Source organism: Pseudomonas sp. ok266, from assembly GCF_900110195.1.
Taxonomy (GTDB): Bacteria; Pseudomonadota; Gammaproteobacteria; order Pseudomonadales; family Pseudomonadaceae; genus Aquipseudomonas; species Aquipseudomonas neuropathica.
On record NZ_FOCU01000016.1, the window covers coordinates 57,672 to 114,276 of the forward strand.

General features: G+C 59.7%; 51 protein-coding genes and 1 tRNA gene (2 of these 52 only partly in view). 36 read left to right on the top strand and 16 right to left on the bottom strand.

Translation table 11 applies throughout. The features are described from left to right. Positions 1-438: the start of an FAD-dependent oxidoreductase gene (locus BMY54_RS26365; protein WP_093440360.1), read on the bottom strand. It extends 1,092 nt beyond the left edge of the window; the window shows 438 of its 1,530 coding nt (coding positions 1-438); the start codon lies at positions 436-438; the stop codon falls past the left edge of the window. Positions 439-577: 139 nt separating this feature from the next. Between BMY54_RS26365 and BMY54_RS26370 the strand changes: the two genes are divergently transcribed. The 5 genes from BMY54_RS26370 (at position 578) to BMY54_RS26390 (ending at position 4,403) form a co-directional block, all read left to right on the top strand. Next, positions 578-1,138, top strand: coding sequence for a YbhB/YbcL family Raf kinase inhibitor-like protein (locus BMY54_RS26370; RefSeq protein ID WP_093440364.1), 561 nt, complete (start codon positions 578-580; stop codon positions 1,136-1,138). Positions 1,139-1,225: 87 nt separating this feature from the next. After that, a complete protein-coding gene (locus BMY54_RS26375) occupies positions 1,226-2,905 on the top strand; it encodes a vWA domain-containing protein (protein ID WP_093440368.1) in 1,680 nt (559 codons plus the stop codon). Positions 2,906-2,935: 30 nt separating this feature from the next. Beyond that, positions 2,936-3,517: an RNA polymerase sigma factor gene (locus tag BMY54_RS26380; RefSeq protein WP_175559670.1), complete on the top strand. Its 582-nt coding sequence runs from the start codon at positions 2,936-2,938 to the stop codon at positions 3,515-3,517. Continuing rightward, the gene (locus BMY54_RS26385; RefSeq protein ID WP_093440376.1) at positions 3,514-4,110 is read left to right on the top strand and encodes a hypothetical protein; all 597 of its coding nucleotides are present in this window, start codon (positions 3,514-3,516) and stop codon (positions 4,108-4,110) included. Before BMY54_RS26380 ends, BMY54_RS26385 begins: the two co-directional genes overlap by 4 nt. A 20-nt stretch (positions 4,111-4,130) precedes the next feature. Continuing rightward, positions 4,131-4,403, top strand: coding sequence for a hypothetical protein (locus BMY54_RS26390; protein ID WP_256573969.1), 273 nt, complete (start codon positions 4,131-4,133; stop codon positions 4,401-4,403). 77 nt (positions 4,404-4,480) lie between these two features. On the opposite strand, the gene BMY54_RS26395 is transcribed toward BMY54_RS26390, so the two are convergent. Further along, a tRNA-Arg gene (locus BMY54_RS26395) sits at positions 4,481-4,557 on the bottom strand. Between the two features lie 442 nt (positions 4,558-4,999). Between BMY54_RS26395 and gabD the strand changes: the two genes are divergently transcribed. The 3 genes from gabD (at position 5,000) to BMY54_RS26410 (ending at position 9,256) form a co-directional block, all read left to right on the top strand. Continuing rightward, positions 5,000-6,442 (top strand): NADP-dependent succinate-semialdehyde dehydrogenase, encoded by a 1,443-nt coding sequence (gene gabD / locus BMY54_RS26400; RefSeq protein WP_093440380.1) that lies wholly within the window; start codon positions 5,000-5,002, stop codon positions 6,440-6,442. A 184-nt stretch (positions 6,443-6,626) separates the two neighbouring features. Then, on the top strand, positions 6,627-7,904 hold the full coding sequence (gabT, locus tag BMY54_RS26405; protein WP_007917687.1) for a 4-aminobutyrate--2-oxoglutarate transaminase: 1,278 nt from the start codon (positions 6,627-6,629) through the stop codon (positions 7,902-7,904). Between the two features lie 140 nt (positions 7,905-8,044). Then, on the top strand, positions 8,045-9,256 hold the full coding sequence (locus tag BMY54_RS26410) for a response regulator (RefSeq protein WP_093440384.1): 1,212 nt from the start codon (positions 8,045-8,047) through the stop codon (positions 9,254-9,256). A 135-nt stretch (positions 9,257-9,391) separates the two neighbouring features. On the opposite strand, the gene BMY54_RS26415 is transcribed toward BMY54_RS26410, so the two are convergent. Both BMY54_RS26415 and desA read right to left on the bottom strand, forming a co-directional pair. After that, on the bottom strand, positions 9,392-10,381 hold the full coding sequence (locus tag BMY54_RS26415; RefSeq protein WP_093440388.1) for a GGDEF domain-containing protein: 990 nt from the start codon (positions 10,379-10,381) through the stop codon (positions 9,392-9,394). A gap of 143 nt (positions 10,382-10,524) precedes the next feature. Beyond that, the gene (desA, locus tag BMY54_RS26420) at positions 10,525-11,709 is read right to left on the bottom strand and encodes a delta-9 fatty acid desaturase DesA (RefSeq protein ID WP_093440393.1); all 1,185 of its coding nucleotides are present in this window, start codon (positions 11,707-11,709) and stop codon (positions 10,525-10,527) included. A gap of 146 nt (positions 11,710-11,855) precedes the next feature. On the opposite strand from desA, the gene dibA reads away from it, so the two are divergent. The 6 genes from dibA (at position 11,856) to BMY54_RS26450 (ending at position 18,215) form a co-directional block, all read left to right on the top strand. After that, on the top strand, positions 11,856-13,775 hold the full coding sequence (gene dibA / locus BMY54_RS26425) for a phosphodiesterase DibA (protein ID WP_093440397.1): 1,920 nt from the start codon (positions 11,856-11,858) through the stop codon (positions 13,773-13,775). Between the two features lie 237 nt (positions 13,776-14,012). Further along, positions 14,013-14,195: a sulfur starvation response protein OscA gene (gene oscA / locus BMY54_RS26430; RefSeq protein WP_093440402.1), complete on the top strand. Its 183-nt coding sequence runs from the start codon at positions 14,013-14,015 to the stop codon at positions 14,193-14,195. Between the two features lie 135 nt (positions 14,196-14,330). Continuing rightward, the gene (locus tag BMY54_RS26435; protein WP_034151823.1) at positions 14,331-15,344 is read left to right on the top strand and encodes a sulfate ABC transporter substrate-binding protein; all 1,014 of its coding nucleotides are present in this window, start codon (positions 14,331-14,333) and stop codon (positions 15,342-15,344) included. Positions 15,345-15,517: 173 nt separating this feature from the next. Beyond that, positions 15,518-16,336 (top strand): sulfate ABC transporter permease subunit CysT, encoded by an 819-nt coding sequence (cysT, locus tag BMY54_RS26440; protein ID WP_007917680.1) that lies wholly within the window; start codon positions 15,518-15,520, stop codon positions 16,334-16,336. Between the two features lie 13 nt (positions 16,337-16,349). Next, entirely contained in the window at positions 16,350-17,222 is an 873-nt protein-coding gene (gene cysW, locus BMY54_RS26445; RefSeq protein ID WP_034151824.1) for a sulfate ABC transporter permease subunit CysW, read from the top strand. A 3-nt stretch (positions 17,223-17,225) separates the two neighbouring features. Then, the gene (locus BMY54_RS26450; protein ID WP_034151825.1) at positions 17,226-18,215 is read left to right on the top strand and encodes a sulfate/molybdate ABC transporter ATP-binding protein; all 990 of its coding nucleotides are present in this window, start codon (positions 17,226-17,228) and stop codon (positions 18,213-18,215) included. 108 nt (positions 18,216-18,323) lie between these two features. On the opposite strand, the gene BMY54_RS26455 is transcribed toward BMY54_RS26450, so the two are convergent. Beyond that, on the bottom strand, positions 18,324-18,848 hold the full coding sequence (locus BMY54_RS26455) for an Mpo1 family 2-hydroxy fatty acid dioxygenase (RefSeq protein WP_093440408.1): 525 nt from the start codon (positions 18,846-18,848) through the stop codon (positions 18,324-18,326). An 84-nt stretch (positions 18,849-18,932) separates the two neighbouring features. Between BMY54_RS26455 and BMY54_RS26460 the strand changes: the two genes are divergently transcribed. Continuing rightward, positions 18,933-19,610: a Crp/Fnr family transcriptional regulator gene (locus tag BMY54_RS26460; protein WP_093440412.1), complete on the top strand. Its 678-nt coding sequence runs from the start codon at positions 18,933-18,935 to the stop codon at positions 19,608-19,610. Positions 19,611-19,732: 122 nt separating this feature from the next. On the opposite strand, the gene uraH is transcribed toward BMY54_RS26460, so the two are convergent. Together uraH and BMY54_RS26470 are read right to left on the bottom strand one after the other, a co-directional pair. Continuing rightward, positions 19,733-20,143, bottom strand: a complete 411-nt coding sequence (gene uraH, locus BMY54_RS26465; RefSeq protein ID WP_093440416.1) for a hydroxyisourate hydrolase — start codon at positions 20,141-20,143, stop codon at positions 19,733-19,735. A 12-nt stretch (positions 20,144-20,155) separates the two neighbouring features. Beyond that, positions 20,156-20,641 carry a GlcG/HbpS family heme-binding protein gene (locus BMY54_RS26470; protein ID WP_093440420.1) on the bottom strand — a complete coding sequence of 162 codons (486 nt, stop codon included), beginning with the start codon at positions 20,639-20,641 and terminating at the stop codon, positions 20,156-20,158. Between the two features lie 136 nt (positions 20,642-20,777). On the opposite strand from BMY54_RS26470, the gene BMY54_RS26475 reads away from it, so the two are divergent. Beyond that, positions 20,778-21,458 (top strand): heavy metal response regulator transcription factor, encoded by a 681-nt coding sequence (locus BMY54_RS26475; protein WP_016987597.1) that lies wholly within the window; start codon positions 20,778-20,780, stop codon positions 21,456-21,458. Next, a complete protein-coding gene (locus BMY54_RS26480; protein ID WP_093440423.1) occupies positions 21,448-22,833 on the top strand; it encodes a heavy metal sensor histidine kinase in 1,386 nt (461 codons plus the stop codon). The genes BMY54_RS26475 and BMY54_RS26480 overlap by 11 nt, the downstream gene beginning before the upstream one ends. Before the next feature lie 103 nt (positions 22,834-22,936). On the opposite strand, the gene BMY54_RS26485 is transcribed toward BMY54_RS26480, so the two are convergent. After that, complete coding sequence (locus tag BMY54_RS26485) at positions 22,937-23,941, bottom strand: AraC family transcriptional regulator (RefSeq protein ID WP_093440427.1); 1,005 nt, start codon at positions 23,939-23,941, stop codon at positions 22,937-22,939. Between the two features lie 100 nt (positions 23,942-24,041). On the opposite strand from BMY54_RS26485, the gene BMY54_RS26490 reads away from it, so the two are divergent. Next, positions 24,042-25,112: a fatty acid desaturase gene (locus BMY54_RS26490; protein WP_093440431.1), complete on the top strand. Its 1,071-nt coding sequence runs from the start codon at positions 24,042-24,044 to the stop codon at positions 25,110-25,112. Positions 25,113-25,312: 200 nt separating this feature from the next. Here BMY54_RS26490 and BMY54_RS26495 read toward each other — a convergent pair whose 3' ends face one another. The 3 genes from BMY54_RS26495 to BMY54_RS26505 are packed head-to-tail and all read right to left on the bottom strand — an operon-like array spanning position 25,313 to position 29,348. After that, positions 25,313-26,923, bottom strand: a complete 1,611-nt coding sequence (locus tag BMY54_RS26495) for an arylsulfatase (protein WP_093440436.1) — start codon at positions 26,921-26,923, stop codon at positions 25,313-25,315. Between the two features lie 14 nt (positions 26,924-26,937). Then, a complete protein-coding gene (locus BMY54_RS26500; RefSeq protein ID WP_093440440.1) occupies positions 26,938-27,753 on the bottom strand; it encodes an ABC transporter ATP-binding protein in 816 nt (271 codons plus the stop codon). After that, on the bottom strand, positions 27,750-29,348 hold the full coding sequence (locus BMY54_RS26505) for an ABC transporter permease (protein WP_093440446.1): 1,599 nt from the start codon (positions 29,346-29,348) through the stop codon (positions 27,750-27,752). Before BMY54_RS26505 ends, BMY54_RS26500 begins: the two co-directional genes overlap by 4 nt. 308 nt (positions 29,349-29,656) lie before the next feature. On the opposite strand from BMY54_RS26505, the gene BMY54_RS26510 reads away from it, so the two are divergent. Further along, positions 29,657-30,670 carry an ABC transporter substrate-binding protein gene (locus BMY54_RS26510; RefSeq protein WP_093440450.1) on the top strand — a complete coding sequence of 338 codons (1,014 nt, stop codon included), beginning with the start codon at positions 29,657-29,659 and terminating at the stop codon, positions 30,668-30,670. A gap of 108 nt (positions 30,671-30,778) precedes the next feature. On the opposite strand, the gene BMY54_RS26515 is transcribed toward BMY54_RS26510, so the two are convergent. Next, entirely contained in the window at positions 30,779-31,699 is a 921-nt protein-coding gene (locus tag BMY54_RS26515) for a LysR family transcriptional regulator (RefSeq protein WP_093440454.1), read from the bottom strand. Positions 31,700-31,880: 181 nt separating this feature from the next. On the opposite strand from BMY54_RS26515, the gene BMY54_RS26520 reads away from it, so the two are divergent. Next, positions 31,881-32,789, top strand: a complete 909-nt coding sequence (locus BMY54_RS26520) for a TauD/TfdA dioxygenase family protein (RefSeq protein ID WP_093440459.1) — start codon at positions 31,881-31,883, stop codon at positions 32,787-32,789. A 211-nt stretch (positions 32,790-33,000) separates the two neighbouring features. On the opposite strand, the gene BMY54_RS26525 is transcribed toward BMY54_RS26520, so the two are convergent. Together BMY54_RS26525 and BMY54_RS26530 are read right to left on the bottom strand one after the other, a co-directional pair. After that, a complete protein-coding gene (locus BMY54_RS26525) occupies positions 33,001-34,617 on the bottom strand; it encodes an alkaline phosphatase family protein (protein ID WP_093440462.1) in 1,617 nt (538 codons plus the stop codon). A gap of 214 nt (positions 34,618-34,831) precedes the next feature. After that, positions 34,832-35,776 carry a LysR family transcriptional regulator gene (locus BMY54_RS26530; RefSeq protein WP_093440466.1) on the bottom strand — a complete coding sequence of 315 codons (945 nt, stop codon included), beginning with the start codon at positions 35,774-35,776 and terminating at the stop codon, positions 34,832-34,834. Between the two features lie 165 nt (positions 35,777-35,941). Between BMY54_RS26530 and BMY54_RS26535 the strand changes: the two genes are divergently transcribed. The 13 genes from BMY54_RS26535 (at position 35,942) to BMY54_RS26595 (ending at position 49,100) form a co-directional block, all read left to right on the top strand. Beyond that, positions 35,942-38,302, top strand: a complete 2,361-nt coding sequence (locus BMY54_RS26535) for a TonB-dependent receptor (protein WP_093440470.1) — start codon at positions 35,942-35,944, stop codon at positions 38,300-38,302. Positions 38,303-38,325: 23 nt separating this feature from the next. After that, entirely contained in the window at positions 38,326-39,669 is a 1,344-nt protein-coding gene (locus BMY54_RS26540; protein ID WP_093440475.1) for an aryl-sulfate sulfotransferase, read from the top strand. A gap of 190 nt (positions 39,670-39,859) precedes the next feature. Further along, complete coding sequence (locus tag BMY54_RS26545) at positions 39,860-40,186, top strand: hypothetical protein (protein WP_038359731.1); 327 nt, start codon at positions 39,860-39,862, stop codon at positions 40,184-40,186. Positions 40,187-40,567: 381 nt separating this feature from the next. After that, positions 40,568-41,377 carry an energy transducer TonB gene (locus BMY54_RS26550; RefSeq protein WP_093440478.1) on the top strand — a complete coding sequence of 270 codons (810 nt, stop codon included), beginning with the start codon at positions 40,568-40,570 and terminating at the stop codon, positions 41,375-41,377. A 44-nt stretch (positions 41,378-41,421) separates the two neighbouring features. Beyond that, on the top strand, positions 41,422-42,147 hold the full coding sequence (locus BMY54_RS26555; RefSeq protein WP_093440486.1) for a MotA/TolQ/ExbB proton channel family protein: 726 nt from the start codon (positions 41,422-41,424) through the stop codon (positions 42,145-42,147). Between the two features lies 1 nt (position 42,148). After that, positions 42,149-42,550, top strand: a complete 402-nt coding sequence (locus BMY54_RS26560) for an ExbD/TolR family protein (RefSeq protein ID WP_003220570.1) — start codon at positions 42,149-42,151, stop codon at positions 42,548-42,550. A 382-nt stretch (positions 42,551-42,932) separates the two neighbouring features. Continuing rightward, positions 42,933-43,514, top strand: coding sequence for an alpha/beta hydrolase (locus BMY54_RS26565; RefSeq protein ID WP_093440491.1), 582 nt, complete (start codon positions 42,933-42,935; stop codon positions 43,512-43,514). A 53-nt stretch (positions 43,515-43,567) separates the two neighbouring features. Further along, on the top strand, positions 43,568-44,500 hold the full coding sequence (locus BMY54_RS26570; RefSeq protein WP_093440496.1) for a sigma 54-interacting transcriptional regulator: 933 nt from the start codon (positions 43,568-43,570) through the stop codon (positions 44,498-44,500). A gap of 166 nt (positions 44,501-44,666) precedes the next feature. Next, complete coding sequence (locus tag BMY54_RS26575; protein WP_093440501.1) at positions 44,667-45,476, top strand: MetQ/NlpA family ABC transporter substrate-binding protein; 810 nt, start codon at positions 44,667-44,669, stop codon at positions 45,474-45,476. Between the two features lie 670 nt (positions 45,477-46,146). Next, positions 46,147-46,812, top strand: coding sequence for an amino acid ABC transporter permease (locus tag BMY54_RS26580; RefSeq protein ID WP_038359751.1), 666 nt, complete (start codon positions 46,147-46,149; stop codon positions 46,810-46,812). Further along, positions 46,793-47,452, top strand: a complete 660-nt coding sequence (locus tag BMY54_RS26585) for an amino acid ABC transporter permease (protein WP_093440506.1) — start codon at positions 46,793-46,795, stop codon at positions 47,450-47,452. The genes BMY54_RS26580 and BMY54_RS26585 overlap by 20 nt, the downstream gene beginning before the upstream one ends. Further along, complete coding sequence (locus tag BMY54_RS26590) at positions 47,449-48,231, top strand: amino acid ABC transporter ATP-binding protein (protein ID WP_093440511.1); 783 nt, start codon at positions 47,449-47,451, stop codon at positions 48,229-48,231. Before BMY54_RS26585 ends, BMY54_RS26590 begins: the two co-directional genes overlap by 4 nt. Further along, positions 48,228-49,100 (top strand): transporter substrate-binding domain-containing protein, encoded by an 873-nt coding sequence (locus tag BMY54_RS26595; protein WP_093440515.1) that lies wholly within the window; start codon positions 48,228-48,230, stop codon positions 49,098-49,100. Before BMY54_RS26590 ends, BMY54_RS26595 begins: the two co-directional genes overlap by 4 nt. A gap of 262 nt (positions 49,101-49,362) precedes the next feature. On the opposite strand, the gene BMY54_RS26600 is transcribed toward BMY54_RS26595, so the two are convergent. After that, positions 49,363-50,559, bottom strand: a complete 1,197-nt coding sequence (locus BMY54_RS26600) for an AAA family ATPase (protein ID WP_093440520.1) — start codon at positions 50,557-50,559, stop codon at positions 49,363-49,365. A gap of 200 nt (positions 50,560-50,759) precedes the next feature. Between BMY54_RS26600 and BMY54_RS26605 the strand changes: the two genes are divergently transcribed. Genes BMY54_RS26605 through BMY54_RS26615 form a run of 3 tightly spaced genes read left to right on the top strand, consistent with a single transcriptional unit; the run spans position 50,760 to position 55,968 of the window. Further along, complete coding sequence (locus BMY54_RS26605) at positions 50,760-51,863, top strand: efflux RND transporter periplasmic adaptor subunit (protein WP_093440524.1); 1,104 nt, start codon at positions 50,760-50,762, stop codon at positions 51,861-51,863. Continuing rightward, a complete protein-coding gene (locus BMY54_RS26610; protein ID WP_093440529.1) occupies positions 51,860-52,924 on the top strand; it encodes an efflux RND transporter periplasmic adaptor subunit in 1,065 nt (354 codons plus the stop codon). Before BMY54_RS26605 ends, BMY54_RS26610 begins: the two co-directional genes overlap by 4 nt. Next, positions 52,921-55,968 (top strand): efflux RND transporter permease subunit, encoded by a 3,048-nt coding sequence (locus tag BMY54_RS26615; protein ID WP_093440534.1) that lies wholly within the window; start codon positions 52,921-52,923, stop codon positions 55,966-55,968. Before BMY54_RS26610 ends, BMY54_RS26615 begins: the two co-directional genes overlap by 4 nt. A gap of 196 nt (positions 55,969-56,164) precedes the next feature. Here the strand turns inward: BMY54_RS26615 and BMY54_RS26620 are convergent, their stop codons facing one another. Then, positions 56,165-56,605: the 3' portion of a class I SAM-dependent methyltransferase gene (locus BMY54_RS26620; protein WP_093440539.1), read on the bottom strand. 186 nt of this gene lie beyond the right edge of the window; only the last 441 of its 627 coding nucleotides appear in the window; its start codon lies off the right edge, out of view; its stop codon occupies positions 56,165-56,167.

A 56,605-nucleotide genomic window follows, 5' to 3' on the forward strand; every position in this document is an offset into this window, starting at 1 on the left:
GATCATCACGATCCGGCCACCGAAACCCTTTTCCCGCAACGCCGCCGCGCACGCTGTACCTGCCGCGCCGGCACCGACAATCACGAAAGTGCGCGAATCGTCCGCCGGCGGCGTATGCGGGTCGGGCAACGGCTGATCATCGACCCAAACCTCGTCGCCACGCAGCTCCAGCGGATAGCGCTTGAGGCTGTCGAGCGCCGGGGGCTCGCACAACGCACCATCCTCGGCGCGAAACGCAGCCTTGTGCCAAGGGCAAATCAGCCGTCCGTGACACAACGCACCGTCAGCCAGCGGTGCGCCGGCATGTGGGCATTCGCCCTGATAGGCACGTAATTGCCCACCGGCGCGCAGCAGCACGATCTTGCACGCGCCGATTTCAACTTGCAGGCCACGGTCTTCTGGGACATCGGCGATACGGGCGACACGGTGCACTGGCATGATCGGCTTCCTCACGGGCATTTCTCTTGTGAGTTTGCGCGGTAGTGCGAGGTTCAGCCATTTGCTACTGCCACGGCGCGAACGGTACAGCTATAGTTTGCAAGCCGACGACGGCCCAACTGCACAAGGTGCTCCCGGAATGACCCGATTGACCTCTCTCAACCCATGGCTGGCGGCTCTCGCCGTCACCCTTTGCGTGCAGTTTCCGGCGCAGGCCCAGGAGCGTTTCACCCTGAACATCCCGGGTGTTTCCGATAACCGCCTGTTCACCTCGGCAGCGGCCAGCGATGCACCCGGCTGCGGCGGCAAGAACCAGTCGCCAGCGCTGAGCTGGAACGCTGGACCTGTCGGCACCCAGAGCTACGCGATCGTCATGCACGACCCGGATGGCCAGAAAGGCCTGGGCGTCGATCACTGGATTCATTACGGCATCAAAGCCACCACGCACCAGATTGCAGCGGGCGTCGGTGCCAAATCCGCGCTCGAAGGTCTCGGCGGCACCAACAGCAAGGGCAACACCCATTACATGGGGCCGTGCCCGCCAGTGGGCGACAGTGCGCACCACTACATCATCCAGATCTACGCGCTGGATCTGGCCCCGGACGCCTTGCCCGCCGGTCTGACCCGCGCCGAGCTGATGGAAAAAATCAAAGGCCATGTGCTGCGCAACAGCAGTGCGGTGCGGCGTTATCACCGCTGAAAATATTTTTAGCGGCGTTTAACCCGAACTGAAAGGGCTGCCCGTCTCAGGAGATGAATGATCAAATTCATCCCGAGGTCAGCCCCCATGTCTCATTCTCTTTTGCGTCCTGTTGCGGTTGGTGTGCTGCTGGCGCTCGCCGGTTGCGGTGCTTCGTCCACACCCGATTCCGCTGCTGTGCCAGCGCCGGCGCAGCCTGAGGTGCTGGTTCAACAGGAAGCCGTGATGGCTGACAGCTCAATGGCCAAACGCGCGCTGTACAGGATGCCCAATGCGGGCAGCGCGCCGATGCCGTTGAGTGAAAGTTATCCACAGAGCTATCGCGACGAGCAGCGCGAGCAGTATCAGACGTTGGCCGATAACCCGATCCACAGCGTCGCCGAGACACCGGTTTCGACTTTCAGCGCCGACGTCGATACGGGCGCTTATGCCAACGTCCGGCGCTTGCTCAATCAAGGTCGACTGCCACCGGAAGGTGCGGTGAGGCTGGAGGAACTGGTCAATTACTTCCCCTACGACTACGCGCTGCCCAGTGATGGCTCGCCCTTCGGCGTGACCACCGAGCTGGCCGCTTCACCGTGGAACCCGCACACGCGCTTGCTGCGTATCGGCATCAAGGCCTCCGACCGCGCCGTGGCGGAACTGGCCCCGGCCAATCTGGTATTTCTGGTCGACGTGTCCGGCTCGATGGATCGCCGCGAAGGCCTGCCGATGGTCAAAAGCACGCTGAAATTACTGGTCGATCAGTTGCGTGATGAGGATCGCGTTTCGTTGGTGGTGTATGCCGGCGAATCGAGAGTGGTACTGGAGCCGACTTCTGGACGTGAAAAAGCGAAAATTCGTACAGCCATTGAGCAATTGACTGCAGGCGGTTCGACCGCCGGCGCTTCAGGCATCGAATTGGCCTACCAAATGGCACAGCAAGCCTTCATCCCCAAAGGCATCAACCGCATCCTCCTGGCCACTGATGGTGACTTCAATGTCGGCGTCAGCGACTTCGACAGCCTCAAGCAAATGGCTGTGGATAAACGCAAAAGCGGGATTTCGCTGACGACCCTGGGTTTCGGTGTGGATAACTACAATGAACACTTGATGGAACAACTGGCCGACGCTGGCGATGGTAACTACGCCTATATCGACAACCTGCGCGAGGCACGCAAAGTATTAGTGGATCAGTTGAGCTCGACCCTCGCCGTGGTGGCGCAAAACGTCAAACTGCAGGTGGAATTCAACCCGGCGCAGGTCAGCGAATATCGCCTGCTCGGCTACGAGAACCGTGCGTTGACGCGTGAGGATTTCAGCAATGACAAAGTCGATGCCGGCGAAATCGGCGCAGGACACACGGTGACCGCGCTGTACGAAATTGTTCCGGCGGGCGAGCAGGGCTGGCTGGAGCCGCTGCGTTACGGCAAATCCGACGCTGTTGTTTCGGCAAAGAGCGGAGAATTAGCGATGCTGCGTGTGCGTTATCAGCGTGCCGAAGGTGGGAAAAGTCTGCTGATCGAGCGGCCCATCGCCAATCAGGTTGTAACTGCCAGCGAAGACCTGCGCTTTGCCGCTGCCGTCGCCGCGTTTTCCCAACAACTCAAGGACGCTCGCTATACCGGCGACTTCAGCCTGAAAGACACCGAAGCACTGGCTCGCGGCGCTCGTGGCGATGATCGCTTTGGTCTGCGCAATGAGTTTGTGCAACTGGTCGAATTGGCGCAGAGCTTGCGCAGTTCAACCGCATCGAACGCGTTGGCCACTGAACAACGGATCGAATAAGTGAGTCGTCTGAAAGGCTTCATCAGTCAGCTGTTTGCCTCGGCAGACAGCTCAACCGCCAGCAGCGATGAATCGCTGCTGGCGCGTTATCGCCAGGGCGACAGCGCGGCGTTCGAGACCTTGTACGCGCGTCATCGCCAAGGCCTGTATCGGTTTCTGCTCGGATTGAGCGGCAAACCGGAACTGGCCGACGAGGTGTTTCAGGAAACCTGGCTGAGCCTGATCCGCAGCAGCAGTCAGCCACAAGGGCGGGCGACATTTCGTACGTGGTTGTTCCAGATTGCCCGTAATCGCCTGATCGACCACTGGCGCAAACACGGCGCCCGGCAACCGTTGCACGACAGCTACGACGAGCAAAATCACGCGGTCAGCGATGAGGCAAATGATCCCGAACAGCTGCTCAGCCTCAGTCGAGACAGCCAGCGCCTGGAAAGCGCCCTGCAAACCCTGCCTGCCGACCAGCGCGAGGTGTTTTTGCTGCGCGCCCACGGCGACCTCGACCTGGCACAAATCGCCAGCCTCACCGAAACACCGCTGGAAACCGTCAAAAGCCGCTTGCGCTACGCCCAGCAAAAACTGCGTCGGCTGCTGGCCGAGGAGGTACTGACATGACTGACGCCCGCCAGACACCGGAAGATTCGGTGATTAAACATGTTCGCGAACAGCACAACGCCGAACCGCCAGCGCACCTTGATGCGTTCATCCTCAACGCTGCGCAGCTTCAAACCCCTGCGCTGAAGCCAAGCCTGTGGCAACGCTGGCTCGACGCTTGCCGTAAACCCCGCTGGCAAGTTGCATTCGCCAGCCTCGTCGGCGTGGCATTGATGTTGTCACTGGTACAGCGCGCTCCTGAGCCGCTGCGTCATTACGACTACGCCCCAGCCCCCAAACTTGCCGTACCGATGACCGACACGGATTCAGCGCAACTGCACCGATTGTCCGCTCCGGCCGGCGCCATGCCGGCACCTGCGCCGATGATGGAAATGGCGGCGCCGATGCAAGATCAAGCCATCAGCGCCGATGAAGCCAAATTCAGCAAACGCGCCACCGCCCCGGCCAACGGCCTCGACGCACAACTGCGCGAAGTCCTGCGCCTGCGCGAATCCGGCCAGTCGCAAGCCGCCGACAGCCTGTTCAACAACCTGCACAAACGCTACCCGAACACCGATCTCGACGCCCGACTCCAACAGTTGCAGAAAAAATGACCGCCTGACCCCTCAGCCATTTGGCATTGCCCCGCAAAAACGCGCACTATCGGGGCATTGCCGATGCGCTGGAGGACAACGTGGCAGCAAAAATTGACCGCATCGCCCAACTGCTCAACTGCCCGGAGAAGGGCGAAGAGATGCGGCGAGCGATTACCGAGACGCGTAAGGAATTTCTGCTGAATCAGCCGGAAGAGGATGTCGTTGATGAAGACGACGCTTTTGAAGAGGTTGAGGAGGAAGAGGATGACGATGACGATGATTACGACGAGTTCGACTGGACGACGGAGTAACGTCGTTCCGGTCCATTTACTTCACCCACAAAAAAGCCCCGGACCATCACAGTCCGGGGCTTTCTCGTTTAAATCGATGGTGCACCAGGCGGGATTCGAACCCACGACCCCTGCCTTCGGAGGGCAGTACTCTATCCAGCTGAGCTACTGGTGCAGCGGGCGACATCATACCTAGGTCGACTCGGGGCGTCCATGCCGGGTTTTGGCGGGTATTGTCAGTGCGCGTGTCCGCGCAAATCGCGGTATTCCATAAAGCGGTAACGTCCTGCAAAACCCTCGCTTGGCGCTTTCGTGGGACTGTTCTATGGTTTTGCTGCGGCTGAGGCTTTTGGCTCGTTGATCTGAAAAATTCCACAAATACGCCGTTTTTGTTCTTTTTTTCGAACGACCTATTGTCCTTTAACCCCTTTGATCCTACGATCCGTTTGAGATTTCAAACGCTCGTTGACCGGGCGTTGAAGCGCCGGTGTTTCGAATCGTGCACTGTCGATGCGCCACGCCCGGTCACTGATTTCCCTGACGGCAGCCTTGCGAGGCGCCTTTCTACAATCATAATTTGCTCCGCGCAGGCCGCGGTGCTGTTAAGGAAAGCCGACATGCAGCTTAAAGACACCCTGTTGTTCCGCCAGCAAGCCTTCATTGATGGCGCTTGGGTCGATGCGGACAACGGTCAGACGATCAAGGTCAACAACCCGGCCACCGGCGAAATCCTCGGTACCGTGCCAAAAATGGGCGCTGCCGAAACCCGCCGTGCCATCGAAGCCGCTGACAAAGCGCTGCCAGCCTGGCGTGCACTGACCGCCAAAGAGCGTGCCGGCAAGCTGCGTCGCTGGTTCGAACTGATGATCGAGAACCAGGACGACCTCGCGCGCCTGATGACCCTCGAACAGGGCAAGCCGCTGGCCGAAGCCAAGGGCGAAATCGTTTACGCCGCTTCGTTCATCGAGTGGTTCGCCGAAGAAGCCAAGCGCATCTACGGTGACGTGATTCCGGGCCACCAGCCAGACAAACGCCTGATCGTGATCAAGCAGCCAATCGGCGTGACCGCCGCGATCACCCCGTGGAACTTCCCGGCGGCGATGATCACCCGTAAGGCCGGTCCAGCACTGGCTGCCGGTTGCACCATGGTGCTCAAGCCTGCTTCGCAAACTCCGTTTTCCGCTTTCGCGTTGGCCGAACTGGCCCAGCGCGCGGGTATTCCTGCGGGCGTGTTCAGCGTGGTCTCCGGCAGCGCTGGCGACATCGGCAGCGAGCTGACCAGCAACCCGATCGTGCGCAAACTGTCCTTCACCGGTTCGACCGAAATCGGTCGTCAACTGATGTCGGAATGCGCCAAGGACATCAAGAAAGTCTCGCTGGAACTGGGCGGCAACGCACCGTTCATCGTGTTCGACGACGCGGACCTGGATAAGGCTGTCGAAGGCGCGATCATTTCCAAGTACCGCAACAACGGCCAGACCTGCGTCTGCGCCAACCGTCTGTACATTCAGGATTCGGTCTACGACGCGTTCGCCGAGAAGCTGAAAGTGGCGGTGGCGAAACTGAAGATCGGCAACGGTCTGGAAGACGGCACCACCACTGGCCCACTGATCGACGAAAAAGCCGTGGCCAAGGTGCAAGAACACATCGCTGACGCCGTAGCCAAAGGCGCCACCGTGTTGGCTGGCGGCAAGCCAATGGAAGGTAACTTCTTCGAACCGACCATCCTCACCAACGTGCCGAAAAACGCCGCTGTGGCCAAGGAAGAAACCTTCGGTCCGCTGGCGCCGCTGTTCCGCTTCAAAGATGAAGCCGAAGTGATCGCGATGTCCAACGACACCGAGTTCGGTCTGGCCTCTTACTTCTACGCTCGCGATCTCGGTCGTGTGTTCCGCGTCGCGGAAGCGCTGGAATACGGCATGGTTGGCGTCAACACCGGGCTGATCTCCAACGAAGTCGCGCCGTTCGGCGGCATCAAGGCCTCGGGCCTGGGCCGTGAAGGCTCCAAGTACGGCATCGAAGATTACCTGGAAATCAAATACCTCTGCCTGGGCATCTAAGCCCTGTAAGAGACCGCTGCAAACGCAAAGGGCACGAGAGCGCTGTCCCTTTGCGTGGTTTCAAACCGGAATTTTCTCTGCGGCCAGGAACGCCGTGGCAGTCGATCATCGCATGCTGCCACCGTCGATTTCTCCCGCTAATCCTTGAACCACGCCGCCCGATGAGCGGCGAATGAGGACTGTAATGAGCAAGACTAACGCTGAACTGATGGCCCGTCGTACCGCAGCTGTTCCACGTGGTGTCGGCCAGATTCACCCGATCTTCGCTGAATCGGCGAAGAACGCCACCGTGACTGACGTTGAAGGTCGTGAATTCATCGACTTCGCCGGCGGTATCGCGGTACTGAACACCGGCCACGTGCACCCGAAAATCATCGCCGCCGTGACCGAACAGCTGAACAAGCTGACTCACACTTGCTTCCAGGTACTGGCTTACGAGCCGTACGTTGAGCTGTGCGAGAAAATCAACGCCAAGGTGCCAGGTGATTTCGCCAAGAAAACCCTGCTGGTCACCACCGGTTCCGAAGCCGTTGAAAACGCCGTGAAAATCGCCCGTGCCGCCACTGGCCGCGCTGGCGTGATCGCCTTCACCGGCGCTTACCACGGTCGCACCATGATGACCTTGGGCCTGACCGGTAAAGTCGTGCCGTACTCGGCCGGCATGGGCCTGATGCCAGGCGGCATCTTCCGCGCGCTGTACCCGAACGAACTGCACGGCGTGAGCATCGATGATTCGATCGCTTCCATCGAGCGTATCTTCAAGAACGATGCTGAGCCGAAAGACATCGCCGCGATCATCATCGAACCTGTGCAGGGTGAAGGTGGTTTCTACGTTGCGCCGAAAGAGTTCATGAAGCGTCTGCGTGCCCTGTGCGACCAGCACGGCATCCTGCTGATCGCTGACGAAGTACAGACTGGCGCTGGCCGTACCGGCACCTTCTTCGCTATGGAGCAGATGGGCGTTGCTGCCGACCTGACCACCTTCGCCAAATCCATCGCAGGCGGCTTCCCGCTGGCCGGTGTGTGCGGCAAGGCCGAATACATGGACGCCATCGCCCCGGGTGGCCTGGGCGGCACTTACGCCGGTAGCCCGATCGCTTGCGCCGCTGCGCTGGCGGTGATGGAAGTGTTCGAAGAAGAGCAACTGCTGGACCGCTGCAAGGCTGTCGGCGAGCGTCTGGTTACTGGCCTGAAAGCTATCCAGGCCAAGTATCCGGTGATCGGCGAAGTCCGTGCCCTGGGCGCGATGATCGCGGTCGAGCTGTTCGAAAACGGCGACAGCCACAAGCCGAACGCCGCCGCTGTAGCGTCCGTTGTGGCCAAGGCGCGCGACAAGGGCCTGATCCTGCTGTCCTGCGGCACCTACGGCAACGTTCTGCGCGTCCTCGTACCGCTGACCTCGCCGGACGAGCAACTGGACAAAGGTCTGGCGATCATCGAAGAGTGCTTCTCGGAGCTGTAAGCCGCGCACTGTGTGATCGGATAGACAAAAAAACCCGCTTCGGCGGGTTTTTTTTCGCCCCGTGAACATATCAATTGCTTTAGCGCTGTATCGAATGGCCAGCATTGGCTAAGGTTCAGGCATTGCAAGGGAGAGCGCGCATGACTGCCGTTGATTTACCCGCCGTACCCCGAGTGCTGATTGCCGAGGCCGATCCGTGGTCCCGGGACCTGCTCAAACAAGTGCTCCTGAACGTGCGTTGCGATGCGCGGATAGACTTGTGCGCCGACGGGCAGCAAGCCCTGTCATTGCTCAGTGAAGTGCCGTATGACCTGGCGATCGTTGATTGGGAGTTGCCCGGCATCGATGGTTTGAGCGTGCTGCGCAGCGTGCGCCAGCGCAAACGCAATCCGCCGCTGCCGTTCATCCTGATGAGCAGCCGCAACGACAGCGCCAGCGTGCGCGAAGCGCTTCCGTTGGCACCAACGGCCTATCTGACCAAACCACTGAACATGGAAAGCCTGACCGAGCGTTTGCAGGGCTTGCTGCTGAATGCCGGTGAAGAGGTTTTCTGTGAAGTACCGGCATTGGCGCCGGGCATGACCTTGTCGGTGTTTCTCGAGCGACGTCGTGAGCAGGCTGACGGTGCGCCGTTGATGACCGATGTGCAGGTGGCGGTGAAGCGCAGCCTCAACCCCAATGGCCTCGATCTGAAGCTGTTGGAAGATGAGATCAAGACCGACCCACAAATCACGGCGGTGCTGATCGCTGCGGCCAACAGCGCGGCGCAGCACCATGGCGCGCCGGTGCAGACACTGGCGCAGGCCCTGCATCGGCTGGGCACCGGGCAGAGCATGAACCTGATTCTGGGGCTGGCACTCAAGCGCAGCGCCAGGCTCAGCGATCCATGTCTGGCGGACTATGCCGAACGTTACTGGGGGTTGTCGCTGCACACCGCTGAATATGCGCGCACCCTCGCGCGGCTGCTCGATCTCGATCAGGAACGCTGTTACTGCGCGGGCATGCTGCATCGCCTGGGTGATCTGGCGTTGCTGCGTTGTCTGCAGGAGTGGAAGCAGGCCGGCGGAGAGCTGGATGAGTGGGAGGAGGTGGGCGACGCGCTGGCCGAGTTTGGCGCGGCTTATGGTTCGGCGTTGCGTACCCGATGGCGCCTGCCGCTGGAATTGCGGGAGCTGATTGCGTCGGTCTACCAGCTCGGCGGCGGGGTGTATTCCCGTGAGGCGCTGGTGATGAACATGGCGGCGCAGATGGCGCATCTGACCGAGCATGAAGGCGTTGAGGAACTGGCGAAGAGTCGCACCGCGCGGTTGCTGAAGATTGGCTTGCCGGAATTGATGCGGATGCGCAAATAACCCGACTTACGCAACCCCCTGTAGGAGTGAGCCTGCTCGCGATGCTGAGTGTCAGACACCAACGGTTCGTTTGACACTCCGCTATCGCGAGCAGGCTCACTCCTACAATGGATCTCTGTGTAGCTGAGATACGGGTCAGGCAGAAATGATGCGGTTCTTGCCCTGTCGCTTGGCCTCATACATCGCCGCATCCGCGCGGGCGAACAGACTGTCGAGGCTGTCGTCGGTCTCGGTCAGACTGGTCAACCCCTGGCTGACGGTGATACCGAACGTCTGACCATCATGGCTGAAACTCAACCGTTGAATCTCCTGCTGCAGCCGTTCCGCCACTTGCATGGCCATGTCCGGCGCACAACCGGGAAATACCGCTGCAAACTCTTCGCCGCCAATCCGCCCGAACAGATCTCCTCGACGTAATGACCCGCGCCCGCACTCGGCAATCCGCTGCAACACGTTGTCGCCTTCGGGATGACCGTAGGTGTCGTTGATCATTTTGAAGTCATCGATATCCAGCAGCAGAAAGGCCATTTGCGCGCCCTGCACCCGCGCTACTTCGAACTCGCGATTGGCGCACTCGAAGAAGTGCCGGCGATTGCTGCTTTGTGTCAGCACGTCGGTAGTCGCCAAACGGTGCAGCTCGGTTTCCATCTGCTTCTTGTCAGTAATGTCTTCGGCGATGCCGACGATGATCACCGGCTGACCGGGTTCGTCCTGACGGTTGATGAAGCATTTGTCGCTGAGCCAGCGCACCTGGCCGTCGGCGGCGATGATCCGGTATTCGCGATCTTCCACCGCGCCTTTGTGCAGGACTTCGGCGAGGCTGCGTTCGGCGTAGTCGAGATCGTCGGGGTAGATGCTGTCGCGCCACTGGTTGTAGTCGGCGAGCAGCAGGCCGGCGGAACGGCCGAAAATCCGTTCATAGGCGGGGCTGACGTACAGCACCTGCCGGGTTTCCCAGTTGAAGGCCCAGAGCACGGCGTTGACGCTGACCAGCAAGGAGCTGAACAACTGCTCGCGTTCGCTCAGTCGAGCGACTTCACCTTGGGCGTGCATCAACGCCATGAGGGTTTGCGCGGCTTCGGGCCACTGCGGGAAGGATGAGTCTTTTTGATTGTTGTTGACCATCGGCACAGATCTCAAAGGACGTGCCGCAATTCGACAACGGCCACAATACAGCCCGCCGGGATGGCGAAGTGTCTTTGAGATAGGCGATTTTTGGCGAAGTTCCGAAGGGTGCACCCGGGAGCCGGGTGCACCGATCAACGGTCTCAGACCGCTGCAGGACGCAACGAGTAGGTTTTCAACTGATCAGCAAATTCGCGCAGGGACTGGATGCCGCTGGCTTCTGCCTCGTGAATCCACTCTTTGATGGCCGCGAGCATGTCGTGGCCATTTGCACTGGTCTTGACCCAGATCTGCTGCAGGGCCAGGCGTTTTTCGTAGATTACCTTCAGCGCCTGGCTGTGCTCGAGCATGGTCTGGATGCGCAAGTGATGACGATCTTCCAGCAGGCTGGTTTCCCGCGACAGCAGACGTTTGGCGCGGTGGAACTGATGACGCACCGAATGATCGACCTTGGCCAGCTCTTGCTTGACCAGCGGGCCGATTACCAGCTTGCGGTACTGGGCCATGATCTGGAAGCGGTTGTTGAGGATGGCCATCGCGGTGTCCATGTCCAGATTGCCCTTGCCTTCGACACGGTGGGCAATTGGCGCGACACGCTGGACCTTGGCCAGACGCAGGAAGCAGAAGACTTTGATCCATGCCCAGCCGAGGTCGAACTCCCACTTTTTCACCGACAGCTTGGCCGAGTTAGGGTAGGTGTGGTGGTTGTTGTGCAGTTCTTCGCCGCCGATCAGGATGCCCCAAGGCACCAGATTGGTCGCCGCATCGCGGCATTCGAAGTTGCGATAGCCGACGGCATGGCCCAGGCCATTGATCACGCCAGCGGCCCACACCGGGATCCACATCATCTGGATCGCCCAGATCGTGATGCCGATGGTGCCGAACAGTAGCAGGTCGATAACGCCCATGATCGCCACGCCCAACAGCGGGTAGCGGCTGTAGACGTTGCGTTCGATCCAGTCTTCGGGGCAGTTCTTGCCGTAGATGCGCAGGGTTTCCGGGTTCTGCGCTTCGGCACGATACAGCTCGGCGCCGGTGCGCAGCACGATGGAAAGGCCTTTGATGACCGGACTGTGCGGGTCATCTTCGGTTTCGCACTTGGCGTGATGCTTACGGTGGATGGCGGTCCACTCGCGGGTGTTCTGCGCCGTGGTCAGCCACAGCCAGAAACGGAAAAAGTGCTTCAGGCCGGCATTCAGCTCCAGCGAGCGATGGGCCGAGTAGCGGTGCAGATAGACCGTGACGGCGACAATCGTCACGTGGGTCATCAGCAGGGTGACCGCGACCAGAGACCAGGCCGACAAGCCAAGAAAACCTTCGTACCACATAGGCTATAGGGCCCTCGATAAAGATAAAAACAGCCGTTGCATTATCACCAAGCACACAGATAAAACCAGTCGCCCTTTCAGATAAGAGTCGCTGGATGTTTCTTGACCTATAATTCCAACCTTTTTGTAGGGACATGGACAGCCGAATGCGTGCCACTTACCGCGATGCTTTGCGTGCAGCGCTGCTCTATCTCGTACTTGCGGTTGTCTGGCTGCAGGGAACTGATCATTTATTAAACAATTTCTTCGATAACTCCGTCGATCTTGCCCGATGGCAACTGATCAACGGTTACGTGTTTGCGGCGCTCAGCGCCGGGCTGATCTTTCTGGCGCGGGCGCGCTTGTGCGAGTTTCTCGGCATCGGTGCGCGGTTGCGCGAGCGCCACGCTGATCGCGAACGCCTGCGTCAAGCGGCGGCCGTTTTCGATTGCACCCGCGAAGGGGTGTTGGTCACCAACCACCAAGGGCTGATCGTGCACGTCAATCGGGCGTTTATCGAGATCACCGGTTATCAGCGTGAAGAAGTCCTCGGGCAGCAGCCGAGCCTGTTCAAGTCCGGCCATCATCCGCCGGGTTTCTACCAAGCGATGTTCGCCACCCTGGAGTCGCAGGGCGAGTGGAGTGGCGAGATCTGGAATCGGCGTAAGAGCGGCGAGATTTATCCACAGTGGCAAACCATCCGGGTCATTCACGATGATCAGGGCCGGCTCAGCCATTACGTTGCGGTGTTTTCCGATATCAGCGCCATCAAGGATTCCGAGCATGAACTCAAACACCTGGCGCACCACGATCCGCTGACCGATCTGCCCAATCGCCTGCTGTTCAGCGACCGCGCCGAGCAGGCGCTGGCTTCGGCGCAGATCCACAAGCGCGGCTGCGCGTTACTGATGCTCGATCTCGATCATTTCAAAATGATCAACGACAGCCTTGGCCATAACGTCGGCGATCGCTTGCTCAAGGCAGTCGCGGCGCGCCTGCAAGAACTGTTTGGCCCCGGTATTACCCTGGCACGCCTGGGTGGCGACGAGTTCGCGGTGTTGGCAGAGAGTTGTCCACAGCCGGTGCAGGCAGCGGCGCTGGCGCAACGGATTCTCGATGCGCTGAAGGAGCCGTTCAGCATTGATGGCAATCAGTTGTTCATCAACGCCAGCCTCGGCATCAGCCTGTTCCCCAGCGACGCGCTAAGCGCCGAGCAACTGTTGCGCAATGCCGATGCGGCGCTGTTCAAGGCCAAGAGCAGCGGCCGCAACGGTTATGCCTTGTATACCGAAGAACTCACCGCCCACGCCCAGCAACGTGTGGAGATCGCATTCGAGTTGCGCCGGGCGCTGGAGCAGCAGGAACTGCGGGTTTATTACCAACCGGTGCATGACTTGAAAACCAGTCGCTTGATTGGCGTTGAAGCGTTGGTGCGCTGGCAGCATCCGCAACGCGGTCTGGTCTCGCCTGCGGAGTTCATTCCGATTGCCGAACGCACCGGTTTGATCGCTGAAATCGACGCCTGGGTCATGCAGCAGGCGTGTCGGCAAATGTGCCAATGGCGGCAGGCCGGAGTGGTGTTGTCGTTTGTCGCAGTGAATGTCTCGTCGCGGCTGTTTGCCCGGCGCGAGTTGTACCAGCAGGTGGCGCAGGTGCTGCACGACACCGGACTGGATCCGGCATATCTGGAGCTGGAAGTCACTGAAAGTGCAGTGATGGATGATCCGGAAGTGGCGCTGGAGCAGATGCACCGTTTGCGCGAATTGGGTATTCGCCTGGCCATCGATGATTTCGGCACGGGTTACTCGTCACTGCTGCGGCTCAAGCGCTTGCCGGTGCAGAAGCTGAAGATCGATCAGGGTTTCGTTGCCGGGTTGCCGTGGGATGAGGATGACGTGGCGATTGTCCGGGTGATCATCGCGCTGGCCCGAAGCATGGGCATGCAGGTGCATGCCGAGGGCATCGAGCAGGTTGAGCAGGCGGCGTTTCTGCTTGAGCAGGAATGTGATCTGGGGCAGGGCTACTGGTTTGGGCGACCGGCTCCGGCGCAGGAGATTGATTGGGCGAGAACTCCGGTGGTTAGCTAAGACAGGGGCAAACTTGTTCCTGCGCTCAGCAAAGGGGCGCTCTGCGTCGGCCCAAAATCGCAGCGCAGAGCGCCGCCGGCTGCATTCCCACGCGGAGCGTGGGAACGATCAGTTTTTCAGTTATATAAACATTCTTAAATAGTCTTTTTAAGAATATCTGCGCCTCTCTTATATTGCTCCCACGCCGAACGCAGTGCCGCCCACTGCCAGGCAAATCCCATTCAAAGGAGCAGCACCATGAGCGCATCCCTTCGCAGCGTTGACGGTCAGGACGAAACCACCATCTTGCGTGAAATCCAGAGCGCTCTGCGCGATCTGCGTTTCGGCGCGGTGGAGATCACTGTGCACAACGCCCAGGTCGTGCAGATCGAACGCAAAGAGAGATTCCGTTTGCAGCAACCGGGCAAACAACCGGGCTAAAAGATCGCAGCCTGCGGCAGCTCCTACAGGGGGCTGTGCGTAGGAGCTGTCGAAGGCTGCGATCTTTGAACCGACAACACGATTCCCGAAATACATAAGAAAAAGCCACCACCCAGAATTCCAGGAGCTTTCACCATGTCGTCGATTCGCCGTTACGCTTTGGCCGCCCTGGCCAGTGCTGTGTTTGCCGGTTCCGCGGTTGCCAAGGATTACGAACTGCTCAACGTGTCGTATGACCCGACGCGCGAGCTGTATCAGGACTACAACGCTGAATTCATCAAGTTCTGGCAGAAAGATCACGCCGGCGACACCGTGAAAATCCAGCAATCCCATGGCGGTTCGGGCAAGCAGGGCCGTGCGGTGATCGACGGTCTGCGTGCCGACGTAGTGACCCTGGCGCTGGCCGGCGACATCGACGAAATCGCCAAACTCGGCAAGACCCTGCCCGCCGACTGGCAGAAGCGTCTGCCGGAAGCGAGCACGCCGTACACCTCGACCATCGTCTTCCTGGTGCGCAAGGGCAACCCGAAAGGCATCAAGGACTGGGGCGATCTGGTCAAGAACGACGTCTCGGTGATCACCCCGAACCCGAAAACCTCCGGCGGTGCGCGCTGGAACTTCCTCGCCGCATGGGCCTACGGCCTGAAAGCCAACGGCGGTGACGAAGCCAAAGCCAAAGAATATGTGCAGACCCTGTTCAAGCACGTGCCGATTCTCGACACCGGTGCACGCGGTTCGACCATTACCTTCGTCAACAACGGTCAGGGTGACGTGTTGCTGGCCTGGGAAAACGAAGCGTTCCTGGCACTGAAAGAAGATGGCGGCGCCGACAAGTTCGACATCGTCGTGCCTTCGCTGTCGATCCTCGCCGAGCCGCCGGTTGCCGTGGTCGACAAGAACGCCGAGAAAAAAGGCAACGAGCAGATCGCCGAAGCCTACCTGAAGCACCTGTACAGCCCGGCCGGTCAGGAAATTGCCGCGAAGAACTTCTACCGTCCGCGTGATAAGGACGTGGCTGCCAAGTACGCTCAGCAGTTCCCGAAACTGGAACTGGTGACCATCGACAAGGACTTCGGCGGCTGGAAAACCGCGCAGCCGAAATTCTTCAACGACGGTGGCGTGTTCGACCAGATTTATCAGGCGCAGTAATCTGACTTCAGCCACACATCAAGCCTTTAGCCAGGCGCAGAAAATGTGGGAGCGAGCTTGCTCGCGAAAGCGCAGTGTCAGACGACGTGGAGTTGGCTGATACTCCTTCTTCGCGAGCAAGCTCGCTCCCACATGGGTGCGTTCAGCGGATCGCTTTTTAACCAAGGACTTTTATGTCGCGTCGTATCTCCCCCGTCATACCCGGCTTCGGGCTGACGCTGGGCTACACCTTGGTGTACCTCAGTCTGATTGTGCTTATCCCGCTGGCGGCGATGTTTGTCCACGCCGCGCAACTCACCTGGGATCAGTTCTGGACGATCATCTCCGCACCGCGCGTGCTGGCCGCCCTGAAGCTGAGCTTCGGCACCGCGCTGTGTGCCGCGATCATCAACGGCATCATTGGCACGCTGCTCGCTTGGGTGCTGGTGCGCTACACCTTCCCGGGGCGCAAGGTGATCGACGCGATGATCGATCTGCCGTTCGCCCTGCCGACAGCGGTGGCCGGTATCGCGCTGACCGCGCTGTATGCGCCGGCCGGTCTGGTCGGGCAATTCGCCGCTGACCTCGGTTTCAAGATTGCCTATACCCCGCTGGGTATCACGTTGGCGCTGACCTTCGTCACTCTGCCGTTTGTGGTGCGTACCGTGCAGCCGGTGCTGGCCGACATTCCCCGTGAAGTCGAGGAAGCCGCCGCGTGCCTAGGTGCGAAGCCATGGCAGGTGTTCCGCCACATTCTTGTACCGGCATTGTTGCCCGCGTGGCTGACCGGTTTTGCCCTGGCCTTCGCCCGTGGCGTCGGTGAGTACGGTTCGGTGATTTTCATTGCCGGCAACATGCCGATGAAAACCGAAATCCTGCCGCTGCTGATCATGGTCAAACTCGACCAATACGATTACACCGGCGCTACCGCCATCGGCGTTTTGATGCTGGTGGTTTCCTTCGTCCTGTTGCTGCTGATCAACTTGCTGCAGCGGCGCATCGAAACCCCATAAGGAGGCGCGAACCATGTCCCAATCGTCTATTGCGGCCGCCTCTTCGGCCAATGCGGCACGCCGTGGCAGCGCCACTTCGCGCAGGGTCCTGATCGGCCTTGGCTGGCTGGTTTTTTTCCTGTTTCTGCTGCTGCCGTTGTTTATCGTCGTATCGCAGGGTTTGAAGAATGGCCTCGGTGCATTCTTCACCGCGATCTTTGAACCGGATGCTCTGTCGGCATTGAAACTCACCGTGTTCGCCGTGCTGATTTCGGTGCCGTTGAACCTGGTGTTCGGGGTCAGCGCCGCGTGGTGCGTGAGTAAATACTCGTTCCGCGGCAAGAGCATGCTGGTGACGCTGATCGACCTTCCGTTCTCGGTGTCGCCGGTGATCGCCGGTCTGGTCTACGTGCTGATGTTCGGCGCGCAGGGTCTGTTCGGCCCGTGGTTGCAGGATCACGACATTCAGATCGTCTTCGCCCTGCCGGGCATCGTACTGGCGACGATTTTCGTCACCGTGCCGTTCGTCGCTCGTGAACTGATTCCGCTGATGCAGGAACAAGGCACGCAGGAAGAAGAAGCCGCGCGTCTGCTCGGCGCCAATGGCTGGCAGATGTTCTGGCATGTCACCGTGCCGAACATCAAGTGGGGCCTGATCTATGGCGTGGTGCTGTGTACCGCGCGGGCCATGGGTGAATTCGGTGCGGTGTCGGTGGTCTCCGGGCACATTCGCGGGGTGACCAACACCTTGCCGCTGCACGTCGAGATCCTCTACAACGAATACAACCACGTGGCCGCGTTCGCCGTGGCGAGCCTGTTGCTGATCCTGGCGCTCTTCATCCTGCTGGCCAAGCAGTGGAGCGAAAACCGTATCAACCGCCTGCGCGCCAGCGCCGCGGAGGAATAATTCATGTCGATCGAAGTGCGTAACGTCAGCAAGAATTTCAATGCGTTCAAGGCGCTGGACAACATCAGCCTGGATATCCACAGCGGCGAACTGGTCGCGCTGCTCGGCCCCTCGGGCTGCGGCAAGACCACCCTGCTGCGGATTATCGCCGGCCTGGAAACCCCGGATAACGGCAATATCGTTTTCCACGGTGAAGACGTCTCCGGCCACGACGTGCGTGATCGCAACGTCGGCTTCGTGTTCCAGCACTACGCTTTGTTCCGCCACATGACAGTGTTCGATAACGTCGCGTTCGGTTTGCGCATGAAACCGAAAAACCAGCGTCCGAACGAAAGCCAGATCGCGGTCAAGGTGCATGAGTTGCTGAACATGGTGCAGCTGGACTGGCTGTCGGATCGTTATCCGGAGCAGTTGTCCGGTGGTCAGCGCCAGCGTATCGCTCTGGCACGCGCCTTGGCGGTCGAGCCGAAAGTACTGCTGCTCGACGAACCGTTTGGGGCCCTGGATGCCAAGGTGCGTAAAGAACTGCGCCGCTGGCTGGCGCGTCTGCACGAAGATATCAACCTGACCTCGGTGTTCGTGACCCACGATCAGGAAGAAGCGATGGAAGTGGCCGACCGTATCGTGGTGATGAACAAAGGCGTGATCGAGCAGATCGGCTCACCGGGCGACGTCTACGAAAACCCGGCCAGCGATTTCGTTTATCACTTCCTCGGCGACTCGAACCGCTTGCTGTTGAGCGACGACAACCACGTGCTGTTCCGCCCGCATGAGGTGTCGCTGTCCAAACATGAGCTGGAAGATCACCACGCTGCTGAGGTGCGTGACATTCGGCCGTTGGGCGCGACTACGCGAGTGACGTTGAAGGTTGAGGGGCAGACGGATCTGATCGAGGCCGAAGTGGTGAAAGACCACGACAGCCTGATCGGCTTGGCCAAGGGTGAAACCCTGTTCTTCAAGCCGAAGGTCTGGCAGAAAGTCGCCAGCCTTTAAGATCAAAAGCTTCGCGAGCAAGCTCGCTCACACAGGGAATTCGGTCAGACATGAAGTTTGTGTTCAGCACCAGTCCACTGTGGGAGCGAGCCTGCTCGCGAAAGCGGTCTAAACAGCCGCACGATTCGGATTGACCCGCACCACGCCCGCCCGCACCTCGATCTGCTCTTTCAACTCACGCCGCATCCCCAGCATGAACGCCACCTCGGCCACGACAAACAACGGCCCGACAATCAGCCCCGAGACATCATCGACAAACGCCGGTTTGCGCCCTTCATAGTGATGCCCGACAAACTGGATCACCCAGCCGACCACAAACATCGCCAGACCACTGCTCAGCCACACCAGGGTGCTCTGCTGCGCCAGCACATGCCCGGCCCAGACTGACAGCCCCATCAGCAGCGTCATCAGCACCCCGAACTTCACCTCCAGACGCAGATAAAACCACGCCGAGGCCAGCGCCACGACAACGGCTGGAGATATCCACAAGCCGCCCAGCGACCATTCTGGCCGCGACAACAAAACCGCCACCGCCACCACGATCAGCGGAATGCCGATAAAGTGGCTGGCGATGTTGCGCGGGTCACGGTGGTAGGCGGCGTATTGACTGAGATGGTCGACGAGGCTTTTCATTGTTGTTCCTCCGGTAGGGTTGATCGCATCATCCCTCGGGATCAGGGTTCGCTCTGTCAGGCAGGCGACAGTCCAGGAGTGTTTATGCAAATACGTTCACGGTTGATGAGCGGCCAGTGGTTCAGTCATCTGCCGGCGTCCTTTCAGGATAGTCTGTTGGCTACGGCCCGGGAGCGGCGGTTGACGGCAGGGCAGCGGCTGTTCCAGCGCGGTGATCCACCTTGCGGTTTATACGCGGTGCTCGATGGCGCCGTGCGTATAGGCGCGGTGAGCGAGCAGGGCAAAGAGGCGTTGTTGAGTCTGGTCGAGGCGCCGCACTGGTTCGGCGAAATCTGCCTGTTCGATGGCCAGCCGCGCACTCATGACGCCTATGCAGTCGGGCCGTGCACCTTGCTCAATATCCCTCAGGCGACGTTGCTCAAACTGCTCGACGAACACCCGGTGTACTGGCGGCACCTGGCGCTGCTGATGAGCCATAAACTGCGCCTGACCTTTATCAATCTCGAACAACTGAGCCTGCTGCCAGCCCCGGCACGCTTGGCCCATCGCTTGCTGATGATTGCCGAAGGCTACGGCGAGCTCGATGCGCCACGCCGCGTTCTGCAACTGCCGCAGGAGCAGTTGGCATCGATGCTGTCGCTGTCGCGGCAGACCACCAACCAGATCCTCAAGGATTTGCAGGGGCAGGGGATTATCGGACTTGGGTATGGAGAGATCGAAATCCTTGATGCCATGCGATTGCGCGCTCTCGCCACGATCTGACAATTCGCCCAAGCCCCTGTGGGAGCGAGCTTGCTCGCGAATGCGATTTAACATTCAACATGATTGCTGACTGACACACCGCCTTCGCGAGCAAGCTCGCTCCCACAGGGGGCAGTATTGATTCAGGAACCGCGATAGGTCGAGAAACCGTACGGGCTGAGCAGCAGCGGGATGTGGTAATGCTGATCGGTCTGCTTCACTTCGAAGATCACCGGAATCTCCGGGAAGAACGTGTCGTGCTTGACCTTCTTGAAGTACTCGCCGGTCTTGAACACCACGCGGTATTCACCCGCTTCAAAAGGCTGTTTGGCCGGGAACAATTCGGCAATTCGCCCCTGTTCATTGGTCGTGCCTTGAGCCAGTGGCTGCCAGTTCTGGCCGACGTGTTTCTCCAGCGTCACGTTGATACCTGGCGAAGGCAGGCCGTTTTCCAGATTGAGCACGTGCACGCTCAGGGGATTGCCGGCAGCCAGAGCCAGACTGGAAAAAGCGCTCAGGCCGAGCGCGGCGAAGGTCATGCGCAAAGTGCTCATGGATGAATCTCCTTATTGGGAACGGGTAGTGGCCAGACCGGTTTTCTCGGCAGCCTTGATCGCACAGTTTTCGTCTTGCTCGCCGCCGCCGGAACCGGCTACACCCATCGCGCCGACCAACTCATCAGCAGCGAACAAAGGGATGCCGCCGCCGAGCAACAGCAACTCGTCTAGGGTGTTGAGGTTGGCGGTTTCCGGGTTGCTGCGAGCGCGTTCGGCGAACAACCGGGTCGCGGTCTTGGTCGACAGCGCGGTGTAAGCCTTGCGCTGGCTGGCAACAGTGTTGTGCGTGCCTACGCCATCGCCGCGCAGGGTCACTAGAAGATTGCCGCCCCGATCGAGCACCGACACCGTGCCGGTGCAGTTGGCCATTGCCGTGTCGGCGAGCAGCCGTGCAGTTTTCAGGTCGAGATCAGCGTGACGCGGCAGCTCAGGACTGGCGACAGCGGCACAACTGAGGCCGATCATCAGGCTTGCAACGAAGTATTTGAAAGTCATGAACAGGCTCCAAAAGCGAAGGTGGTCACCTTAATCGCCGGTCTTCGTCAGAACCTCGTCAGTCTGATTACAAGTTTGTAATGGGCAACGCCACCGAAGGCGCCTAGCCTGTACGCCTGATCAATCGAGGTGTGCCATGCGTTTGCTGGTCGTAGAAGATGAAGCCAAAACCGCGAATTTCCTCGCCAAAGGCCTGGGCGAGTCGGGTTTTGCCGTAGACGTGGCGCTCAATGGCCTCGATGGGCGCTATTTTATCGAGCAGCAGGAGTACGACCTGATCATCCTCGACGTGATGCTGCCGGGCCTCAACGGTTGGCAATTGTTGCAACTGATCCGCCAGCGCGGCGCCACGCCGGTGCTGTTCCTGACCGCCAAGGACGCCATTGAAGATCGCGTGCGCGGCCTCGAGCTGGGCGCCGATGATTACCTGCTCAAGCCCTTCGCCTTCGCCGAACTGCTCGCGCGGGTGCGCACGTTGTTGCGGCGCGGGCCGATGCGCGAAGCCGAGTCGTACACCATCGCCGATCTGGAAATCGACGTCCTGCGCCGCCGCGTCAGCCGTGGTGGCCAGCGCATTGCCCTGACCAACAAGGAATTCGCCCTGCTGCAATTGCTCGCCAGTCGCCAGGGCGAAGTGCTGTCGCGCACGCTGATTGCCTCGCAGGTGTGGAACCTGAATTTTGATAGCGACACCAACATGGTCGAAGTGGCGGTGCGGCGTTTGCGCGCGAAAGTCGATGACCCGTACATGCCGAAACTGATCCACACCGTGCGCGGCGTCGGCTATCAACTGGAAGCTCCGGACGATGCGCTCTAGGTCGATCGCCTGGCGCCTGGCGCTGGCGTTCGCATTGGTTTGCGCCTTGGTGTTGAGTGCTATCGGTGTGTTTCTCTACCGTTCGCTGGCCTCGGAAATCGCCTACCGCGACGACCTCGCGTTGCTCGGTCGACTGGAGCAAGTGCGCGCGTTGCTCGCTGACAGCGACAGCCTCGATGCCTTGCAGGCGCGGCCACGGCTGTATCAGAACATGCTCGGTAACCTCGACAGCCTGTTGCTGGTGCGCCGCGCCGATGGCTCCAGTGTGATCGCTATCAACCCACGGCAACGCGAGTTGCCCGCGCTGAACGCGATCCCCCGCGAGCAAACGCCGCAGCGCCGTGATGTGTTGACGTGGCAAGCGCCGGACGGTGCCGAACTCGCGCTGTTGTCCGGCGAAGCGCAGGGGCCGAACGGCGAACCGCTGACCGTGATCGCCGGCAAAGTGCTTAGCGAGCGCGAACAGATGCTCGGCAGCTATCGCTTGCGCCTGTACTTATCGGTTGGACTGGGTGCTTTGCTGGCCTTTGCCTTGGGCTTGCTGTTGCTGCGCCGGGGTCTGCAACCGTTGCGGCAGTTGAGCGAAGCGGTACGCGGTATCGATCTGCGTAGCCTCGACCAACGCTTGCCCGCCACCGGCACGCCCGCAGAACTGCTTGAGCCGGTGCAGGCGCTCAACGGCATGCTGGCGCGGCTGGACGACAGCGTGCAGCGCCTCTCGCAGTTTTCCGCCGATCTCGCCCACGAGATACGTACGCCGCTGCACACCTTGTTGGCGAGCAACGGGCAGGCGCTGAATCATCCGCGCAGCACCGAGGAGTATCAGGAAGTTCTCGCCTCGAACATGGAAGAGTTCGAACGGCTCAAGCGCATGGCGGAAAACCTGATGTTCCTTGCCCGCGCCGAGCAGGCCGAGCGCGCGCTCAATCTGCAAACCCTGGATTTGCACAGCGTTGGCAGTGAACTGTGTGATTACTTTGAAGCCTTGGCCGATGACCGCGACCTGCGGCTGGACAATCAACTGCATGGCGAATTGCTCGCCGATCAGCAGTTGCTGCAACGGGCGCTGGGCAACTTGCTGGCGAATGCCGTGCGCCACGCTGACTCCGGAACCGTGATCAGCCTGCGCCGCCGTGACGAGTCGGGCTGGTGCTGGTTACAAGTGCACAACCATGGCCCGGCCATTGCGGCGGAGCATCTGGGCAAACTGTTCGACCGCTTCTACCGCGTCGATCCTTCGCGCGCGGAGCCGGGGGATTCGGGTGGGCTGGGGTTGGCGATCGTGCAGTCGATCATGCAGTTGCATGGTGGGCAGGTGCGGGTGAACAGTGATGTTGGCGGCACCATTTTTGAGCTGGGCTTTGCGTTGAATTAAAGGGCGCTATCGCGAGCAGGCTCACTCCTACAATTGGAATGCGTTCCCCCTGTAGGAGTGAGCCTGCTCGCGATGGCGCCAGATCAGACAAACTGATTCTGGATCAGCGCAACCCATCACGAAACTGCCCCGGCGTCAGCCCCGTCCAGCGTTTGAACGCGCGGCTGAAACTGCTGGTGTCGGCGAACCCGAGCAAATAACTCACCTCACTCAACGAGCACTGCGGATCGCGCAGGTGCAGCAGCGCCAGATTCTCGCGGCTCTCGTTGAGCAACGTATCAAAGCGACAACCTTCATCCGCCAGATGCCTTTGCAGACTGCGCAAACTCAGGTGCAACGCCTGAGCAATGCGTTCTGCACTTGGCTCACCTTCCGGCAATTGTTCTTCAATCGCATCGCGCACCTTGCGCTCCCAAGTCAGCGGTTGAAGCTGGGCCATCGTGCGTTTGAGCACCGCTTCATTGTGTTCAGCGAGTTCCGGATTGGCGTCGTCGAGGTGGCTGTCGAAGTCGGCGAGGGCGAATTCCAGACGATCCTCGACACAACCGAAATGCACCGGAGCGCGGAAGACTTTGTGCCACTGGTGCGCATCGCTCGGCTCCGGGCGGCGCAGATAAACCGCCAGCGGTGCGTAATCACGGCCGAGACGATTGCGGCAGGTGCGCACGTAGATCGCGGTGAACGCGTCGATGGCTTCGAAGGCTGGTGCGGGATTGCCTGACGGAATTTTCAGACGAAATTGATAGCGGTCGTCGCCACGACTCAGCTCCAGTTCCAGCGCATCGCTGACCACCGGGTGATAGCGCACGATGCGCTCGAACACCTCGCGCAAACTGCCGCTGGCGACCAGCGCATAACCGAGGGCATGGAACGTGGTCGGGCTGACGAAGCGCGACACGCGCAGACCAATCGCCGGGTCGCCACTGACCTGCACGGCAATTTCCCACAGACGCGTGGTGCCGGACAGTGGATAGCGCGCGTTGGGATCATCCATCAAGCTCGGATCGAGCCCGGCCTGTTGACACAGGGCAATGCTGTCCAGTCCCAGCGCATCGAGTTGCTTGCGCAAGGCACGGGTCCAGCTGGCGAGGGAGGTAGGTTCCTTCATGCTGATTGGCGCTTCCGGTCAACAGGTTGGCGTTCTCGGCTACCGCAATTGAAGCGTTGGCGAGGCACGATGCGAACATCATAAACCCGAGGATGGAAGCATGGACGGTACTTCTGCAAGTCCCCAGCGACACAATGCGGCCCAGCGATCAGCGCATATTCGTGAAGTGGTGCTGGCCAAAGGCGTCGAATTGCGCGAGCGCTACCCGATTCTCCAGCATCAGGATGCGCTGGGCGCGGGGATTCTGGCCTTTGCCCTGATCGGGATGATCGGCTCGGCGACGCTGTACATCACCGGCCATATGGCGTGGTGGGTTTGTCTGGTGCTCAACGCGTTTTTTGCTTCGTTGACCCATGAGCTTGAGCACGACCTGATCCACAGCATGTATTTCCGCAAGCAGCGCGTGCCGCACAACCTGATGATGGGCCTGGTGTGGCTGGCGCGGCCGAGCACGATCAACCCGTGGATCCGTCGGCATCTGCACCTCAATCACCATAAGGTCTCCGGCACTGAAACCGATATGGAAGAGCGCGCGATCACCAACGGCGAGCCGTGGGGTTTTGCACGTTTGCTGATGGTTGGCGACAACGTCATGTCGGCGTTCATCCGCATGCTGCGAGCCAAGACCTGGGCGCACAAGTTCAGCATCATCAAGCGCACGCTGAAGGTCTACGCGCCGTTGGCGCTGGTGCATTGGGGTGCGTGGTATGTGTTTCTCGGCTTTCATGCGGCCAATGGCATTGCTTACCTGCTGGGCGCGCCGATCGACTGGTCAGCAACCACGTTGTCGGTGATGCAGGTGATCGATATCGCCGCCGTGGTGATCATCGGCCCGAACGTGTTGCGAACCTTTTGCCTGCACTTCATCAGCTCGAACATGCATTACTACGGCGATGTCGAGCTGGGCAATGTGCTGCAGCAATGCCAGGTGCTGAACCCTTGGTGGTTGTGGCCGTTGCAGGCGTTTTGCTTCAACTTTGGCAGCAGCCACGGGATTCATCATTTTGTCGTGAAGGAGCCGTTTTATATTCGCCAAATGACGGTGCCGGTGGCGCATAAGGTGATGCGTGAGATGGGGGTTCGGTTTAATGATTTTGGGACGTTTGGGCGGGCGAACCGGTTTGTTCGTCGGGATGAAGTTGCGGTGTCTGGTGAGGCGGTGGAGGCCTGACAAGCGGCCCTCACCCTAACCCTCTCCCGGAGGGAGAGGGGACCGACCCGGGGATATTGAGGAGTTACACCGAAGTGAAAGAGCTTTGTCGAATCCATAATCGACCCGATTTTTCAGGTCGATGTTTGACGAAAGACACCTCGGTCGGCCCCCTCTCCCTCCGGGAGAGGGCTGGGGTGAGGGTGTTTTTGATCTTGCCCTCAGTCCGGCTGAAACGGCGACTCACTGAGAATCACCCCAGTCTCCTCGACATACTGCTGCCAATGCCCGATCAACGCGCTGAGCTTCTCCGGCCGGCTCACCGCCAGATCATGAATCTCCCCCGGATCACTGCTCAAATCATACAGCTGCCAGGTCGCCGGCCCGACCGGCCCGGGGATCCACACCGCTTTCCACGACCCCTGGCGAATCGCCCGACGCCCGAACAATTCCCACCCCGTCACCGTGTGCTCGTCATGCACCTGCGCAGTCTCACCCGACAAGAACCCCAGCCACGATTTGCCACGTAACGGTGCGACCGGTTTTCCGTGCCACAACTTGCCCGGATGCCGCACACCCGCCAGATCGAGAATCGTCGGTGTGACGTCCATCACCGTGCCGAAACCATGGCTGATCTGCCCTTTGATCGCCAATTGCGGATAGTGCAACAGCGCCGGCACCCGGATCCCGCCCTCGGTGGTAAACGCCTTGAACAACCGTGATGGTGCGGTCGCCACCTGTGCCCAGTTCGGCCCGTACCAGACGTAGGAGTTGGCCCGGCCAATGTTGTCGAGGCTGTTGTCGTAATGCTGGCTGAGGTACGTCACCAGTTCCGGGCCGAATTTCGGAAATGCTTCAAGCAGCGCGCCTTCGGCACCGTTGTCGGACATGAACAGGATGAACGTGTTGTCGAGCTGCCCCTGCTGGCGCAGATAATCGACAACCCGACCGATGTTCCAGTCCATGCGCTCGACCATCGCCGCGTAAACCTCCATGGCCCGCGCGGAAATCTGCTTTTGCTCCTCGCTCAACGCGTCCCACTGCTGGGTCAACTGAATCAGTGGATGCGGCTCGACGTCTGGTTCGATCAGGCCGAGGGCTTTGAGTTTTTCCAGGCGTTCCAGACGCAGCACTTCGGGGCCAGCGTCATAGCGGCCACGGTATTTCTCGACGATCTCGGCCGGCGCCTGCAACGGCCAGTGCGGTGCGGAGAATGGCAGGTAAGCGAAGAACGGCCGGGTCTGGTCACGTTCCTTGAGGTACTGCAGTAACTTGTCGCCGAAGGCATCGGAGGAATAGAAATCCTTCGGTAACTCATCGAGAAACGTATCGTCTTCAATGTACAGCGCCGGCGTGGATTTCAGCAGGCCTGGCGTTTGCTCATCGTAGGTCGGTTCGAAACCGTAATGGTTCGCCGCGCCGGGCAGCAGCGAAAACGAGCGCTCGAAACCTCGTGCATGGGGCGCCAGTTCAGCCTTCAAACCCAGGTGCCATTTGCCACTCATCAAGGTTTGATAACCGGCCTCGCGTAACAGCTCGGGCAGTGCGACGACGCGGTCATTGAGATAACCCTCGTAACCCGGTTTACCGATCAGTTCCGGCGTCAGCGTTTCGGCCATGGTGCCGATCCCGGCGATGTGGTGGTCGGTGCCTGTCAGCAGCATCGAGCGGGTCGGCGAGCAGGTCGGTGCGGTATGAAAATCGGTCAGGCGCAGGCCATTGTTGGCCAGGGCATCAAGGTGCGGCGTGGCGATTTCGCCGCCGAAGGCACCGATGTCGGAAAAGCCGAGATCGTCGGCCAGAATCACCAGAAAATTGGGACGTTGCGGCATCGCAAAACTCCTGTTCAGCAGGCAATGAACGTCAGCGGCAGATCGCGGATCTGCACCGGCACGCTCGGTTGGTAATGGTCGTCACTGGTCAGCTCGTGCAGCAGCTCTTCACGCAACTGATGGAAGTCGAAACTGCTGCGCTGGCGCGGATGGGGCAGGGCGATGTCGACCACCTGCTTGATGCGGCCCGGGCGCGGCTCCATCACCACCACGCGGTCGGCGAGGAAGATCGCTTCTTCGACGTCATGGGTGACGAGGATGGTGGTGATTTTTGCGCGCTCGCGGATCGCCAGCAGCTCGTCCTGCATCTGCTGGCGGGTGAGTGCATCAAGGGCACCGAAGGGTTCATCAAGCAACAGAATGCGTGGGCTGGCGACCAGACCGCGAGCGATCGCCACACGCTGGGCCATGCCGCCGGACAGCTGATGCGGGTAGGCACGGGTGAAATCGCGCAGGCCGACCAGGTCAATGAAATCGTTGATTCGCTTTTGTTTCTGCGCAGCAGTCAGCGGTTCGTTGACCAAGCCCAGACCGATGTTGTCGGCAACGGTCAGCCACGGGAACAAACGGTGTTCCTGAAAGACAATGCCACGCTCGCCACCGATGCCGCTGACGGCTTTGCCATCCACGGTAATCTGCCCGCGAAACTGCGTATCAAGGCCCACCAATAACCGCAGCAATGTCGATTTGCCGCAGCCGCTAGAGCCGACAATGGCGACGAACTCGCCCTCGGCGATGTCCAGGTTGAATTCGCGAATCGCCTCCAGTTCGAAACCGTCGACGTCGAAGGATTTGCCTACGTGATTGAAGCTGACAATCGGTGCGTTCATGCGTGTCTCCAGCGGGTCGCGCGAATTTCCAGGCGTTGGCCAATGAGGTTGAGCAGGGCGCCGGTGATTCCGACGAAAAGCATGCCGGCCATGATCAGGTCCATGCGCAGCAGTTGTTGCGCGCCGATCATCTGGCTGCCGATGCCGCCGTTCGACGGCATGAAGTATTCGGCGCCGATGGTGCCGAGCCAGGCGTAGATCAGGCTCAGTCTGAGCCCGGCGAAAATCCCCGGCGCGGCGCCCGGCAGTACCAGTCGACGCAGACGCTGGCCGAGGCTCAGGCGCAGCACTTGTGCGGCTTCGTTGAGTTGCGGTGAGAGATTGGCGACGCTGCGTTGCGTGGCGATAAACAGCGGGAAGAAAGCGGCAAGGGCGACGAACACCCACTTGGCCAATTCGCCGAGACCGAACCATGCGGTGAGCAGCGGCACCCAGGCGAAAATGGCGATCTGGCGGATGGCCGCGAGGGTCGGGCCGAGCAGGCGTTCGCTGATGTTCGACAGGCCCAGCAGCAGGCCCAAGGCAAATCCGAGTCCGCCGCCGAGCAACAGGCCACCGAGTGTGCGACCAAGACTGAGGGCCATGCCGCTGATCAACGTGCCGTCGAGCACGCCAGCCCATGCCGTGCTCAAAACGGCCAACGGGCTGACCAGAACATTGGCGTCGACCCACTGTTGGTCACTCGCCAATTGCCACAATGCCAACAAGCCCAGCGGTAGCAGCCACGGTTGCAGCCGCTGCCAGCCGTCATAACGCGGGCCGCGACGAATTTCGGCGGTGGCCGGATGCGGCCAGTGCACCAGTTTCTTGTCCAGCAGACCGATGCCGCGATCCATCGCCACGCCGATCAAACCGATGACGACGATGCAGACGAAAACGATGTCGAGCATGAACAGTTGCCGCGCCCAGACCATCAGGTAACCGATGCCTTCGCTCGAGGCGAGTAGTTCGACGGCCAGCAACGACGTCCATCCGGCGGCCAGCGCCAGACGCACGCCAGCCATGAACGCGGGGAGGGCGGCGGGCAATACCAAGCGCCGAATCAGCAGGCGCGGCGGCAGGCGCAGAACAGCGGCGGCTTCACGCAGTTTCGGCTGGGCATCTCTTACGCCGACCAAGGTGTGCAGGGTCACCGGCACCACGATGGCCTTGATCAGCACCACCAGTTTCAGCACTTCGCCGATGCCGAAAAACACCATGAACAATGGAATCCACGCCAGCGTCGGTATTTGCGACAGGCCGGCGAAGGTCGGGAAGATCAAACGTTCAAGACGCCGGCTGAAGCCCAGTGCTGCGCCGAGCAATGCACCGGCCGAAACCCCGGCAAGCAGGCCCCAGAACAAACGCTGCAGGCTGATCCATAAATGGCTCCATAACTCGCCTTGAGACAGCTCGACAGCGCTGTTCCACACCAGCGACGGCGCCGGCAAGATCTGCTCGCTCATCCATTCATTGCGTGCGGCCAGCCACCATAGGGCGAACAGGCTGAGGGGCAGCAGCCACGACAACAGGCGCTGGTTCAGGCTGGGCCAGGTACGGCGGCTTTTCAGCGGCGGCGCGGAGAGTGGAAGACTGAGCAAGGATTGGCGGGCCATGGGTGACCTCCGTTGTCGGGTTGGCTCAAGATCTTTAGCGGTATTAGCTAAAAACAAAAAGTTATAAAAACATCGATATAGATTCTTTTAAGGGATAAGCGAGGCCATTTAAGGCTTCCAACCCAAACGCATCCAATGCATTCGAAGAATATTTTCGATGCTGTTAATGCATACGTCGCTACGAGCCCCGGCGCTGCTCGCTTAGCGTTAAAAGCTATAAAAATGTGCATTTATAGTATTTAAGCGTAGGTAGTCATTCGGCCTACTTTCGGCTCCTCAACGCCCGTCGTGATCAAGGAGCAGCACTCATGAACCTCCCCTTCAAACGTGTTTTCAGCCTGTTTGCCGTTCCTGCTCTGGTGGGCTTGCTGGCGTTTACCGCGCATGCCGACGAACTCAAGGAAATCAGAATCGCCGTGCCCGACCTGAGCGCGGGGACTCAACACAGCGGCGGCGGTGTGGTCGACGTGCTGCGCGATCAGCAGATCTTCGAAAAGGCCTTTGCCGATCAGGGCATCAAGATTCAGTGGAGTTTCTTCAAGGGTGCGGGACCGGTGATCAATGAAGCGTTCGCCAACGGTCAGGTTGATCTGGCGTATCTCGGCGATCTGGCGGCAATCATCGGCAAGTCCAATGGCCTGGATACTCGCTTGCTCAGCGCCAGTGCGCGTGGGGTGAAGCAGTATCTGGGGGTGGTACCGGGTTCGGGGATCAAGACGTTGCAGGATCTCAAGGGCAAGCGCGTGGCGATCTTCCGTGGCACCGCGACGCAGTTGTCGTTTGATGCGGCGCTGGCAAGTCAGGGCCTGAGCGAGAAGGATCTGAAAGTGATCAATCTGGATTTCAATGCAGCGGTCGCTGCGTTGGCAGCCAAGCAGATCGATGCGTCATGGGGCAGCTCCGGGTTGAGCGCATTGCAGGCCAAGGGGCTGGCCGAGTTGCCGCTGAACACCAAAGATCTCGGTGGCGCAGGCAGCGTGCAGTCGGTATTGGTCGGCACGGGCAAGTTTGTCGACGCGCACCCGGAGGCGGTGGCCAAGCTGCTCAAGGCGCAACAACAGGCCGTGGAGTGGTTGACGCAGGACGGCAACAAGGCCGCATACGTGCAACTGGTCTCGGGTTTGGCCAGCTATCCGCCGGTGATCCTGACCCAGGATCTGCAGGATCAGAAGTTGAGCGAAGTGTTCCCGTCGACGCTGGATCCGGTGTTCCTTGGCAGCTTGCAGGACAAAGTTGATCTGGCGGCGCAGCAGAAGCTGATTCGCAAGCCGTTCAAGGTGAATGATTGGGTGGCGCCTGAGTTGGCAGCGGCCAAGCTCTGAATCTTTAGCGCCTGCTCTGGCCTCTTCGCGAGCAGGGTTCTTCGGTGAACACAGATTCTGCATTCACCACCGAACCACTGTGGGAGCGAGCCTGCTCGCGAAAGGGCCCTAAACGGCGACGCTGATCTCCTGTCGATCCACCGCCACCAACGTCTCGATCATCGCCCGTGCCGCCGGCGACAGGCGAAACCCGGTACGACTGACAATCCCGCAACGCGCATTCATGCTCTCCAGGTTCTGCGGCAAATTACGCCAGTGCAGCAACACCAGCGAACCCTTGGCAATGTCCTCGACAAACGCCTCTTCGGTGCCCACGCCGATCGCATTCGATTGCAATACCACTTTGACCAGCGCCGGAAAGTGCTCGGTCTCGATGGTTGGGGAGAAATCGATGCGCCCACTGAGGTTCGCCAGCAATTTGCGAATGCCCGGCGGGATCAGCGTGGTCGCCAGCGGATAGTCGAACATGTCGTTGGTCGACAGGCTTTCCTTGGCCAGTAACGGATGCCCCGGCCGGCAGAAAAACACCCCGCGTTTGGGCGTCAGTGCCTGGGTCTGGAAGTTTGGATCGGACTCGAAATGGCGGATGTCGGCGATAAAGAATTCGATCTCTTCACGGCTCAACGCGCGGCTGAGTTTTTCCCAGTTATCCACCTGAAAACAGGTGCGCACTTTCGGGTGCGCGTTGATGAATTGCGCCACGGCGTCCGGCACCAGTTTCACTGCTGGCGCCGGGCCGCAACCGAAGTGCACTTCGCCGGCATCGAGCTTGGTCATCTGCGTCACTTCGGCACTGAGCAGCGCGGCACCCTGCACCAGGCTCAGGGCGTGTTGCAGCACCACTTGGCCTTCGGGCGTGGGGCGCAGATCCTTGTTGCCGCGATCCACCAGCACGCAGCCGAACTCCTGCTCGAGCCCTTGAATACTGCGGCTGAACGCCGGTTGAGTGATGCCCATCGCGTCCGCCGCGCGGACAAAACTGCGGTGTTCGTTGAGGGCGATGAAGTAACGCAACTGGCGAAGATCCATATGCTTTTCCGGCATCCTAAAAATAGCTCGAAGGCATTTGCGACGAGGGTTGCTAGAGGTTTTAAATGCAAGCTCTTATTCCGTCAACGAAGCATGTGAATATCTATTAGATGTAAATGGAATATAGATAGAGCGTTGTTTCGCTGCCGTCCAACCGTAAGCAGTCGATGAGGGTCTACCCATGAGCAATGCCGCACTCGCAGTAAAACCCGCTGTCCACGCGCTGGAGATTCATCCGGTCGCCGGTCGTATCGGCGCCGAGATCCGTGGCGTGCATTTGTCCGGTGAGCTGGACGCCTCCACCGTCGAAGCCATTCAACAGGCGCTGGTTCAGTACAAAGTCGTGTTCTTCCGCGAACAGACTCAACTCGACGATCAGCGTCAGGAAGCTTTTGCCCATCTGCTCGGCGAGCCCGTGGCGCACCCGACCGTGCCGTCGCGTGAAGGCACCCGCTACCTGCTCGAACTGGACGGCGCTGAAGGCCAGCGCGCCAACTCCTGGCACACCGACGTGACCTTCGTCGACGCCTACCCGAAAGCCTCGATCCTGCGCTCGGTCGTCGCGCCGGCATTCGGCGGCGACACCCTGTGGGCCAACACCGCGACGGCGTACAACGGCTTGCCGACCGAGCTGCGTGAACTGGCCGACAAACTGGTCGCCGTGCACAGCAACGAATACGACTACGCCAGTGCCAAGCCGGACGTCTCGGCGGAGAAGCTTGAGCGTTATCGCAAGGTCTTCACGTCGACCGTTTACGAGACTGAGCATCCGGTGGTGCGCGTGCACCCGATCAGCGGCGAGAAGAGCTTGCTGCTGGGGCATTTCGTCAAACGCATCAAGGGTTACTCGCAAGCGGATTCAGCGCATCTGTTCGGGCTGTTGCAGAGTCATGTGATCCGTCAGGAAAATACCGTGCGCTGGCGCTGGAAGGCCGGTGATGTGGCGATCTGGGATAACCGTTCGACGCAGCATTATGCGATTGATGATTACGGTACGCAGGATCGGGTGGTGCGTCGGGTGACGTTGAAGGGTGAAGTGCCGGTTGGGGCTTCAGGGCAGCGCAGTCAGACAATTAAGGGGCGTGATTGAAGATCAAAAGCCCCTCATCGGAACGCCGCCCGCCCAGCCCTCTCCCCGAGGGAGAGGGAGCTGACCGAGTTGTCTTTCGGGATGCATCGACCTGAACCACCTTATTGATTATGGATTCGGTGAAGCTGGATCAGGTCGGTGTATCTCTGCAATATCCCCCATTCAGTCCCCTCTCCCTCCGGGAGAGGGTTAGGGTGAGGGGCTCTTCCCGCTACCAAACACCAATCTGAACAACCTTCTCGGCTTGCGGCTCACCATAACGAAACCGCTGCCCACGCCCATCTATCTCCTGATGACTGATGGTCGTACGCCGCTTCAACCCCCGCACCCACTCAAACAAATACCCCGCATGCTCCTCGCGCACCGCCGCGAATTCCGGGGCATCACCCAAATCCCGCAACTCCTGCGGATCATTCAGCAGGTCAAACAACTGCGGTCGAAAGCCGTCGTAAGCCAGGTACTTCCAGCGCTCGCTACGCACCATGGTCATCCGGCAGCGATCGATCGGCTGGCCCAGACGCTCACGCGCCGGCGCCTGGAAGGCGTAGTCGTATTCGCTGATTGCATAGTGGCGCCAATCCGGATTTTCGCCGTGCAGAAGCGGGATCAACGAACGCCCTTCAAGCCGATGCTCTGCCCCCGGCAATCCCAGTGCTTCAAGAAAGGTCGGCAACGCATCGATGGTTTCCGCGAGTCGATCATCCACCGTTCCGCGCGTGACATCCGCCGCCGCTCGAGGATCACGCACGATCAACGGCACGCCCACCGCCTGCTCCAGCAAAAACTCCTTCTCACCGAGCCAGTGATCGCCCAAAAAGTCGCCGTGATCGCTGGTGAACACGATCAGCGTGTCATCCCAGCGGCCATTGCTCTGCAGAAAATCGAACAGCCGCCCGAGTTGATCATCCACCTGCTTGATCAGACCCATGTACGTAGGGATTACAGTCAATCGTACTGAGTCACGGGAGAAGTTGAGGCTTTCCTCATGCTGGCGAAAGGCAGTGTATACGGGGTGTTTGCTGGCTTCGGAGGGTGTCGCGCGGATCGCTTCGAGAATCGATTTCGTACTGTACAAGGCGTGGTACGGCGCTGGTACGATGTAGGGCCAGTGCGGTTTGATATAGGAAAGGTGTAAACACCACGATTTCTCGCCTTGCTCGGTGATGAAGTCGATGGCTCGATTTGTAGTGTAGACAGTCTCTGAGTGTTGCTCGGGAATTCGTGCTGGCAAATTCGCATGACGCATTTGCCAGCCGCTGAGGATTTCACCGTGCTCGCCTTCGGCGGCGTTGGCCCAGTCGTGCCAGGGGTTTTTGCCGTCGAACCCCTGCTCGCGCAGATAATGGGTGTAGGGCGCGGATTCGCGTTTGTCGTCGAACAGCGGGTCGTCGGGGTAGATGCCGTCGTGGCGCATGTAGGGTTCGAAGCCGACTTCGTTGAGGATTTCGGCCTGTTCGCTTTCGGGATTGATCGCCAGGCGTTGCAAGGCATCGACATTCGCCGTGGCGTGGGTCTTGCCGACCAGCGCAGTACGAATGCCGTGGGGGCGCAGGTAATCGCCGATGGTCAGTTCTTCCAGCGGCAACGGCACGGCGTTCCACGCCACTTGATGGCTGCTGACATAGCGTCCGGTGTAGGCCGACATCCGCGACGGGCCACAAATCGTGCCTTGGGTGTAGGCGTGGCTGAAACGCACGCCGGCTGCAGCCAGGCGATCGATATTCGGCGTGTGCAGATGCGGATGGCCGTAGCAGGACAGGTAATCGCGGCGCAGTTGATCGCACATGATGTACAGCACGTTGCGCACGGGGTTTGGCGAGTTGGACATGGTTTCACCGGTCAGAGAGACAGGTGGGGTTTTTCGCTTTCAGTGGGGGTGTTCGGCAAGTGCATTTGGGGAATGGGTTTTATGCAGGAAATGCATCGGTGCCTGTGCCGGCCTCTTCGCGAGCAGGCTCGCTCCCACAGGGTTGGTGGCGATCACACATTCTGTATTCACCACAATCCATTGTGGGAGCGAGCTTGCTCGCGAAGAGGCCCGATCAAACGGCGAGATTCTGTAGTGAGCAAACCTCTTCATCCTGCTGATCAATCGCCTTGATCTGCTCAATCATCGCCTCCGCCAACGGCGACAACCGATACCCTGCGCGGCTGACAATCCCGTAGCGGGTGTACAGCTCCTCAAGATCATCCGCCAGTCCTTCGATGCGCAAGCACACCAACTCGCCCTTGGCCTGATGCAGCGCGTCGGAATACGCCCCGACAATCCCGATCGCATCCGAACGCAGCACCACGCTGAGCAGGCTCGAGCTGTTTTCACACTCCACATTGGGTGTGAAATCCGGCCGCCCACTGAGGTCGACTATGACTTTGCGCAGGTTCGGCGGACGAATACTTACCGCCAAGGGATAGCTCATCAATTGCTCGGCGGTGACCCGCTCAAACCCGGCCAAAGGGTGGCCGGCACGGCAGCAGAAATGCCATTTGCGCGGTCGCAACCGGTAGGTCAGGTAATCCGGATCTGCCTCGAAGTGCCGAGTGTCCGCGACGAAAAATTCAAACTCTTCGCTGAGTAACCGCTTGCTCAGACTCTGCCAGTCATCGACCTGAAACTGCACCCGCGCTTTCGGATAGCGGCCGATGAAGCTGCCAATCGCCCGAGGGATCAAACCCGCCGCCGGCGCCGGCCCACAACCGAAGCGTAATTCCCCCGCTTCCAGCCCATTGAACTGACTGATCTCGTTGGCCATCTGCTGCGCGCCACTGACCAGTCGCCGCGCGTGCTCAAGCAGGACCTGGCCCTGTTTGGTCGGCGGTAATTCCTTGCGCCCGCGATCGACCAACTGGCAGCCGACGCTGTGCTCGAGCGCCTGAATGCTGCGGCTGAACGCCGACTGCGACAGGTTCACCGCCTGCGCGCCGGCGACGAAGCTGCGTTGTTCAGCTAGGGCGATGAAGTGACGAAGTTGGCGCAAGTCGATATGCATTTTTCACATAAAAAATATCCGGGAAATGCATTGGATATGCATTAGGTCGACTCCTTATAAAGGCAATCTCTTATGCAGTAAATATTTGTAAATCCATAAATAAATAACTTAAAAGAATATACAGCGCTGATGATGTCTGTGTATTTTTTGACCAGGAGCCGCGCCATGAGTCCGTTGAACCTTGCGTCACCCCTAACGCCACGACGGCTCAAACGCCTGCCTCTGGCCCTGTTGCTGGCAGGGAGCGCGAGCTGGACTCACGGTTACGCCGCCGACTCCGAAACCCCGGCGCCGGTGCCGGCCGGCAAGCCTGCCGCTAACAGTTCACAGCTGGAAACCGTGACCGTCACCACCCGCCGCCGCGAAGAAAGTTCGCAGGACGTACCGACGCCAATGAGCGTGGTCAGCGGGCAGAATCTGGAGACGCAACGGGTTTACCGGATTCAGGATTTGCAGCAACTGGTGCCCAGCGTCAACGTCGCCTACATGCACGCGCGGCAGTCCAGCGTATCGATCCGCGGTCTCGGTAATAACCCGGCCAGCGATGGCCTGGAAGGCAGCGTTGGCCTGTACATCGACAACGTCTATCTGGGCCGCCCGGGGATGGCGGTGTTTGACCTGATGGATATCGAACAGCTCGAAGTCTTGCGTGGGCCGCAGGGGACGTTGTTCGGCAAAAACACCACTGCCGGGGTGATCAACATCAGCACCCGCGCGCCAACCTTCACCCCTGAGCGCAGCATCGAAACCTCGGTGGGTGAGGACGGTTACTTCCAGACCAAGGGCACCATTTCCGGCCCGCTCAACGATCAACTGGCCGGGCGTTTTTCGGCTTATCGAACCCGTAGCGACGGTGACATCAAAAACGAATACGACGGCCATGATCTCAACGGCGGCTCGCGCGAGGGCTTCCGCGCGCAGCTGCTGTTCAAGCCCAATGAAGATTTCAACCTGCGCTGGATTGGCGACTACAACGAAGAGGATTCCAGCGCCGGCACCCGCGTGTTGTACAACACCGGGCCGACCATCAATGGCGTCAATCTTTACCAGTCGCGCGCCAATGCCGCCGGCGCAACGCTGGTCAACGGCTCGCACCGCAAGGTCAATCTGGACAACGATCAGCATGTCACCGTGCATCAGGGCGGCACCTCGGTGGAGGCTAACTGGACGCTTCCGAGCGACTTCACGCTGACCTCGATCAGCTCCTATCGCTTCTGGAATTTCACCCCGCGCAACGACGACGGCCTCAACGTGCCGGCGAGCTACAACGCCGGGGTGTCGGTGGAAGACAAACAGTACTCGCAGGAATTTCGCCTGGCCTCGCCCAAGGGCGAGTTCTTCGATTACGTCGTAGGCGCGTACTACTTCGGCTCGGATCTGGACAATAAATCCTTCGCTTATTACGGCCCGCAAGCGGATATCTGGAATGGTACGGCGCCCGGTGCGCTGGCCAACGTCACCAGTGTCGGCAACGGTCATATCAAGACCGACAGTTTTGCATTGTTCGCCCAAGGCACCTGGCACCTCACCGAGCGACTGGACTTCACCGCCGGGGTGCGTGGCACGTATGAAGAGAAATCAGCCTGGGTCACTCGCGATGCGCCGCTCGGTGGCGCCGCCGTTACGGGCGCTGCGGCCACGGCGCGGCGCGGTCGTGCCGGCGCTTACGATTCCGGCGATCTGAATCAGTACAGCTCGAGTCCTTCCGGGCTGCTCAACCTCAGCTATCGCATCACTGATGATGTGCTCGGTTACGCCACGTTATCCCACGGCGAGAAGTCCGGCGGGGTCAACCTCGCCGTCGGTTCCGCACCGGTAGCGGGTGCCGATTCGCTGCTGATCGGCACCGAGCGCGCGAACAACGCCGAACTCGGCTTCAAGAGCACGCTGTGGGATCACCGTCTGCAACTCAACGCCAACGTCTTCTGGACTCAGGTCAACGCTTACCAGACCAACGCCTACGACGCGGAAAACCGTGTGCAGTACCTGACCAACGCCGGTTCCGTACGTTCACGCGGGGTCGAGTTCGAAAGCACGGTGATCCCGCTGCGCGGCCTGACCCTGAACATCAACGGCTCCTACAACGACGTCAGTTACCTCTCGTACAAAGATGCCCCGTGCCCGCCGGAAGTCAGTCAGGCGCCGGGGGCTCCAGCGTCCTGCGACCTCAGCGGCCATCAAGTGGTCGGCGCCTCGAAATGGATCGGCAACGCCAACGGTGAATACAAATGGAATCTGGATAACGGTTTCGAACCTTACGTCACTGCCAGCTACGCGTTTCGCTCGAAAGCCGTCGGTACCGTCGAGGATTCCGACTTCGGACAGATCCCAAGTTACGCCGTGGTCAACTTCTCCACCGGCCTGCGCGGCGATTTCAATCAGGGCCAGTGGGACGTGTCGCTGTGGCTGAAAAACGCTTTCGACAAAACCTACTACACGACCCTGTGGACGGGCGGCAACGGCGGCTATGAAGGCTTGCTCGGCACACCTCGCACCCTCGGCGTCACCGGTCGCTACGACTTCTGATTCGTCACTCAAGGAACTGCATCATGTTGCGTATCAAAACCGCTTTGCCGGTGTTGCTGTCCGGCGCAGTGCTCAGTGCCGGCGCCTTCGCCGCACCGAGTGTTTACCCGACCGGCGTGACCCGTTATGACCCGAACCAGGCTTTCAATCAGTACGTGATTTTCAGCGGCGCCGACAAGCAGACGCACCTGATCGACATGAACGGCAACGAGGTGAAAACCTGGCCACAGGCAGGTTTCCCGTCAGCGATCATCGACCCGAAACTGGTCGGCGGCGAGCGCGGCCATGTGCTGTTGCAACTGAGTGAAAAGGATCCCGGTAAACTCGGTTCGGCCGGCAACGGGTTGGGCAATCAGAGCGTCGGCGAGCTGGACTGGAACGGCAAAGTCGTCTGGCAGTGGGGCGACAAGGCGCCCGGTGGCGCAGCGCAACAACACCATGATCAGCGCCGTTTGAGCAACGGCAACACCGTGGTGCTGGCGAACAAGGTGCACAAGGTCAAAGGCTTTAAAGTGCCCGAGGCGATTGACGATGCGATCTATGAAGTCAGCCCCGACGGCGCGGTGAAATGGCAGTGGCTGGCCTCGGAGCATCTGAATGAATTCGGCTTCACCGCCGAGCAGTTGAAGCTGGTGCGCGCCAGTGAAAATCCGGACTACCTGCACATCAACAACCTCAGTCTGGTGGGGCCGAACAAGTGGTTCGATGCCGGTGACAAGCGCTTCAATCCGGACAACCTGCTGATCGATTCACGCAACGCCAACTTCATCGCGATCATCGACAAGAACAGCGGCAAAGTGGTCTGGCGTCTCGGCCCGAACCTGCCGCTGATCAACCCGAAAACTGCGCAAAAATTGCCGCGCCCGGTGGATCAGTTCGTCGGTCAGCATGATGCGCACATCATTCCGGCCGGGTTGCCTGGAGCCGGTAACTTGCTGGTGTTCGATAACCAGGGATCGGCGGGTTATCCGAACGTTACCCTCGGGCTGATTTCCGGCTCGCGGGTATTGGAAATCGACCCGGTGAAAAGCGAGATCGTCTGGCAGTACAGCGCGGCCAATTCGAAGCAACCGGGGTGGGCGTTCTACAGCTCGTTCATCAGCAGCGCGCGGCGCTTGCCCAACGGCAACACGCTGATCGACGAAGGCATGAATGGACGGTTTTTCCAGGTGACGGCCAGTGGTGAAAATGTCTGGGAATACGTCAGCCCGTATCTCGGCAAGGCGCCGGGCAGCGACGCGATCAGCAATTGGGTCTATCGGGCGTTGCCTGTGAGTTATGACTGGGTGCCAACGGGTACGCCACGCTCCGAGACGGCGGTTAATGCCCCGGTTGTCGGCGCGCAACAAACCAATGCCAGTCGTTAGTTGAATTGGAATTATTGCTCGAACGAACGGCGATAAGTTATGAGCGGGTTGAAGGGTGCTTATTGCAAATTCGTTAGTAAGTCGCGTGGACAATAATTGAATGTGCAACCATCCTGACTGTCGTGAGTTTCCAGGAGGAAACTTGCTCTCATCGGAAGATACTTATCCCAACGATAAAGGAAATCGAATCATGTCGAGCATTAATGGCACTTATGTGAACGCTAACGCTGGCGCCAAACTGACGATTACCGATGGCAACGATTCCAACGGTACATTCAGTGGCACGTTCAGCCAGGGCGGCGTTAACTATGACGTCAGCTACGGGCATTACCATTTCCAGAACAGCACCGGACAACCTACCACCATCACATTTGTCGGTCTGAATGGTAATAGCGGATTTCAAGCGTGGTCATTGTTTTCTCCTGATCACAATTACGCAAAAGTTCGTGCGGCCGGTTCCCGTACTAATTTTGACGGTGAAGTAGTGACCCTGGCAGGGGAATTCGTCAAACAATAATCCGCGCGCAATTGATAAAGGCCGACGCACGAAAGTGCGTCGGCCTTTTTTATTGTTCCTGCAAAATAATAATCAACTATCTACTTGGTATTAGTTGTCCCGCAAAACCGGGTCAGGCGAATTTGATGCGTTGCGTGAATACTTTCAATGCCTGAAAAGCATGCGAATTTTCCCGTATCGCTACAGCCCACGTGGCACGTGGCTTTGGCGGAATTGATCAATTCATATATTCCATAAAAGCCTATGCATAACGTTAAAGATTACTTTCGGAGATAAGCGCCAAGCCCAATGATTCATCCATCGATTCGCCGTGGGGGATTCAACAAACGGTTGATCGGCAGTTTTTGTAGAGAACGCAAAAAGACCGCAGGGAGTGAATCAATGGGCAATGTCCAGACCGCCGCCAGCGCAGAGGAATTGCTGTGGCGTCAGACGCCGGGTGGCGAGTTGGTCGATCTCGGCCGGCCGCATCGTGTGCCGTTGGGACAGCTGCGTTTGCAGCGTGCGCCCAAAGGAATTTTGAGTCGGCGCGAAACCCTTCTGCTCGGCGTGCTCGCATTGGTGGTGCATGGCGCGGTGATCTACTGGATCAGCCAGAAGCCGACGCCGGTGCTGCCGATCGTGCCGCCGGAAATTCCGCCGATGACTATCGAATTCTCGCGCCCGGCACCACCAGCACCACCGGTTGTCGAGCCGCCACCACCTGCGCCTGTGGTTGAGCCACCGCCGCCGGTAGAAGACGAACTGGCGGTAAAACCACCGCCGCCAAAACCCGTTCCGAAACCCAAACCGGTGGTTAAACAGGCCCCCAAACCAGCGCCGAAAGCCGTCGAGCAACCACCCGCGCCGCCACAACCGGCAGCTCCGGTTGCAGCGCCAGCGCCACCTGCTCCCCCCGCGCCGGCACCGGTAACCCCGGCCTCAGCGAACGCCGCGTACCTGAAAAACCCGGCACCGGAATACCCGTCGCTGGCTCAGCGTCGCGGTTGGGAAGGCACGGTGTTGCTGCGCGTGCATGTGTTGGCCAGCGGCAAACCGGGTGAGATCCAGATAGCCAAAAGCAGCGGCCGGCAACAGCTCGACGACGCGGCGCTGAACGCCGTCAAACGTTGGAGTTTCGTCCCGGCCAAGCAGGGTGATGTCGCCCAGGACGGCTGGGTCAGCGTGCCCATCGATTTCAAGATTCATTAAACCGAAACCAAATTCGCGCGAAACGTTTACACGAGGGAATCATCATGACGTTACTGGCATCTCCACTGGAATCCATCGAAAGCGCGGTGATCTGGCTGCTGGTGGTTTTTTCCGTCGCCACCTGGGGCCTGGCACTGCTCAAGGCTGTGCAGTTCGGGCGGCTGAAGGCGCAGGATCGGCGTTTTCATAAGCGTTTCTGGGCGGCGTCGAGTCTGGATTCAGCCGCTGAATTGAGCGAGACCCAACCCGGCGCCGCAGCGCGGGTGGCACAGGCCGGTTACGCCGCGATTCAGGTGGGTGAGACGCCACAGGCGAATGATTTGAGCCAGGCGATCAACCATCAGGATCGCCTCGAGCGCGCATTGCGTCAGCAGATCGTTCGCGAACGGCGTTCGCTGGAAACGGGCCTTGCAGTGGTCGCAAGTATTGGTAGCACCTCGCCGTTCATTGGTTTGTTCGGCACGGTGTGGGGAATCATGGAAGCGTTGAAAGGCATCAGCGCCGCAGGTTCGGCGAGCCTGGAAACGGTCGCCGGGCCAATCGGGGCGGCACTGGTCGCCACGGGTGTGGGGATCGCCGTCGCGGTGCCGGCAGTGCTGGTTTACAACTACTTTTTACGTCGGTTGAAACTGACGGCGGCGGATCTGGATGACTTCGCCCACGACTTCTACAGCCTGGCGCAGAAGAGTGCATTCCGCGTGTTGATCCACCCGACGGCGCACAAGGTCGCAACGCCGGGCAACGCAGCAAAAGTGAAGGAGGCGTCCTGATATGGCCTTCTCCACGCAGGACAGTGATGAGGTGCTCAGCGAGATCAACGTGACCCCGCTGGTGGACGTGATGCTGGTGCTGCTGGTGGTGTTTATCGTCACCGCGCCGTTGCTGACCAACGCGATCCCGATCAACCTGCCGAAGACCGAAGCCGTGGCGCCGGTCGAGCAGAAGGACCCGCTGGTAGTGAGCATCGATGGTGCCGGCAAGCTGTTTATCAACAAGGACGAGATTCAGCCGGACTTGCTCGAATTCAACCTCAAGTCGGCCAAGGCTAAGGACCCGGAAGTGCGCGTGCAATTGCAGGCCGATGACGGAGTGAACTACGGCGAAGTGGCGCGGGCGATGGCTTCGATTGAGCGGGCGGGGATTACCAAGTTATCGGTGATTACTGCGCGGTAACAGGATTTACGTTTTTCCGGGGCCGTCTCCTTGGCAGGGTGCGGCCCTTTTTTTGTTTCTGGCATTAGACGCAAGACCCTCACCCTAGCCCTCCCGAAACGTCGGACCGCCCATAGGGAGAGGGAACTGATCTCGGTTGTTCTCACCAGTTACGCCGACCTGAAATACCCAGTCGAACTCAGGATTTGAACGGCATGAAGATCGGCTCCCTTTCCCCCTCGCCCCCATGGGCAGAGGGCTGGGGTGAGGGGGAAAAGATTTCCAGCCAGGCACACATCTCATATTCAATTCAGGTCTTAATAAATAGCTTCTTATTCCTTAACGAATATAAATCCCCTCCCTATACTCGTCCAGGAACAGACACGACGCAGGAGAGTTCCCCATGCGCAACGAATCAATCCGCTACCTGATTGTGCCGGGCTGGCAAGGATCGCCAGATGATCATTGGCAAAGCCACTGGCAGAACAGCCTGCCAAACAGTGCGCGGGTCGAGCAGGCCGATTGGCTGACGCCGCGTCGTGAAGACTGGGTGGCGGCACTGGCCGAGGCGATTGCCGCCGATAGCACGCCTGTCATCCTTATCGCCCACAGCCTCGGCTGCATCACCGTTGCCCATTGGGCAGCCACTGCGCCGCTGCAATACCTGCGTCAGGTGCGTGGCGCCTTGTTGGTCGCGCCGGCAGATGTCGAGCGTCCGGCGTGTGCACCGGCGCTGCGCAATTTCGCGCCGATTCCGACTGATCTGCTGCCGTTTCCGAGCCAGGTCGTCAGCTCCGACAACGACGCCGCCGTGAGTGCGCCGCGCGCACTGGAGCTGGCGCGCAACTGGGGCGCCGAGGCGGGAATTCTCGCCGGTGCCGGACACATCAACGTCAAGTCCGGGCATCAGCGTTGGGAGCAGGGTTTTGCTTATCTCTATCGCCTGCAAAACCGTATGGAACACCACGCCCGCCGCCGCGCCTGATCTTTTTTCTTTCAACGCCCCCGTCTGCCGGCGGTTTTGGGCGGGAGCCTGCCATGAGTTTCGAAACCTTCGGTCAGCCGTTGCTGACCTTTCCCGATGCGGAAAAAAGCCCCCTGAGCATTCGCGCCAAGGCGCTGGTGTTCGTCGATCCGCGCTCGCGTCAACTGCGTGAGGAGCTCGAGCAACTGGCGCCGCGCTCGACTTCGGTATTGATCCGTGGCGAGACCGGTACGGGTAAAGAATTGCTCGCCCGGCACATCCATCGCGCCAGTGACCGCAGCGGTCTGTTTGTTTCGGTCAATTGCGGAGCGATCAGCCCGACCTACGCTGATGCCGAGCTGTTCGGCTACGCTGCCGGCAGTTACAGCGGCTCGGCCAGCAGCCGTGCAGGCTGGTTCGGTTCGGCCAACGGCGGCACCTTGTATCTGGATGAAATCGGCGACTTGCCGCTGCCGATCCAGATCAAATTGCTTGCCGCGTTGGAGAACCACGAAGTCACTCGTGTCGGTGCGCATCAGCCAAGTCCCGTGGATGTGCGCCTGGTCGCGGCCACCAGCATCGATCTGGCGCAAGCGGTGGACGCCGGGAAATTCCACGAGCGCCTTTATCACTACCTCAGCGAGGGCCACCTCGAATTGCCGGCGTTACGTGCGCGTACCGGCGATATCCTGTCGCTGGCCGAGTATTTCCTCGGCATCTACAGTCAGCGTCTCGACCTTCCTGTGCCGCTGATCAGCGAAGCGGCGCAGCACGTGCTCGAACAACACAGTTGGCCGGGCAACACCCGCGAGCTGGAAAATGTCATTCACTTTGCCTTGCTGGTGAGTACCGGTGACGAGATTCTGCCGGAGCACCTGAACCTGCCCGAGGCGTCTGGCCCGCAGCTTCAGATCGAACGGCTAGTGACACAAATCAACATCGGCGGCAGCGTCGCCGAGCGTAAGGCATTGAAAGATTTGCTGATTCGTTTGAGTGAGACGTTGTAACCGTTTCGTTCAACATGAACAAAATGGAATATGAAGCTGAATAAACGTTATTGTCCGGGAATAAAAAATCCCGGTATTGTCCGCCCCACGCCAGCGATATCACTTCACTGGCACACGTATTAATGCCGTCGTCGATGACGACCGTGATTTTCGATAAGGACACTGCATGAAAAAGGTTCTGTTGTTTACCGCATTGGCGGCTGCTCTGACTGCTTCCCTGACTGCTTCCCTGGCCAATGCCGGCGAGAAACTGGTGGTCGCTGCGACCCCGGTTCCGCACGCTGAAATCCTTGAGCTGATCAAACCGACCCTGGCCAAAGAAGGCGTGGATCTGGAAATCAAAGTGTTCACCGACTACGTTCAGCCGAACGTACAGGTTGGCGAGAAGCGTCTGGACGCCAACTACTTCCAGACCCTGCCGTACCTGAACAGCTTCAACCAGGGCAAATACAAGGACGACAAGTCCAAGTACCTCGTGACCGTGCAGGGCGTGCACGTTGAACCGTTCGGTGGTTACTCGAGCAAGTACAAGACCCTGGCTGAACTGCCGGACGGCGCCACCATCGCCATCCCGAACGAAGGCAGCAACAGCGGCCGCGCACTGATCCTGCTGCAGAAGGCTGGCCTGATCGAGCTGAAAGACCCGAAAAACGCGCTGGCAACGCCAAAAGACATCGCCAAGAACCCGCACAACTTCAAGTTCAAGGAACTGGAATCGGCCCTGCTGCCACGCGTTCTGAAAGAAGTTGATCTGGACATGATCAACACCAACTACGCGCTGGAAGCCAAGTTGAACCCGCAGAAAGATGCGCTGGTGATTGAAGGTGCTGATTCGCCGTACGTGAACTTCCTGGTGGCCCGTGAGGACAACAAGAACAGCGACGCGATCCAGAAACTGGCCAAAGCCCTGACCAGCCCGGAAGTCAAAGCGTTCATCGAGAAGAAGTACAACGGCGCGGTACTGCCGGCGTTCTGATCTGACGCTTGAACCACCCCCTTCAAGGTGTGAAAACGCCGATGGCCAGTGATGGGCATCGGCGTTTTTGTGTGTGCGTTGAAAAGCCCCTCACCCTAGCCCTCCCGAAACGTCGGACCGCCCAGAGGGAGAGGGGACTGATTGGGGGATGCTGTAGAGGTACGCCGACGTGAAAGATCTCTGCTGAATCCATAATCGACTCGATGATTCAGGTCGACGTAATTCGCCAGACACCTCGGTCGGCTCCCTCTCCCCCTGGGAGAGGGCTGGGGTGAGGGTGCTTTTGATCTTGAGCTCAGGCCACTTGGGCCTTCAATGCCCGTCTCAACGCCACCAACAATTTCACAATCTCCTGCGGATCCAGTCGCTGCGGCACTTTTACGTCCATGTTCTCTTCCTTGTTATGAGGTTGGCCGGGGGAGTCTGGCCAAAAGCTGTTCGTCCTTGGAGGGCTTTCATGAAAAAAAGATCCTTCCTACAGCGCAAAGAAAAATAGCCTTCTTATTCCTTCCCGGCAAACCCACAAGATAGTTTTTTGGGTGATATCAATATGCTTTAACGGTATTTAAATTCTTGTTTTTATACCTATAAAGTCGGTGTCTGCCGGACAGCCATCCGCTGCCCATGGACTGCACCACCGTCGCTTACCGAGCGGCGTTCAGGACGTTTCATGACCTTCGATTACGCATTTATCCTCAGCACCCTGCCGGCGTTTCTCAAAGCCGTGGGCGTAACGCTGCAGGTCGGTTTTATCGCCATTGGCACCTCGCTGCTGGTGGCGCTGCTCAACGCGACGATTCTGGTGTTCCGCACGCCGTACCTGCAAAGACTGGTGGGCCTGTATGTGGAACTGGCACGCAACACGCCGTTGCTGATTCAGTTGTTCTTCGTCTACTTCGCCTTGCCGGCGTTGGGGATCAAAGTCTCTGGTTTCACTGCCGCGATCATCACCATGACCTTTCTCGGCGGCGCTTACCTCACCGAAGTGCTGCGCGCCGGCGTCGATGCGGTGCCCCAAGCGCAACTGGAATCAGGGCGCTCAATCGGCCTGTCCCATGGCCAGTTGCTACGCTACGTGATCCTGCCGCAAGCGGGGATTCTCAGCCTGCCGTCGTTGTTCGCCAATTTCATTTTCCTGCTCAAGGAAACCACCGTGGTCTCGGCGGTGGCCGTGCCGGAAATCCTCTACACCACCAAGAGCTACATCGCGCTCTACTACAAAACCTACGAAATGCTCGCTGTGCTGACGCTGATCTGCGTGCTGCTGTTCTTGCCGCTGTCGCTGCTGCTCAGCCGTCTGGAAAGGAGGCTCCAGCATGGCCAGTTCGGGTCTTGAACTGCTCTGGGTGTCGTTGCCGCAATTGGCCAAAGGCGCTGGGCAAACCTTGTCGATCTCGTTCCTGAGCATCGCCATCAGCACTGTCGGCGGCGTGCTCTACGGTGTGCTGCGAACGCTCAACGTGAGGTGGCTGAGCGCGATCCTGCGGGGCTATCTGGAGTTGTTCCGGGCGATTCCGGTGCTGGTCTGGCTGTACCTGTTGTTCTTCGGCTTGCCGATTTTCTTCGGACTGAGCCTGCCGAGTTTCTGGTGCGCGGTGCTGGTGCTGTCGCTGTGGGGCGCCAGTGAAGTCGGCGAAGTCGCGCGCGGTGCGCTGCATTCTTTACCACGTGGACAGCGTGAAGCAGGGCTTTCGATTGGTTTGAACACCGCGCAACTCTACGGCTACGTGCTGCTTCCGCAAGCGCTGAAACGCATGACACCACCGACCATCAACGTCTATACGCGGATCATCAAGACCAGCTCATTGGCGGTGCTGATCGGTGTGGTCGATGTGATCAAGGTCGGCCAGCAGATCATCGAGCGCACCTACGAGTCGGTGCTGATCTACGGCGCGCTGTTCCTGTTTTTCTTTTTTATCTGCTACCCGCTCTCGGCCGCTTCGCGCGTGCTGGAGCGGCGCTGGACGCAAGCATGAGCGCATTGATCGAGTTTCACGGTTTTAACAAATTCTACGGCGAGCAGCAGGTGCTCAACGGCATCGACCTGCAAGTGCAGAGTGGCGAAGTGATCGTCATCCTCGGCCCCAGCGGTTGCGGCAAAAGCACGTTGCTGCGTTGCCTCAATGGTCTGGAAGAAGCCCACAGCGGCAGCCTGAAGTTTCTCGGCCGCGAGCTGCTGGACAAGTCCACCGACTGGCGCGAGATCCGTCAGCAGATCGGCATGGTGTTCCAGAGTTATCACCTGTTCCCGCACATGAGCGTGCTCGACAACTTGCTACTTGGCCCGCTCAAGGTACAGAAGCGTCAGCGCCGCGAAGCGCAACAGCAAGCCGAAGCGCTGCTCGAACGCGTTGGTCTGGCGGACAAGCGCGATGCCTTCCCGCGTCAGCTCTCCGGCGGCCAGCAGCAACGCATCGCCATCGTCCGCTCGCTGTGCATGAACCCACGGGTGATGCTCTTCGACGAAGTCACCGCCGCCCTCGACCCGGAAATGGTCAAGGAAGTTTTGCAGGTCATTCAGGGCCTGGCCCGCGAAGGCATGACCCTGTTGATCGTCACCCATGAAATGGCCTTCGCTCGCGCGGTGGCCGATCGCATCGTGTTCATGGATGCCGGGCGCATCCTTGAACAGAACCCGCCCGAGATTTTCTTTACGAACCCGCAAACCGCACGCGCGCAGCAGTTTCTGGAGAAGTTCTCCTTCGTGGCAACACTGCCAAAAGCGAATCCGACAAAGGAACTGGAACTGTTATGAAAACTGCCGCTTTTTTACTGCCTCTGCTCAGCCTCGCCTTGCTTGCCGGTTGCAACAAAACCGAAGAACCGCCGAAGCCGAAAGTCGCCAGCGAAAGCACCGCGCCGGCCGGTTATCTGGACAAGATCAAGGCTCGCGACAAGCTGATCGTCGGCGTCTTCACCGATAAACCGCCCTTCGGTTTTGTCGACGAAGCGGGGCGCTACGTCGGTTTCGATACCGACATCGGCCGGCGTTTCGCCAAGGATTTGCTCGGCGATGAAAACAAGGTCGAGTTCGTTGCCGTCGAGCCGGCGAGTCGCATCCCTTTCCTGCAAAGCGACAAGGTCGATCTGATCCTCGCCAACATGACCGTCACGCCTGAGCGCAAGGAAGCGGTGGAGTTCACTAACCCGAACCTCAAGGTTGCGGTGCAGGCGTTGGTGCCGCAAAGCAGCTCGGTGAAAAACCTCGATGATCTGGCAACCCGCACCACCATCGTCACTACGGGCACGACCGCCGATATCTGGCTGACCAAGAATCATCCGGACTGGAAATTGCTCAAGTTCGAGAAAAACTCCGAATCGCTGCAAGCTCTGGCCAATGGTCGTGGCGATGCGTACGCACAGGACAATCTGGTGTTGTTCAGCTGGGCCAAGCAGAACCCGGGCTATCGCGTGCTGGATGAAAAACTGGGGGCTGAAGCGCCGATCGCGCCGGCGGTGAAGAAGGGCAATCTCGAGTTGCGTGACTGGGTGAATACCGAGCTGACCAAGCTGGGAGAGGAGAAGTATCTGCTCAAGCTGTACGACCAGTATGTGCGTAAAGAGCTGAGTGATGACACCAAGCCTGAGAGCGTGATTGTCGAGGGTGGCAAGTGGCAGGGGTGATTGCCTGTTAGGTTGGTGGTGATGCTTGCCCCTCACCCCAGCCCTCTCCCGAGGGAGAGGGAGCCGACCGAGGTGTCTTGCATCAGACATCGACCTGACAAACCGAGTCGATTATGGATTCACAGACGCATTTCGCGTCGGCGTCACTTCGATTTTGGATTCACAGATGCATTTTCACGTCGGCGCCACTCTTGAGCATCCCTCGGTCAGTCCCCTCTCCCTCTGGGAGAGGGTTAGGGTGAGGGGCTTTTGGCTGGAACGCTCAATCCGGCCAGTTCCACGCCGGCTCATCCAGCACTCGCTGGCCGACAATCCCGGTCTGGCCCAGGGTTTTCTCCAGCACGATGCAATTGCATTCCGGGTCTTCCTGCAACGCCGAAATCAACCGCCGCGCATGCGACACCACCCACACCTGACACTGCTCCGAGGCACGGATAATCAACCGCGCCAACGCTGGCAGCAGATCCGGGTGCAGGCTGGTCTCCGGTTCGTTCAGCACCATCAGCGACGGCGGCCTCGGCGTCAGTAGCGCCGCAACCAACAGCAAATAACGCAACGTGCCGTCCGACAGCTCCGCCGCCGATAACGGCCGCAACAAGCCTTCCTGATAAAACTCGATGGCAAAACGTCCACCGGCCTGCGCTTCGATATGCACCCGCGCGCCAGGAAACGCATCGGTAATCGCCGCACGCATCGCATCGCCATCACCAATCTCGATGATGGTCTGCAACGCCGCCGCCAGATCACGGCCGTCGTGATGCAGCACCGGCGTGCGTGTGCCCAATTGCGGCTGGCGCACCGGTGCATCGGCATCGCTGCGAAAGTGATCGTAAAAGCGCCAGCGGCGAATGAACTCGCGCATCTGGAACACTTCCGGCGAGCTGCGCAGGCTGCCGACCTGATCGAACAGGCTGTCGAAGTTCGGCGTGTGTTGCGCCAGCACATCCCATTGGCGCTCGTTGCGTGTGCGGATCATCGGGCCGTCACGATCCACCAGCAGGCTGGCGGGGCGGTAGAGCGGGCCGGCCCAGATGCACTCGCGCTTGATCTGCGGGTCGAGGCTGAAGCGCGAGGGAATCGGGTGCGAATGCTCGGGCAGCATGAAGTGCCCGTTGGAGTCGGGCAGGCCGAGGCTGATCGAGTAGCTGAAATCTTCCCCGGCGAACCCCAGGCGCAGTCGCTTCACGCCTTGGCGTACCGTCGACTGGATCGGCACCTCACCATTGCGCATGCGTCGGCTGATGGTTTGCGGCCCGGCCCAGAAGGTCGACTCTAGCCCACCCTCACGGGCCAGCGCATTGACCACCCCGCCCTGAGCGGTTTCCGCTAGCAGGCGCAAGGCCCGGTAGAGATTGGACTTGCCGCTGCCGTTGGGACCGGTGATCAGGTTCAGCCGGCCGAGCGGGATCACCAGTTTGTTGATCGAGCGGTAATTGGCCACCGCGAGAGTATTGAGCATGGAATTCCTTCTCTTGAGGCGCCCATTGCAGGAGCTGCCGAAGGTTGCGATCTTTTGATGTTGTTTTTAAAAGATCAAAAGATCGCAGCCTACGGCAGCTCCTTCAGGAAATATGGGGGACGAACGGGCGAACGTTGAACCCTGTTCTAAGCTCACAGTCGTATCGTCACTTGCACGTTCGTACACAGGAAGGAGTCTGCATGGCGAGTCCCGGTTTGAAAACAGCGGTCATGCTGAGTCTGCTCACGTTGGTGACCGCTTGTGGCGAGAAAAAAGCTCCCGCTGAGTACCTGCCACGGGTTTTTGTACAAGAGGTCAAACCCACGGATTACGCCGCTGCGGTGACATTGACCGGTGACGTGCAGGCGCGCGTGCAGACCGAGCTGTCGTTCCGCGTCGGCGGCAAGATCATCCAGCGTATGGTTGATGTCGGCGACCGGGTCACCGCCAAACAAGTGCTGGCCAAGCTCGACCCCAAGGATTTGCAGACCAACGTCGATTCGGCCCAGGCCCAAGTCGTCGCTGAACAAGCCCGGGTGAAACAGAGCGCGGCCGCTTTCGTGCGCCAGCAAAAACTCCTGCCCAAGGGTTACACCAGCCAGAGCGAATACGATTCCGCCCAAGCCGCGTTGCGCAGCAGCCAGAGCGCCTTGAGCGCGGCGCAGGCGCAATTGGCCAACGCTAAAGATCAGCTCAGCTACACCGCACTGATCGCCGACGCCCCGGGCGTGATCACTGAGCGTCAGGCCGAAGTCGGCCAGGTGGTACAGGCCACGGCACCGATTTTTTCGTTGGCCCGCGATGGCGACCGTGACGCGGTGTTCAATGTCTACGAATCGCTGCTGGCCGAGCGTCCTGCGGATCCCTCGATCGTCGTCAGCCTGCTCGATAACCCTGCCATCAAAACCACCGGCACGGTGCGTGAAATCACCCCGGCGGTGTCGGCGCAGTCCGGCACGGTGCAAGTCAAAGTCAGCCTCGACAGCCTGCCACAAGGGATGCAGCTGGGCTCGGTGGTCAGCGCCACCGCCAAGGGCAGCGGCAAGTCGGCAGTCGAATTGCCATGGTCGGCGCTGACCAAAAATATCAGTGATCCGGCGGTGTGGATGGTCGACGATAAAGGTGAAGCGCAGTTGCACAACGTGACCGTCGGCCGCTACCTGATCGGCAAGGTCATCATCAGCGAAGGCCTCAAGGGCGGGGAGAAAGTCATTGTCGCCGGAGGACAGTTATTGCATCCCGGCATGAAAGTCGAAATCGCTGAAAACACCTACAAGGATCTGCAACCGGGAGCACAGCCATGAAGCGTCTGGGGCTGTTATCCGTGGGTGTGTTGCTGGCGGCCTGCTCGAAAAGCGAGCCACCTCCGGAGCCGGTACGTCCGGTGCTATCGGTCAAAGTTCAAGCGTTGAGCGAGGAAAGCCTCGGTCGTTTCGCCGGCAGCATCCAGGCGCGTTATGAAAGCAACACCGGTTTCCGCGTCGGTGGCCGCATCGCCAGCCGCAACGTCGATGTCGGAACCGAAGTGCAAAAGGGCACGCTGCTCGCCACCCTCGATCCGTCTGATCAGCAGAACCAATTGCGTTCGGCCCAGGGCGACCTGGCCAGGGTTCAGGCGCAACTGATCAATGCCCAGGCCAATGCCCGCCGTCAGCAGGCGCTGTTCGATCGTGGCGTCGGGGCGCAGGCACAACTGGACATTGCCACCACGGACTTGAAAACCACCCAGGCCTCGCTGGATCAGGCACGGGCGGCGGTCAATCAAAGCAAGGATCAGCTCGGCTACACCGAACTGCGTTCTGACCATAAAGCCGTGGTCACCGCGTGGAACGCCGAAGCCGGGCAAGTGGTGACGGCGGGCCAGCAGGTCGTAACCCTGGCGCAACCGGACATCAAGGAAGCGGTGATCGATCTGCCGGACACCCTGGTCGATCAGATTCCCTCCGACGTGGTGTTTCTGGTGGCCGGGCAACTCGACCCGAGCATCAACACCACGGCAACCCTTCGCGAGATCGAACCGCAGGCGCAAAGCGCCACGCGTACTCGTCGGGCACGCCTGACTCTGGCCGAGACACCGGACGGTTTCCGCCTCGGCACGGCGATCAGCGTGACCCTCAGTTCGGCGATCAAACCGCGCATCGAATTGCCGGCTACCGCTTTGCAGGAAGTCGACGGCAAACCACGGATCTGGGTCATCGACACCCAGAGCAAAACCGTCAGCCCCCGCGACGTCAGCGTGATCAGCCGCACCGACAGCAGCGTAGTGCTCGCGGGCGGCGTGAAGAATGGCGAGCGCGTGGTCAGCGCCGGCGTCAACAGCCTCAAACCCGGACAATCGGTAAAACTTGACGAGGACAGTCAATGAAAGGCTCTTTCAACCTCTCCGAATGGGCCCTCAAGCATCAGTCATTCGTCTGGTACCTGATGTTCGTCGCGTTGCTGATGGGCGTGTTCTCGTACTTCAATCTGGGCCGCGAAGAAGATCCGTCGTTCACCATCAAGACCATGGTGATCCAGACCAAATGGCCGGGCGCGACCCAGGAAGAAACCCTCGCACAGGTCACCGACCGCATCGAGAAAAAACTCGAGGAACTCGACTCCCTCGACTACGTGAAAAGTTACACGCGCCCCGGCGAATCGACGGTGTACGTGTACCTGCGCGACACCACCAGCGCCAAGGACATCCCGGAAATCTGGTACCAGGTGCGCAAGAAGATCGACGATATTCGCGGGCAGTTCCCCAAAGGTATTCAAGGGCCCGGGTTCAACGACGAGTTCGGTGATGTGTTCGGCTCGGTCTACGCCTTCACCGCCGACGGCCTGACCATGCGCCAGTTGCGCGATTACGTAGAACAGGCGCGGGCCGAGATCCGCAATGTACCGGGGCTGGGCAAGATCGAAATGATCGGCCAGCAGGACGAAGTGATTTATCTGAACTTCTCCACCCGCAAACTGGCGGCGTTGGGTATCGATCAGCGTCAGGTTGTGCAGAGCCTGCAATCGCAGAACGCCGTGACCCCGGCCGGTGTGATCGAGGCCGGCCCTGAGCGGATTTCCGTGCGCACTTCGGGGCAGTTCGCCTCGGAGAAAGATCTGGCCGAGGTCAATCTCAAGCTCAACGACCGTTTCTATCGCTTGGCTGACATCGCCGACATCACTCGCGGTTACACCGATCCGGCTACCCCGGAATTCCGCTTCGACGGCAAACCGGCCATCGGTCTGGCGATTGCCATGCAGAAGGGCGGCAACGTTCAGGAGTTCGGCAAGGCGTTGCACCAACGCATCGATGAACTGACCGCAGACTTGCCGGTTGGCGTGGGTGTGCACACCGTGTCCGATCAGGCGGTGGTGGTGGAAGAAGCGGTCGGTGGCTTTACCAGTGCCCTGTTCGAGGCGGTGATCATCGTGCTGGTGGTCAGCTTCATCAGCCTCGGCGTGCGCGCCGGCCTGGTGGTGGCGTGCTCGATTCCGCTGGTGCTGGCGATGGTGTTCGTATTCATGGAATACAGTGGCATCACCATGCAGCGGATTTCGCTCGGTGCCTTGATCATCGCCCTCGGTCTGTTGGTCGACGATGCGATGATTACCGTGGAGATGATGGTCACGCGCCTGGAAATGGGCGAGACCCGCGAGCAGGCCGCGACGTTCGCCTACACCTCGACGGCGTTCCCGATGCTCACCGGCACGCTGGTGACCGTCGCGGGTTTCGTGCCCATCGGCCTCAATGCCAGCTCCGCCGGTGAGTACACCTTCACCCTGTTCGCGGTGATCGCCGTGGCGATGCTGGTGTCATGGGTGGTGGCGGTGTTCTTCGCTCCGGTGATCGGCGTGCACATTCTCAGCGCCAACGTGAAACCCCATGAAGCCGAGCCGGGCCGCGTCGGGCGTGCGTTCAATGGCGGTCTGCTGTGGGCGATGCGCAATCGCTGGTGGGCCATCGGCATTACCGTGCTGCTGTTCGTGCTGGCAGTGTTTTGCATGCGCTTTGTGCAGAACCAGTTCTTCCCTTCCTCGGACCGGCCGGAAATTCTCGTCGACCTGAACCTGCCGCAAAACGCCTCGATCGACGAAACCCGCAAAGCCGTCGACAAGCTGGAAGAAACCCTCAAAGGCGACGCGGACATTGTGCGTTGGAGCACCTACATCGGTCAGGGCGCGATCCGTTTCTACCTGCCGCTCGACCAGCAATTGCAAAACCCGTACTACGCACAACTGGTGATTGTCAGCAAAGACTTCGAAGCCCGCGAGGCCCTGAGCCAACGCCTGCGTGAGCGCTTGCACAAAGACTTCGTCGGCATCGGTAGTTACGTCCAGGCGCTGGAAATGGGCCCGCCGGTGGGGCGTCCGATCCAGTACCGGGTCAGTGGCAAGGACATCGATCAGGTGCGCAAGCACGCCATCGACCTGGCCACCGAACTGGACAAGAACCCGCACATCGGCGAGATCATTTACGACTGGAACGAGCCGGGCAAAGTCCTGCGCATCGACATCGCTCAGGACAAGGCGCGCCAACTCGGGCTGTCGTCCGAAGACGTCGCGAACCTGATGAACAGCATCGTCAGCGGCGCGCCGCTGACCCAGGTCAACGACGACATCTACCTGATCAATGTGGTCGGCCGGGCGGTGAATTCGGAGCGCGGTACGCCGGAAACCCTGCAGAATCTGCAGATCGTTACGCCCAACGGCACGTCGATCCCGCTGCTGGCGTTCGCCACCGTGCGTTATGAACTGGAGCAGCCGCTGGTGTGGCGTCGTGACCGCTTGCCGACCATCACCATCAAGGCCTCGGTGCGCGACGAGATCCAGCCGACCGATCTGGTGAAACTGCTCAAGCCGTCGATTGATGCCTTCGCCGAGAAACTGCCGGTAGGCTACAAAGTTGCAACCGGCGGTACGGTCGAGGAAAGCGGCAAGGCCCAAGGGCCGATTGCCAAGGTTTTGCCGTTGATGCTGTTTTTGATGGCGACCTTCCTGATGATCCAGTTGCACAGCGTGCAGAAGATGTTCCTCGTCGCCAGTGTCGCGCCGCTGGGGCTGATCGGCGTAGTACTGGCGCTGGTGCCGACCGGCACGCCGATGGGCTTCGTGGCGATCCTGGGGATTCTCGCGCTGATCGGCATCATCATCCGTAACTCGGTGATCCTCGTGACGCAGATCGATGAGTTCGAGCAGAAAGGCTATGCGCCGTGGGATGCGGTGGTGGAAGCGACCGAGCACCGGCGCCGGCCGATCCTGTTGACCGCCGCTGCGGCGAGCATGGGCATGATTCCGATTGCCCGGGAAGTGTTCTGGGGACCGATGGCTTACGCAATGATTGGCGGGATTGTGGTGGCGACGTTGCTGACGCTGCTGTTCCTGCCGGCGCTGTATGTGGCCTGGTACAAGATTCGCGAACCGAAGAAGGATTGAGTCAACAACGACCCTCACCCTAACCCTCTCCCGGGGGGAGAGGGGACTGACCGAGGTGTCTGACGCTATCCATCGACCTGAAGGATCGGGTCGATTATGGATTCAGCGAAGTTCGATCAAGTCGGTGTACTTCTACAATCTCCCCCAATCTGCTCTGGGAGAGGGCTGGGGGTGAGGGGCTTTTCTCTGACTCGACTCAAGCCTTACGCCAAACGCTGGCCAACCAAGGCTGCTGCTCACGCGGCAGCCCGGCCGGCCGATAGTAATGCTCAAGCTCGACAAACCCCGCCGCCGACAGCAACCCCTGCCACGCCTCAAGATCGTGATACGAGCCATAGCGCGGCCCGTTCCAGCCCTCACGGTTATCCCCGCGTGGATTCGAGCTGAAGAGCACACCACCGGGCTTCAGGGCGCCATGCAATTGCTTGAGCACCCGTGGCAATTCCTGCAAAGGCACATGAAACAACACCGCGTTGGCGAAGATGCCGTCGAAGCGTTCGGCCGGCAGATCCAGCTTCAGAAAGTCCTGTTGCAGCACCTCGCAGCCACTGTCTTCACGGGCCATTCGCGCAAACTCTTGAGAGCCGTCGAGCCCTACAGCGACATGCCCCATGCGCGTAAACGTTTGCAGATCCCG

What these genes read in the sequence shown, in the direction of transcription:
- BMY54_RS26370 (WP_093440364.1), top strand. Translation starts at nt 578, where the DNA reads ATGACCCGATTGACCTCTCTCAACCCATGGCTGGCGGCTCTCGCCGTC.
- BMY54_RS26375 (WP_093440368.1), top strand. Translation starts at nt 1,226, where the DNA reads ATGTCTCATTCTCTTTTGCGTCCTGTTGCGGTTGGTGTGCTGCTGGCG.
- BMY54_RS26385 (WP_093440376.1), top strand. Translation starts at nt 3,514, where the DNA reads ATGACTGACGCCCGCCAGACACCGGAAGATTCGGTGATTAAACATGTT.
- gabD (WP_093440380.1), top strand. Translation starts at nt 5,000, where the DNA reads ATGCAGCTTAAAGACACCCTGTTGTTCCGCCAGCAAGCCTTCATTGAT.
- gabT (WP_007917687.1), top strand. Translation starts at nt 6,627, where the DNA reads ATGAGCAAGACTAACGCTGAACTGATGGCCCGTCGTACCGCAGCTGTT.
- BMY54_RS26410 (WP_093440384.1), top strand. Translation starts at nt 8,045, where the DNA reads ATGACTGCCGTTGATTTACCCGCCGTACCCCGAGTGCTGATTGCCGAG.
- BMY54_RS26415 (WP_093440388.1), bottom strand. Translation starts at nt 10,381, where the DNA reads ATGGTCAACAACAATCAAAAAGACTCATCCTTCCCGCAGTGGCCCGAA.
- desA (WP_093440393.1), bottom strand. Translation starts at nt 11,709, where the DNA reads ATGTGGTACGAAGGTTTTCTTGGCTTGTCGGCCTGGTCTCTGGTCGCG.
- dibA (WP_093440397.1), top strand. Translation starts at nt 11,856, where the DNA reads ATGCGTGCCACTTACCGCGATGCTTTGCGTGCAGCGCTGCTCTATCTC.
- oscA (WP_093440402.1), top strand. Translation starts at nt 14,013, where the DNA reads ATGAGCGCATCCCTTCGCAGCGTTGACGGTCAGGACGAAACCACCATC.
- BMY54_RS26435 (WP_034151823.1), top strand. Translation starts at nt 14,331, where the DNA reads ATGTCGTCGATTCGCCGTTACGCTTTGGCCGCCCTGGCCAGTGCTGTG.
- cysT (WP_007917680.1), top strand. Translation starts at nt 15,518, where the DNA reads ATGTCGCGTCGTATCTCCCCCGTCATACCCGGCTTCGGGCTGACGCTG.
- cysW (WP_034151824.1), top strand. Translation starts at nt 16,350, where the DNA reads ATGTCCCAATCGTCTATTGCGGCCGCCTCTTCGGCCAATGCGGCACGC.
- BMY54_RS26450 (WP_034151825.1), top strand. Translation starts at nt 17,226, where the DNA reads ATGTCGATCGAAGTGCGTAACGTCAGCAAGAATTTCAATGCGTTCAAG.
- BMY54_RS26455 (WP_093440408.1), bottom strand. Translation starts at nt 18,848, where the DNA reads ATGAAAAGCCTCGTCGACCATCTCAGTCAATACGCCGCCTACCACCGT.
- BMY54_RS26460 (WP_093440412.1), top strand. Translation starts at nt 18,933, where the DNA reads ATGCAAATACGTTCACGGTTGATGAGCGGCCAGTGGTTCAGTCATCTG.
- uraH (WP_093440416.1), bottom strand. Translation starts at nt 20,143, where the DNA reads ATGAGCACTTTGCGCATGACCTTCGCCGCGCTCGGCCTGAGCGCTTTT.
- BMY54_RS26470 (WP_093440420.1), bottom strand. Translation starts at nt 20,641, where the DNA reads ATGACTTTCAAATACTTCGTTGCAAGCCTGATGATCGGCCTCAGTTGT.
- BMY54_RS26475 (WP_016987597.1), top strand. Translation starts at nt 20,778, where the DNA reads ATGCGTTTGCTGGTCGTAGAAGATGAAGCCAAAACCGCGAATTTCCTC.
- BMY54_RS26480 (WP_093440423.1), top strand. Translation starts at nt 21,448, where the DNA reads ATGCGCTCTAGGTCGATCGCCTGGCGCCTGGCGCTGGCGTTCGCATTG.
- BMY54_RS26485 (WP_093440427.1), bottom strand. Translation starts at nt 23,941, where the DNA reads ATGAAGGAACCTACCTCCCTCGCCAGCTGGACCCGTGCCTTGCGCAAG.
- BMY54_RS26490 (WP_093440431.1), top strand. Translation starts at nt 24,042, where the DNA reads ATGGACGGTACTTCTGCAAGTCCCCAGCGACACAATGCGGCCCAGCGA.
- BMY54_RS26495 (WP_093440436.1), bottom strand. Translation starts at nt 26,923, where the DNA reads ATGCCGCAACGTCCCAATTTTCTGGTGATTCTGGCCGACGATCTCGGC.
- BMY54_RS26500 (WP_093440440.1), bottom strand. Translation starts at nt 27,753, where the DNA reads ATGAACGCACCGATTGTCAGCTTCAATCACGTAGGCAAATCCTTCGAC.
- BMY54_RS26505 (WP_093440446.1), bottom strand. Translation starts at nt 29,348, where the DNA reads ATGGCCCGCCAATCCTTGCTCAGTCTTCCACTCTCCGCGCCGCCGCTG.
- BMY54_RS26510 (WP_093440450.1), top strand. Translation starts at nt 29,657, where the DNA reads ATGAACCTCCCCTTCAAACGTGTTTTCAGCCTGTTTGCCGTTCCTGCT.
- BMY54_RS26515 (WP_093440454.1), bottom strand. Translation starts at nt 31,699, where the DNA reads ATGGATCTTCGCCAGTTGCGTTACTTCATCGCCCTCAACGAACACCGC.
- BMY54_RS26520 (WP_093440459.1), top strand. Translation starts at nt 31,881, where the DNA reads ATGAGCAATGCCGCACTCGCAGTAAAACCCGCTGTCCACGCGCTGGAG.
- BMY54_RS26525 (WP_093440462.1), bottom strand. Translation starts at nt 34,617, where the DNA reads ATGTCCAACTCGCCAAACCCCGTGCGCAACGTGCTGTACATCATGTGC.
- BMY54_RS26530 (WP_093440466.1), bottom strand. Translation starts at nt 35,776, where the DNA reads ATGCATATCGACTTGCGCCAACTTCGTCACTTCATCGCCCTAGCTGAA.
- BMY54_RS26535 (WP_093440470.1), top strand. Translation starts at nt 35,942, where the DNA reads ATGAGTCCGTTGAACCTTGCGTCACCCCTAACGCCACGACGGCTCAAA.
- BMY54_RS26540 (WP_093440475.1), top strand. Translation starts at nt 38,326, where the DNA reads ATGTTGCGTATCAAAACCGCTTTGCCGGTGTTGCTGTCCGGCGCAGTG.
- BMY54_RS26545 (WP_038359731.1), top strand. Translation starts at nt 39,860, where the DNA reads ATGTCGAGCATTAATGGCACTTATGTGAACGCTAACGCTGGCGCCAAA.
- BMY54_RS26550 (WP_093440478.1), top strand. Translation starts at nt 40,568, where the DNA reads ATGGGCAATGTCCAGACCGCCGCCAGCGCAGAGGAATTGCTGTGGCGT.
- BMY54_RS26555 (WP_093440486.1), top strand. Translation starts at nt 41,422, where the DNA reads ATGACGTTACTGGCATCTCCACTGGAATCCATCGAAAGCGCGGTGATC.
- BMY54_RS26560 (WP_003220570.1), top strand. Translation starts at nt 42,149, where the DNA reads ATGGCCTTCTCCACGCAGGACAGTGATGAGGTGCTCAGCGAGATCAAC.
- BMY54_RS26565 (WP_093440491.1), top strand. Translation starts at nt 42,933, where the DNA reads ATGCGCAACGAATCAATCCGCTACCTGATTGTGCCGGGCTGGCAAGGA.
- BMY54_RS26570 (WP_093440496.1), top strand. Translation starts at nt 43,568, where the DNA reads ATGAGTTTCGAAACCTTCGGTCAGCCGTTGCTGACCTTTCCCGATGCG.
- BMY54_RS26575 (WP_093440501.1), top strand. Translation starts at nt 44,667, where the DNA reads ATGAAAAAGGTTCTGTTGTTTACCGCATTGGCGGCTGCTCTGACTGCT.
- BMY54_RS26580 (WP_038359751.1), top strand. Translation starts at nt 46,147, where the DNA reads ATGACCTTCGATTACGCATTTATCCTCAGCACCCTGCCGGCGTTTCTC.
- BMY54_RS26585 (WP_093440506.1), top strand. Translation starts at nt 46,793, where the DNA reads ATGGCCAGTTCGGGTCTTGAACTGCTCTGGGTGTCGTTGCCGCAATTG.
- BMY54_RS26590 (WP_093440511.1), top strand. Translation starts at nt 47,449, where the DNA reads ATGAGCGCATTGATCGAGTTTCACGGTTTTAACAAATTCTACGGCGAG.
- BMY54_RS26595 (WP_093440515.1), top strand. Translation starts at nt 48,228, where the DNA reads ATGAAAACTGCCGCTTTTTTACTGCCTCTGCTCAGCCTCGCCTTGCTT.
- BMY54_RS26600 (WP_093440520.1), bottom strand. Translation starts at nt 50,559, where the DNA reads ATGCTCAATACTCTCGCGGTGGCCAATTACCGCTCGATCAACAAACTG.
- BMY54_RS26605 (WP_093440524.1), top strand. Translation starts at nt 50,760, where the DNA reads ATGGCGAGTCCCGGTTTGAAAACAGCGGTCATGCTGAGTCTGCTCACG.
- BMY54_RS26610 (WP_093440529.1), top strand. Translation starts at nt 51,860, where the DNA reads ATGAAGCGTCTGGGGCTGTTATCCGTGGGTGTGTTGCTGGCGGCCTGC.
- BMY54_RS26615 (WP_093440534.1), top strand. Translation starts at nt 52,921, where the DNA reads ATGAAAGGCTCTTTCAACCTCTCCGAATGGGCCCTCAAGCATCAGTCA.